The sequence below is a fragment of the Stenotrophomonas sp. YJH_SMC_101-4 genome (assembly GCF_059370395.1).
This window is the reverse complement of the sequence record NZ_JCAFTP010000005.1, coordinates 224,232-281,902: the sequence shown is the minus strand read 5'-3', so window position 1 is coordinate 281,902 and position 57,671 is coordinate 224,232. Positions and strand designations below refer to the sequence as shown.

At 67.7% G+C, this 57,671-nt stretch carries 44 protein-coding genes (2 of these 44 cut by a window edge); 15 read left to right on the top strand and 29 right to left on the bottom strand.

Going from position 1 to position 57,671, the window contains the following annotated elements; translation table 11 throughout:
* The 3 genes from AC5P8D_RS17780 to AC5P8D_RS17770 form a co-directional block, all read right to left on the bottom strand.
* Window positions 1–383, bottom strand: partial view of a fimbria/pilus outer membrane usher protein gene (locus tag AC5P8D_RS17780; protein WP_049453383.1) — the 5' portion only. 2,182 nt of this gene lie to the left of the window's left edge; the window shows 383 of its 2,565 coding nt (coding positions 1–383); its start codon is at window positions 381–383; its stop codon lies beyond the left edge, outside the window.
* Between the two features lie 92 nt (window positions 384–475).
* Complete coding sequence (locus AC5P8D_RS17775; protein ID WP_049411192.1) at window positions 476–1,204, bottom strand: fimbrial biogenesis chaperone; 729 nt, start codon at window positions 1,202–1,204, stop codon at window positions 476–478.
* An 85-nt stretch (window positions 1,205–1,289) separates the two neighbouring features.
* Complete coding sequence (locus AC5P8D_RS17770) at window positions 1,290–1,829, bottom strand: fimbrial protein (RefSeq protein WP_010482005.1); 540 nt, start codon at window positions 1,827–1,829, stop codon at window positions 1,290–1,292.
* Between the two features lie 459 nt (window positions 1,830–2,288).
* Here AC5P8D_RS17770 and AC5P8D_RS17765 point away from each other — a divergent pair, with 459 nt between their 5' ends.
* Window positions 2,289–2,654, top strand: a complete 366-nt coding sequence (locus tag AC5P8D_RS17765) for a hypothetical protein (RefSeq protein ID WP_010482007.1) — start codon at window positions 2,289–2,291, stop codon at window positions 2,652–2,654.
* A 25-nt stretch (window positions 2,655–2,679) separates the two neighbouring features.
* On the opposite strand, the gene pncB is transcribed toward AC5P8D_RS17765, so the two are convergent.
* The 17 genes from pncB to purL all read right to left on the bottom strand — a co-directional run bounded on the left by pncB (window position 2,680) and on the right by purL (window position 30,602).
* On the bottom strand, window positions 2,680–3,858 hold the full coding sequence (gene pncB / locus AC5P8D_RS17760; RefSeq protein WP_043397848.1) for a nicotinate phosphoribosyltransferase: 1,179 nt from the start codon (window positions 3,856–3,858) through the stop codon (window positions 2,680–2,682).
* 107 nt (window positions 3,859–3,965) lie between these two features.
* Entirely contained in the window at window positions 3,966–4,805 is an 840-nt protein-coding gene (locus AC5P8D_RS17755; protein ID WP_010482011.1) for a glycosyltransferase family 2 protein, read from the bottom strand.
* The gene (locus AC5P8D_RS17750; protein WP_197578233.1) at window positions 4,802–5,656 is read right to left on the bottom strand and encodes a glycosyltransferase family 2 protein; all 855 of its coding nucleotides are present in this window, start codon (window positions 5,654–5,656) and stop codon (window positions 4,802–4,804) included. Before AC5P8D_RS17750 ends, AC5P8D_RS17755 begins: the two co-directional genes overlap by 4 nt.
* A gap of 600 nt (window positions 5,657–6,256) precedes the next feature.
* The gene (gene gspD, locus AC5P8D_RS17745; protein ID WP_159359784.1) at window positions 6,257–8,458 is read right to left on the bottom strand and encodes a type II secretion system secretin GspD; all 2,202 of its coding nucleotides are present in this window, start codon (window positions 8,456–8,458) and stop codon (window positions 6,257–6,259) included.
* Between the two features lie 9 nt (window positions 8,459–8,467).
* Window positions 8,468–9,262, bottom strand: coding sequence for a type II secretion system protein, XpsN-like (locus AC5P8D_RS17740; RefSeq protein WP_010482014.1), 795 nt, complete (start codon window positions 9,260–9,262; stop codon window positions 8,468–8,470).
* Window positions 9,252–9,965 carry a type II secretion system protein GspM gene (gene gspM, locus AC5P8D_RS17735; protein WP_010482015.1) on the bottom strand — a complete coding sequence of 238 codons (714 nt, stop codon included), beginning with the start codon at window positions 9,963–9,965 and terminating at the stop codon, window positions 9,252–9,254. The genes AC5P8D_RS17740 and gspM overlap by 11 nt, the downstream gene beginning before the upstream one ends.
* Window positions 9,940–11,085, bottom strand: a complete 1,146-nt coding sequence (locus AC5P8D_RS17730) for a PilN domain-containing protein (RefSeq protein WP_495203541.1) — start codon at window positions 11,083–11,085, stop codon at window positions 9,940–9,942. Before AC5P8D_RS17730 ends, gspM begins: the two co-directional genes overlap by 26 nt.
* Window positions 11,082–11,945: a type II secretion system minor pseudopilin gene (locus tag AC5P8D_RS17725; protein WP_010482023.1), complete on the bottom strand. Its 864-nt coding sequence runs from the start codon at window positions 11,943–11,945 to the stop codon at window positions 11,082–11,084. Before AC5P8D_RS17725 ends, AC5P8D_RS17730 begins: the two co-directional genes overlap by 4 nt.
* Window positions 11,942–12,574: a type II secretion system protein J gene (locus AC5P8D_RS17720; RefSeq protein ID WP_099560094.1), complete on the bottom strand. Its 633-nt coding sequence runs from the start codon at window positions 12,572–12,574 to the stop codon at window positions 11,942–11,944. Before AC5P8D_RS17720 ends, AC5P8D_RS17725 begins: the two co-directional genes overlap by 4 nt.
* Window positions 12,571–12,990, bottom strand: coding sequence for a type II secretion system protein XpsI (gene xpsI, locus AC5P8D_RS17715; RefSeq protein WP_010482027.1), 420 nt, complete (start codon window positions 12,988–12,990; stop codon window positions 12,571–12,573). The genes AC5P8D_RS17720 and xpsI overlap by 4 nt, the downstream gene beginning before the upstream one ends.
* Window positions 12,987–13,481 (bottom strand): type II secretion system protein XpsH, encoded by a 495-nt coding sequence (gene xpsH / locus AC5P8D_RS17710; RefSeq protein WP_010482028.1) that lies wholly within the window; start codon window positions 13,479–13,481, stop codon window positions 12,987–12,989. The genes xpsI and xpsH overlap by 4 nt, the downstream gene beginning before the upstream one ends.
* A gap of 6 nt (window positions 13,482–13,487) precedes the next feature.
* Window positions 13,488–13,931: a type II secretion system major pseudopilin GspG gene (gspG, locus tag AC5P8D_RS17705; RefSeq protein ID WP_010482031.1), complete on the bottom strand. Its 444-nt coding sequence runs from the start codon at window positions 13,929–13,931 to the stop codon at window positions 13,488–13,490.
* 49 nt (window positions 13,932–13,980) lie between these two features.
* On the bottom strand, window positions 13,981–15,201 hold the full coding sequence (xpsF, locus tag AC5P8D_RS17700; protein ID WP_057504182.1) for a type II secretion system protein XpsF: 1,221 nt from the start codon (window positions 15,199–15,201) through the stop codon (window positions 13,981–13,983).
* A 24-nt stretch (window positions 15,202–15,225) separates the two neighbouring features.
* Window positions 15,226–16,950 (bottom strand): type II secretion system ATPase GspE, encoded by a 1,725-nt coding sequence (gene gspE, locus AC5P8D_RS17695; protein ID WP_043402652.1) that lies wholly within the window; start codon window positions 16,948–16,950, stop codon window positions 15,226–15,228.
* Between the two features lie 136 nt (window positions 16,951–17,086).
* Window positions 17,087–18,940 (bottom strand): S8 family peptidase, encoded by a 1,854-nt coding sequence (locus AC5P8D_RS17690; protein ID WP_495203540.1) that lies wholly within the window; start codon window positions 18,938–18,940, stop codon window positions 17,087–17,089.
* A gap of 157 nt (window positions 18,941–19,097) precedes the next feature.
* Window positions 19,098–26,279: an ESPR-type extended signal peptide-containing protein gene (locus tag AC5P8D_RS17685; RefSeq protein WP_495203539.1), complete on the bottom strand. Its 7,182-nt coding sequence runs from the start codon at window positions 26,277–26,279 to the stop codon at window positions 19,098–19,100.
* Between the two features lie 438 nt (window positions 26,280–26,717).
* The gene (purL, locus tag AC5P8D_RS17680) at window positions 26,718–30,602 is read right to left on the bottom strand and encodes a phosphoribosylformylglycinamidine synthase (RefSeq protein ID WP_100447640.1); all 3,885 of its coding nucleotides are present in this window, start codon (window positions 30,600–30,602) and stop codon (window positions 26,718–26,720) included.
* An 842-nt stretch (window positions 30,603–31,444) separates the two neighbouring features.
* Between purL and AC5P8D_RS17675 the strand changes: the two genes are divergently transcribed.
* Window positions 31,445–33,544 carry a glycosyl hydrolase family 18 protein gene (locus AC5P8D_RS17675; RefSeq protein ID WP_099560165.1) on the top strand — a complete coding sequence of 700 codons (2,100 nt, stop codon included), beginning with the start codon at window positions 31,445–31,447 and terminating at the stop codon, window positions 33,542–33,544.
* 120 nt (window positions 33,545–33,664) lie between these two features.
* On the opposite strand, the gene AC5P8D_RS17670 is transcribed toward AC5P8D_RS17675, so the two are convergent.
* Complete coding sequence (locus tag AC5P8D_RS17670; RefSeq protein ID WP_054170982.1) at window positions 33,665–34,450, bottom strand: DsbC family protein; 786 nt, start codon at window positions 34,448–34,450, stop codon at window positions 33,665–33,667.
* A gap of 100 nt (window positions 34,451–34,550) precedes the next feature.
* Window positions 34,551–35,528 carry a site-specific tyrosine recombinase XerD gene (gene xerD, locus AC5P8D_RS17665; RefSeq protein WP_049434094.1) on the bottom strand — a complete coding sequence of 326 codons (978 nt, stop codon included), beginning with the start codon at window positions 35,526–35,528 and terminating at the stop codon, window positions 34,551–34,553.
* Window positions 35,529–35,584: 56 nt separating this feature from the next.
* Between xerD and AC5P8D_RS17660 the strand changes: the two genes are divergently transcribed.
* Window positions 35,585–36,076: an RDD family protein gene (locus AC5P8D_RS17660; protein ID WP_010480723.1), complete on the top strand. Its 492-nt coding sequence runs from the start codon at window positions 35,585–35,587 to the stop codon at window positions 36,074–36,076.
* 90 nt (window positions 36,077–36,166) lie between these two features.
* Here AC5P8D_RS17660 and lptG read toward each other — a convergent pair whose 3' ends face one another.
* Together lptG and lptF are read right to left on the bottom strand one after the other, a co-directional pair.
* On the bottom strand, window positions 36,167–37,273 hold the full coding sequence (gene lptG, locus AC5P8D_RS17655; RefSeq protein WP_010480722.1) for an LPS export ABC transporter permease LptG: 1,107 nt from the start codon (window positions 37,271–37,273) through the stop codon (window positions 36,167–36,169).
* Window positions 37,270–38,352 (bottom strand): LPS export ABC transporter permease LptF, encoded by a 1,083-nt coding sequence (lptF, locus tag AC5P8D_RS17650; protein ID WP_099560167.1) that lies wholly within the window; start codon window positions 38,350–38,352, stop codon window positions 37,270–37,272. The genes lptG and lptF overlap by 4 nt, the downstream gene beginning before the upstream one ends.
* A gap of 104 nt (window positions 38,353–38,456) precedes the next feature.
* Between lptF and AC5P8D_RS17645 the strand changes: the two genes are divergently transcribed.
* From AC5P8D_RS17645 to AC5P8D_RS17630, 4 genes are all read left to right on the top strand, one after another.
* Entirely contained in the window at window positions 38,457–39,935 is a 1,479-nt protein-coding gene (locus tag AC5P8D_RS17645; RefSeq protein ID WP_010480720.1) for a leucyl aminopeptidase, read from the top strand.
* 82 nt (window positions 39,936–40,017) lie between these two features.
* Entirely contained in the window at window positions 40,018–40,443 is a 426-nt protein-coding gene (locus tag AC5P8D_RS17640) for a DNA polymerase III subunit chi (RefSeq protein ID WP_010480719.1), read from the top strand.
* Between the two features lie 72 nt (window positions 40,444–40,515).
* Window positions 40,516–43,344 carry a valine--tRNA ligase gene (locus tag AC5P8D_RS17635; protein ID WP_495203538.1) on the top strand — a complete coding sequence of 943 codons (2,829 nt, stop codon included), beginning with the start codon at window positions 40,516–40,518 and terminating at the stop codon, window positions 43,342–43,344.
* Window positions 43,345–43,478: 134 nt separating this feature from the next.
* Window positions 43,479–44,300: an EamA family transporter gene (locus AC5P8D_RS17630; protein ID WP_049434103.1), complete on the top strand. Its 822-nt coding sequence runs from the start codon at window positions 43,479–43,481 to the stop codon at window positions 44,298–44,300.
* Window positions 44,301–44,404: 104 nt separating this feature from the next.
* Here AC5P8D_RS17630 and rimI read toward each other — a convergent pair whose 3' ends face one another.
* From rimI to pssA, 3 genes are read right to left on the bottom strand one after another with little or no spacing between them, the layout of a single operon-like run.
* Entirely contained in the window at window positions 44,405–44,902 is a 498-nt protein-coding gene (gene rimI, locus AC5P8D_RS17625; protein ID WP_043452154.1) for a ribosomal protein S18-alanine N-acetyltransferase, read from the bottom strand.
* Window positions 44,899–45,408 carry a hypothetical protein gene (locus AC5P8D_RS17620; protein WP_049410558.1) on the bottom strand — a complete coding sequence of 170 codons (510 nt, stop codon included), beginning with the start codon at window positions 45,406–45,408 and terminating at the stop codon, window positions 44,899–44,901. Before AC5P8D_RS17620 ends, rimI begins: the two co-directional genes overlap by 4 nt.
* Window positions 45,405–46,181 carry a CDP-diacylglycerol--serine O-phosphatidyltransferase gene (pssA, locus tag AC5P8D_RS17615; RefSeq protein ID WP_005408007.1) on the bottom strand — a complete coding sequence of 259 codons (777 nt, stop codon included), beginning with the start codon at window positions 46,179–46,181 and terminating at the stop codon, window positions 45,405–45,407. The genes AC5P8D_RS17620 and pssA overlap by 4 nt, the downstream gene beginning before the upstream one ends.
* 80 nt (window positions 46,182–46,261) lie before the next feature.
* Here pssA and AC5P8D_RS17610 point away from each other — a divergent pair, with 80 nt between their 5' ends.
* The 3 genes from AC5P8D_RS17610 to AC5P8D_RS17600 all read left to right on the top strand — a co-directional run bounded on the left by AC5P8D_RS17610 (window position 46,262) and on the right by AC5P8D_RS17600 (window position 49,533).
* Entirely contained in the window at window positions 46,262–46,636 is a 375-nt protein-coding gene (locus tag AC5P8D_RS17610) for a DUF4124 domain-containing protein (RefSeq protein WP_029379706.1), read from the top strand.
* A 587-nt stretch (window positions 46,637–47,223) separates the two neighbouring features.
* Window positions 47,224–48,927 (top strand): proline--tRNA ligase, encoded by a 1,704-nt coding sequence (locus AC5P8D_RS17605; protein WP_171953819.1) that lies wholly within the window; start codon window positions 47,224–47,226, stop codon window positions 48,925–48,927.
* 222 nt (window positions 48,928–49,149) lie between these two features.
* Window positions 49,150–49,533 carry an H-NS histone family protein gene (locus AC5P8D_RS17600; protein ID WP_049398421.1) on the top strand — a complete coding sequence of 128 codons (384 nt, stop codon included), beginning with the start codon at window positions 49,150–49,152 and terminating at the stop codon, window positions 49,531–49,533.
* A gap of 135 nt (window positions 49,534–49,668) precedes the next feature.
* On the opposite strand, the gene AC5P8D_RS17595 is transcribed toward AC5P8D_RS17600, so the two are convergent.
* Complete coding sequence (locus tag AC5P8D_RS17595; protein ID WP_010480697.1) at window positions 49,669–50,928, bottom strand: threonine/serine exporter family protein; 1,260 nt, start codon at window positions 50,926–50,928, stop codon at window positions 49,669–49,671.
* 92 nt (window positions 50,929–51,020) lie between these two features.
* Between AC5P8D_RS17595 and AC5P8D_RS17590 the strand changes: the two genes are divergently transcribed.
* From AC5P8D_RS17590 to AC5P8D_RS17575, 4 genes are read left to right on the top strand one after another with little or no spacing between them, the layout of a single operon-like run.
* Window positions 51,021–52,142, top strand: a complete 1,122-nt coding sequence (locus AC5P8D_RS17590) for an ABC transporter permease (protein ID WP_010480695.1) — start codon at window positions 51,021–51,023, stop codon at window positions 52,140–52,142.
* Window position 52,143: 1 nt separating this feature from the next.
* Window positions 52,144–52,971, top strand: coding sequence for an ABC transporter ATP-binding protein (locus AC5P8D_RS17585; protein WP_010480693.1), 828 nt, complete (start codon window positions 52,144–52,146; stop codon window positions 52,969–52,971).
* A gap of 3 nt (window positions 52,972–52,974) precedes the next feature.
* Window positions 52,975–53,901 carry an MlaD family protein gene (locus tag AC5P8D_RS17580; protein ID WP_010480691.1) on the top strand — a complete coding sequence of 309 codons (927 nt, stop codon included), beginning with the start codon at window positions 52,975–52,977 and terminating at the stop codon, window positions 53,899–53,901.
* The gene (locus tag AC5P8D_RS17575; protein ID WP_414614758.1) at window positions 53,898–54,539 is read left to right on the top strand and encodes an ABC-type transport auxiliary lipoprotein family protein; all 642 of its coding nucleotides are present in this window, start codon (window positions 53,898–53,900) and stop codon (window positions 54,537–54,539) included. The genes AC5P8D_RS17580 and AC5P8D_RS17575 overlap by 4 nt, the downstream gene beginning before the upstream one ends.
* A 4-nt stretch (window positions 54,540–54,543) precedes the next feature.
* Here AC5P8D_RS17575 and AC5P8D_RS17570 read toward each other — a convergent pair whose 3' ends face one another.
* Window positions 54,544–55,131 (bottom strand): alpha-ketoglutarate-dependent dioxygenase AlkB family protein, encoded by a 588-nt coding sequence (locus AC5P8D_RS17570; RefSeq protein ID WP_159359776.1) that lies wholly within the window; start codon window positions 55,129–55,131, stop codon window positions 54,544–54,546.
* Window positions 55,132–55,291: 160 nt separating this feature from the next.
* Between AC5P8D_RS17570 and AC5P8D_RS17565 the strand changes: the two genes are divergently transcribed.
* Window positions 55,292–57,671 carry the 5' portion of a rhamnan synthesis F family protein gene (locus AC5P8D_RS17565; RefSeq protein WP_159359775.1) on the top strand. It continues 440 nt past the right edge of the window, so only the first 2,380 of its 2,820 coding nucleotides appear in the window; its start codon is at window positions 55,292–55,294; its stop codon lies beyond the right edge, outside the window.

The window sequence follows — 57,671 nt, the reverse complement described above, 5'->3', positions numbered from 1 at the left end:
GGATCCTGCTGCAGCAGCACGGCTTCGCTGTCCACGCCCATTTCTTCCAGCATCGGCAGCGGCAGGCAGGCGTCGACACGGCCCTGCGCATCGGCCTTGAACTGCAGATCGCGACGGCCCTGCCAGGCACCGTTGACGTAGACGTCGACACGATAGTTGCCGGCCACCATCGGGTTGCCGTTGCTGAAGGCCGCCAGGTCGACCTGCTTGGCCTGGCCAGACAGGAAGCTGGAATTGAACTGGGCCGACTCCGGTGCGCGCGCATTGGCCGCACCACTCTGCGCCATCAGCGCCTGTTCGCCGAGATTGGCCGGGGCAGCCAGCGCCCATCCTGGGCAGGCCACGCCAGCAACCAGCAGGCAAAGCGCCTGATGGATCGACAATGTCAATCTGTTTCCGATCACACTGACATTCCTTCAATTCGCCGCACAGCGGCGGTGGCGGGATGCGCAGGCCAGGGGCCAGCGCGGCGCGTTCAGCCCCCGGTGCTGCCGAGGCGGATGGTGTGTTCCACCCGGCCGCCGTAGTCGTTGATGGTGATGAAGCGGACCTGGTCGGTGCCCGCCGGTGCGGCGAACTCCAGGCTCTGCTTCGGCGCGACCATCGCGCCCTTGTCCTCGACGGCCTTTTCACTGCTGCCGGTCACGGCATGTACTTCGGCCAGAGTGACGTGGAAGGGGCTCGGGTTTTCCACCCGCAGGCGGTCGCCGGTGCGGGTCCAGCGCAGCGCTGCCGGCGCGTCGTTGGCGACGCCCTTCAGGCCCTGCGGCCGGTAGAAAAGCTTCAGGCGCGAACGGAACGCGACCTGCAGGTAATTCTGTTCGCCGCTGTCGGCGTTGTCCGGGGACGGCGGAACATCCAGCACGTTGAGCCAGAACACCGACTCACGGTCGGTCGGCAGCTGCGCGCCGGAGAAGATCAGGCGAAGCGCCTGGCTGCGGCCGGGTTCGACGCGCGCGATCGGCGGCGTCAGCACGAACGGGGCATCGCTGGTATCGGCGGTCTGGTTGGCGTCGCCGCTGTCGATCCAGGCCTGCACCAGCGCCGGCGAATCGCCCACGTTGTCGACCTGCACGGTGACTTCGCGCGCCTGCGCCGGATAGATCACTCGCGTGCCATTGACCACCACGCCGGCCAGAGCGTTCTGGCAGAAGGGCAGCGTGAACGCTGCCAGCAGCAGCGCCCGGGGAAAGATTGCTTTCATCGGAAGTACTACGCTCGAGGTATGTGGCCTGGGGCCGCGATGCACTGGCCGGCGCGTACGCCGGCCAGTGCGGGTACGACTACGATCAGTTGTAGATGATCGTGTACTTGACGCTGCTGGTGACGTCGCCCGGGGTGGCGGCGGCAGTGGCGTAGTACTCAGCGTAGTAATTCAGGTTGGCGGTGCCGTCGCCGGCCACGGTCACCCACTGCGAGTTGTCCTGGGCCAGGCCGGTGCCAGCCGCCTTGATCGGCAGGAACGTGTTGTTCGAGCCCAGCAGCTGCAGCTGCACGTTGGTGGCAGCGTTGGCCGAAGCCTGGTTGACCAGGCGGCCGCTGTTGAAGTCAACGGTGGAACCCGGCTCGAAGTAGGTGGCGACGTTGCCGGCGCTGCACTTGCTCAGGTTGATGGCGAACGGGGTACGGCCCGCAACGGCACCGGCGGTGGCCAGGGTGTTCTTGGACACGGTCGGCAGGTTGACGGCGAAGTCCTTGCCGCCCGGGGTCGAGATGGTGCAGGTCTTGTCGGTCACCTTGCCGTTGAAGGTGATGGTGCCGTCGGCGGCGTTGGCGGCCAGCGGAGCGGCGGCCAGCATCAGAGCGGCGATGATATTGATCTTGTGCATTCGCTTTTACCTAACCCTACTGAAGAGATGAGAAGTAGAGGAGGAAGCAAGGAGCACTGCCGGGCTATCAAGACCCATCCTTGCGTCTCACCTGTGGCCGGACTCGGACATACCTTCCCCTGAATCCGTGACGCAAGTATAGGCACAACTGTGATGAAAGTCTCATTATTTTTCTGAACGCCAATTCATTGACGCTTTAAATGTGACGTGATAGGCGAAATTGAGATTCAGGGAGCGCGGGGAAGGTGACGGTGGCCGGATCAGGTCACAAACGACCCTGCATGACGCTCCTGGTAACGCGTTCGGCATGCGCGGAAACAGGCTTTTTTCAAGTGGAAATCGCCTTATTTGATGCGCATCACTCTTTCTTGGTGATGGCCCTAGCAGATTCGGATTTGTCCTATTAAAGACGGATCGAACCTGTCGCTAACTAGGACACACCGAACCAGAGAACGTGTCATGAGGAACTCCATTCTGCTGTGCGTGGCCCTGATGTCCGTCAGCGCACTGGCCCAGGCCAGCAGCGGCAGCATCCGTTTCAGCGGCCGCATCGCCGAGCCGGGCTGCACGACGGCCCTGTCCCAGGGTGAGCTGAGCCTGGCCGCCTGCCCGCCGTCGGCCAAGGGCTCGACGGTTGCCGTGACGGCCCTTGCCGATGGCCAGGCCGCCACGCTGCGCGACGGCAAGCGCCAGGGCCAGAAGCTGTCGGTGTCGGCCAGCGCGATGCGCGCCGGCGATATCGCCTTCTCCGAGCGTTACAGCGTGCAGGCTTCGAAGCAGCAGCCGCTGCAGGGCGCCTACCTGGTGGTGGTCGACTACCTGTAAGCCGGCGTGCTGCAAGCCGACGCGTTTACGCCGGCGGCAGCTCGAAGACCTGGCGCAGATAGGCCAGGTAGCCCGGGTCGTCGCACATGCTCTTGCCCGGCGAATCGCTGAGCTTGGCCACCGGCTGGCCGTTGCAGCGGACCATCTTGATGACGATGTTGAGCGGCGTTGGCCCCAGATCATTGGTCAGGTGGGTGCCGACGCCGAAGGCGACCTGGCAGCGACCACGGAAGTAGTCGTACAGGCGCATCACCTTGGCGATGTCGAGCCCATCGCTGAACACCAGCACCTTGCTGCGTGCATCCACCCGGCGCTGCTGGAAGTGCGCCAGCATGCGGTCGCCCCAGTCGAACGGATCGCCCGAATCGTGGCGGACACCGTCGAACAGCTTGCAGAAGTACATATCGAAGTCGCGCAGGAACGCATCCAGGCCGACCACGTCGGACAGCGCGATGCCCAGATCGCCGCGATACTCGCGTGCCCACGATTCCAGTGCCGCCACCTGCGAATCGCGCAGGCGCGGGCCCAGCGCCTGGAAGGCCTGCAGATACTCATGGGCCATGGTGCCGTGCGGGGTCATGCCGTACAGGCGGGCGAAGTGCACGTTGCTGGTGCCGACCAGCTGCGGGCCGAGCGCGTCGCGCAGCAGCGGCAGCAGACGGGCGTGCCAGTCACGCGAGTAGCGGCGGCGGCTGCCGTAGTCGGCAATGCGGCACTGCTCGAAACCAGGGGTATCGCGCAGCAGCGCGGCCTTGGCCTGCAGGCGGCGCTCACCCTCGGCGAAGTCGGCGGTGGTGGTGTTGCGGAACCAGACTTCGTTGATGATCGCCAGCAGCGGCACTTCGAACAGGATGGTGTGCAGCCACGGGCCGGTGATGTCCAGTTCGATCTCACCGGGCACGGTCTTCGACGCGCGTAGCTGGATGTACTTGCGGTCGAGGTGGAACAGGCCGAGGAAATCGGCGAAATCCGGCTTCACGAAGCGCAGGCCACGCATGTAGTCCAGCTCCGCGTCGCTGAAGCGCAGGCTGCACAGGTGGTCGATCTCTTCGTCGATCTGGTCGATGTAGTGGGCCAGGTCGACGCCGGGCGTGCGGCACTTGAACCGGTACTGCACCTGGGCACCGGGGTGCTGGTGGAGCACCGCCTGCATCATGGTGAACTTGTACAGATCGGTGTCGAGCAGGGACTGGATGATAGGCATGGGGTGGATTATGCGCCCGGCGGAGTGAACCGTGGGCGCGCCCGCCTTCCGTAGAGCCGGGCCCACGCCCGGCCGGATTGTTGCCTGAGCCGAGCGTGGGCTCGGCTCTACAAAGACCTGCGCAGCAGGCGCGGCACCAGCATCAGGGCGTGCGCCCAGATCGCGCCCCACACCGCCACCCGTACCGGCAGCGAACGCTGCCTGGCCTCGAACTTCTGGAAATAGCGCCACAGGCCCTTGTGCTTGTGCCATTCAACGAAGAACGGCCGCGAGCGGCTGGAGACGCCACGAACGTGGGTGACCTGCAGGTCATTGGCGATCGCCACCACCGCCCCGGCTTCGCGCGCGCGCCGGCACAGGTCCAGGTCTTCGGCGTGCAGACGATAGCCCGCGTCCCAGCCTCCGATGCAGTCGAACAATGCACGCGGCATCATCAGCAGCGCGCCAGACAACGCCGGCACCCGCTGCAGCACCTGCTGCGGGTCACGCGGCACCGCCAGCTTCGAGCCCTTGCCTGGCGAGCGCAGCATCATCAGGAAGTCCGGATCGCGGCGGCGCACGGCCTCGTCGGCATGGCCCTGCTCGTCGACCTGTTCGACGCCGAGCAGGCAGTCGCCCAGCGCTTCGGCACGGGCGCGCAGTGCGGCCAGTGTTTCCGGTTCAACCATCAGGTCCGGGTTGATGAAGGCCAGCCATGGGCTGTGCGAATCGGCCACGCCCTGGTTGTTGGCGGCGGCAAAGCCGGGATTGTCCGGATTGCCGACGAAACGCACGCGCGGGTCGTGGCTGGCATGGCGCTGCACGATATCCAGCGTGCCATCCATCGAGCCATTGTCGATCACCCGGATCTCGGCCACGTCCTGCGCCTGGCGCAGGCGCGAGAGGCAGGCATCGATGGTGCTGCCGCTCTGGTAGGTGACGACGATGGCGGCAATGGCAACATTCAAGCAGGAGGCTCCGGCGCGGAAGACGGGACGAACAGGTCCCCCTGTTCCTTCGGCATTATCGCCTGCCGCATGCGCTGCTGCAGATCGGCGCGCAGCCCGTGCAGTGGATCGTGCATCAGGAAGTCAGCCAGCCGAGGCACCCAGCCCGGCCAGCGCGCGGCCAGGGCCTCGAGATCGCCATCGCGGCTGACCGCCTCCCCTGCCCGGCTGATGAAGGCGGTCTCGCACAACACGTTGCGCCATCCCAGGCCGGCCATGCGCAGGCTCAGGTCCACCAGCGCCGCGTTCCAGCCGGCATAGCTGTCCACGTCCAGGCCCCCGGCACGCCGACGCGCGTTGCCCCGCACCAGCACCGCGTGGGTGACCGCCGACGGCAGCTCCGGGTGCAGCGCTGGCAGGCCGGCACAGGTCTGCGCCAGCAGCGCGGCATCGTCGGGTTCCGGATTGATCTCGCCCAGCCGGGGCCACGCAGCGGTTTCGCCGGCATTGCACCATGGGGTTGCGGTCGCGATGGCGGCATCGCGGGCGAAGGCGTCCTGCAGCTGCTGCAGCCAGCCCGGTGCGGGCACGCTGTCCGGTGCCAGCACCGCCACGTCCATGCCATCGCAGGCGCGCAGCATCTCGTCCAGGTGGGCGACTTCACCCAGTGGCCGTGCACGCCGGGTGTACTCGGCCTGCAGTGGCGTGTGCGCCAACCAGTGTTCCACCACCGCCTGCGCACGCGGCCCGGTCTGCGCGTCGTCGGCCAGCCAGACCGCGGTCCCCGGCGCGGTGCCCGCATCCAGTGCGGCCAGGCAGCGGTCGAGCGCGGCATCGTCCACGCACAGCGGCAACAACACGATCGCCCCCATCCCGCCTCCGTGGTTGTCGGTAGCCACAGACTAGCACTGGGAGGGTATCGGCCGGGTTGCACCCGGCACCCGCCTCAGGCCAGGGCAACAGCAACAGCCGAAGCAAAAGCTGGGTTCCTGGGGGTTGGCGGGGTGGGTCCGGTTGCGGGGGACGCTGCAAGTACGTCCATGTAAGCTCGGTCGCCGCATCCATGCGGCTCACGCCCCCGCAACCGGACCCACCCCGCCTTCGACAGATTTCCGCGACCTGCCTGCTCTTCTGTAGAGCCGAGCCATGCTCGGCTCAGATCTCACAGATATCGAAATATTCGATTTCGATGGAGAGTCATCCACGCATGGCGTGGATCGTGTCGACCAAGGTCGACACCTACCAACAGCAGCAGGAAACTGTCGAAGGCGGGGCACTGTGGGTTTGCGGGGTGTGAGCCGCATGGATGCGGCGACCAAGCCCCCATGGACGGGTTTACGGCGTCCCCGCAAACCCACAGTGCCCCGCCATCCCTCAGTAAACCCGCTGTTGCTGTTGCTGTTGCTGTTGCTGTTGCCGTTGCTCCAGCTTCAGCCTCTGCGGGTGCAGGGCGCAGCCCTGCCGCAACCCCCTTACTTCTTTGCGCGCGGCTGGTTCAGCGGTTCCATCGCGCGGAAGCGCTGGCTGTACTCGTCGGTCAGATTGCGTGCTTCCTGGCTGTTGCGCACGATGCTCGGGGTCAGCAGCACGATCACCTCCGAACGACGGCTGGTGCGGCTCTTCTGCCCGAACAGCGCGCCCACCACCGGAATCCGGCTCAGGCCGGGAATGCCGCTGCTGCCATCAGTGGCCGAATCGGTGATCAGGCCGGCCAGCATGATGGTGTCGCCGCTCTGCACCGCTGCTTCGGTCGAGAGCTTCTTGGTGGAAATTCTCGGGTTGCAGTTACGCTCGGTCGGATTGCAGTTGTCAGGCACGTTCGAGGCGCTGCTCACTTCCTGCACGATGTCGAGAAACACCGTGCCGTCGCGGGTCACGCGCGGGCGCACCTTCAGGATCACGCCGGTGTCGATGTACTGCACCGAGCTGTAGCTGCTGGTGCCGATGCCGGTGTTCACCGTAGTCGTGTTGATCGGCACCTTGTCGCCCACGTTGAGCGTGGCCTCGGCGTTGTTGCGCACGAACACCGAGGGGGTCTGCAGCAGGCGTACATCGGTGACCTTGTCCAGCGCGCTCACCACCGCCGCACCATTGTGACCGGTGAACGCCCAGCCCAGGCCTTCGCCACCGGTCGCGGCACCGGCGAAGCTGCTCCAGGAGCCACCCGCTGCTGCCGGCAGGGTCACGCCGCCCAGGGCTCCCGTCAGTGCGCGCCCGGCCACGGCGTTGTCGAAGAACCAGTTCACGCCGTACTTCAGGTCACCGTCCAGCGAGACTTCGGCCACCTGCGCTTCGATGTGCACCTGCAGCGGCATCACGTCCAGCTTCTCGATCACCTCGCGGATCGAGCGCCAGGCCTGCGGGGTCGAGCGCACTAGCAGGGTATTGGTTTCCTCCACCGCCGACACGCCCACGCGATCGCCCTCCACTTCCAGGCTGACGCTGACGTTGCCGGACTGGCGCTGCGGCAGGTTCATGCTGCCGTTGCCGGCACCACTGGAACCGCTGCCCGGGGTCGAGCCGAAACTGCTGTTGTTGTTGCTGTCCATGCCACGGTCGCCGTCGCTGCCCAGCTGCGACGGCATCGCACCCGGGGCCAGCGAGGCCGGGCTGGAACCGCCACGGTTGCCGCTGCTGGCGAAGGCTTCACTGAGCCGTTCGGCCAGGTCACGCGCCTTGATGTAGCGCAGCTCGTAGGAGAACAGGCGGGCACTGCCACCGGCCGTATCAATGCGGTCCAGCCACTGCTGGATCTGGTCCAGGTAGCGCACCTGCGGGGTGATCACCAGCACCGCGTTGGCGTTTTCCAGGGGCAGGAAGCGGAACATGCCGGCGCTGGGCGTCTTGCTCTCCTCGCCGAACACTTTCTCCAGGTCGGCAGCCACCTGTTCGGCCTTGCCCGACTGGATCGGGAACACGCCCACCGACATGCCCGACAGCCAGTCGACGTCGAAGATCTCGACGGTGCGCATGTAGTTTTCCAGCTCGGCGCGGGTACCACCCAGGGTGATCACGTTGCGGCCGCTGTCGACGTTGACGATGGCATTGGGCCGCGCATATGGCTCCAGTACCTTCTTCATTTCGGTGGCGGAGATGAACTGCAGCGGGATGACCCGTACCTCGAAGCCTCGCGCACTGGCAGCGGGCGCCGTGCTCGGCGCGACCGTACCGGCCAGCGCCTGGTCCGCGGCGACGATGTTGTAGCGGCCACCGCTGTAGACCATGCGTGCGTTGTTCCAGCCCAGCACCATCTCCAGCAGGTTCAACGCCTGCGCCGGCGACACCGGCTTGGGCGTGGCCAGGGTGACCGTGCCCTGCACCCCCGGTGCGATCACGTAGTTCTGGCCCAGCATGTCACCGAGGATGGCCTTGACCACCGCATGCACCGATTCGCCTTCGAAATTGAAGGTTGCTTCACCGGTGCTGGCGCCATGCAGTGCCGGTGCCGGTGCGCGTGCTGCTTCGCGGTTGATCATGGTGCCGGTGCCACGGCGGATCACTGCCTGCGGAGCGCCCTGGGCGTCACGGGCAGCATCCGCGGCGACATTGGCCGCCTGGCCGGCCTCGGCAGTGGGCGACAGATTGCCCTTGCGCTGCACGTGCGGCGCGGACACGGTGCTGCAGCCGACCAGCAGCGCGAGGGCAAAGGACCAGGGAAGGAAACGCAGGCTCATGCATTCACTCTATCGGTTGGTGCCATCGCCCGGGGGCGGCGACGGTTGTTGCTGCTGTTGTTGTTGCTGCAGCTGGCGGCGACGGGCCTGGATGCGTTCGCGGATGGCCTGCATCTGCGCTTCGCTGGGGCCGTTGTTGGTGGCAGGCGGTGTGGCGGCCGCCGCAGCCGAGGGCGCGGGCGTACTGGCAGCAGGCGACGGCGATGGGGTTGCCGCAGCCGGCGGCGGTGTCGGCGGAGCACCTGCCGGGGGCGGCACAACGATCGCACCTGCCGGCGGCGCACCGTTGGCGCCGCGCAGCACGGTCGGCGGCTCACCGCCCTGGCCGTTGAAGACCGCCAGTTCCAGCACCTGGTTGCCACCGGGGCCGATCACGGTGGCCTGGCGCGGCTGCAGTGCCACCAGCTGCCAGCCGTCGACGGCTTCACCGTTGAGGCGCAGGCGCAACGAACGGTTCTGTTCGGTGGTGAAGGTGGCCATGCCGAAGTCGCCGGTCAGCAGCACGCCGGTCAGGCGCAGCGCGGCGCTGGCGGCAGGCTCGCTGCCACCGAGCAGGTAGGGCTTCGGCCTGCGGTCCTCGGCGAACAGCGGTCGCTCGCCGATGGCACTGTAGCTGTCGGCGCTGGCCATGCGTTCTGCGGCCAACGGCGGCAGCACCGGCAACGAAGGCACTGCATCGGCATCGCCATCGGCACCTGGCAGCTGGCTGCCCAGGCCGAAGCCGGTGGCCAGCCAGACCGCTGCCGCCCAGCCGGCCAGTGCCAGAAGGAAACCGGTGCGCAGGCTGATCTGCTCAAGCTTCATCGGCCACCTCCTGCCCCTCTTCCGGCACAGCCGGTGAGGGTGCCGGTGCAGCCGAAGGCGGTTGCGGCGCCGCGCCCGGCTCGGCTGCAGGTGCCGGCGCAGCGCCATCGGCAGCGGCACCGGGCAGCAGGTAGCCGGCCAGTTCGAACGACACGTCCAGGCCCAGCCCGGATTCATTCGGCGACTGCTGGAAGCGCTGCGCGATCAGGTTGAGGTTGTCGACGAACAGGCGAGGGCTGCCGGTTTCCAGGCTGTGCAGCACCGTGGCCAGTTCGGCCACACCGCAACGCAGGCGCACCTGCATGGCAACGCGCACGAACTCGGCGTCACGACGGTTGTCGGTCAGTGGCGTGCGGTTGCTGATGGTGCAGCTGCGGTTGCCCGGGCTGGCCATCGCCACCGCATCCTGCAGCTTCGCGCCGAGCGCAGCGGCTGCAGCTTCGGCGGTGGCTTCACGCAGGAAGCCCGGCCGCTGCTGCAGTGCCTCGCGGGTGGCGCGCAGGCGTTGTTCGATCTGCGGCTGCTGCTGCAGCTGCGCCTGCACGCGCTGTTCGCGCTCGCGCAGGGCGGCCACGTCGGCATCGATTTCGCGCAGCGGCTGGGTGAACCAAGGGTGCACCAGCAGCAGGTAGGCCAGGCCCAGCACTGCCAGCAGCAGCGCCAGTGCCAGCCAGCGGTCACGGCGTGCGCTTGGCATCGGCATCGGCCGCCTCCCGGGTCGGGGCCGCAGCCGGCAACGGCTGCAGTTCGGCGGTCATGGTGAAGCGGTCACGGCCACTGGCGGCGCCATCGGCCTGCAGTACGCCGGTCAGATTGACCTTGCGCCACTGCGGCGCATCCTGCAGCAGCTGCACCAGCTGCGAGGCCTCGCGGCTCAGGCCGATCAGCTGCAGGTTGTTGTTCTCGATGGCCAGCTTTTCCAGGTAGGTGCCCTCCGGCAGGCGCCGGGTCAGTTCATTCCAGATTTCCACCGTTCCGGCGCGCTGGCTGCGCTGCTTTTCCAGGAATGCGGCACCATCGATCAGTGCCTGCAGCTGCGCGCGTTCGCTGGCGACACCACGCGCACTGCGCGCACTGCGTTCAACCTGCGCACGCAGCTCATCGGCGGCGGCACGGCGGTTGTCGAGCAGCTGCAGGGCCGCCAGCACCAGCATCACCAGCGCGGCCACGGCCAGCAGCACATTCCAGCGCCGCGTCGGATCCACCCGCAGCTGGCGCTGCCCCGGCGGCAACAGATTCACCTGCAGCGGGTCACCGTGGGCGTCGATGGCATCGACACCGGCCAGTTCATCGGCCCACTCGCCCACGCTGGCGCTCCACGCTTCAAGCTGGCGCAATGGCCAGGCAACCAGTTCGACCTGCAGCTGGCCTTCGGCCGCGCTCCCGAGTTCACGCACGTCATAGCTGACCTGGCTGGATTCGAACGGCGTCTGGCGGTCGATCTCGAAACCGACCACGGCGCGCAGGCGGTCGGCTGCAGCCGCAGGCAGGCGCAGATGACGACGCAGTACTTCGCTGGCCGGCAGCAGCCACGCCCTCGGCAGGCTGCGCAGTCGCGGTTCCAGCACGCGGTCCAGTTCGGCCGGCGACAGCGGCCACGGCACGCTGGCCACCGCTTCGCGGCGCTCACCGGCCTCTCGCCAGACATGCAGCTGGTCACCCTGGCGCTGCAGCAGCAGGCGCGCCTGTGCCCAGCCCAGTGCCCACTGCCAACGCGCCGGCACCCAGGCCAGCAGCGATTGCCGCCACCAGCGCAGGAAACGGCCGGCGCCAGGGCCGATCCGGCCCTGCACCTGCCGCACACTGTCCTGCCATGCCGTCATCTTGCTGTCATTCCCTGCTCCCAGCGAAGCACTGTGTAGGACCGCCCGGGAACCCCGCCCGAGCCATTGCGTACCACTGCCTGCAACACCGACCGGCGTCCACTGCCATCGGTTGCACGAGACTCGATACTATAGGTGCCGCTGCTGCTGGCAAGCGTTGTCGCACCGCCAGCGGTATCTGCGTCACGCTCCTGCTGCGCGCGCTGCGCCAGCACGGTATCCGCATCCAGGCCCAGTGCGGTCAGCACCGGCGCGCTGGCGAACTGGGGATCCGGGCGCGCCTGGCGGCTGTACAGGGTCAGGTGCGGCAGCATGGCCTTGTACAGCGGACCGCGCATCCCCAGTACCCGCTGCAGTTCGCCGAGCGTCTCGAAACGCTTGTTGCGCGGGCCATACGGCAACCCGGCCGCCGCATAGTCCGGCGCTTCGGCGCCACCACCCGGCTGCAGCAGGCTGTCTTCATCACGCCAGTCGACAATGGCGCCGGCCATCTGCCGGGCCGCCCCTTCGTCTTCGCCGAGCGCCTTGAGGAACGCGGTCAGCAGGGTCACGTCGGCCAGGTTCAGGTTGATTTTGCCGTTCTCGTCCAGCACCTTGATCTCGATGCTGGCGTCATCGAACTGCCAGCGGTAGGTGCGGCCATCGGCACGCCAGGGCGCCCGCAGCGGATCGGCGGACAGCCGCAGCAGCGCGTACTCCAGGCCGGCGCGCGCCCGTTCCTGGCCGCGTGCGTCGTCATCCAGCACCCGCTGCTGCAGATGCTCGACCCGTGCGCTCAGCGCGAACGCACCGACCAGCGCGGTCATCAATGCGATCAACCACAGCACCAGGACCAGTGCCGCACCGTGTTGCCGGTTCATCGCGCGCCTCCGCTGCCGCCAGCGCGCGGTGCCACCACCAGCGTGGGCCAGGGCGCCCCCTTGGCGGGCACGATCTGGATCTCCACCAGCATCGGCAGGCGACGGGTATCGTCCCAGCGCGGCATCCAGTCGCTCATCTGGCCGGTACTGGCATCGATGCCGCGATAGCGCAGCTGCACCGACTTCAGGTTCTCCACCAGCACTTCCGGTGGGCGCGGCGGATTTTCGGCGATGCGCTCGCCTTCCTGCAGCAGCACCAGGTCCAGCAGCAGGCGCTGCTGGCCATCGCGGCCGTCCACCTGCAGCGCGTGCAGGTAGGCTCCGCCACGGCCGAGGTAACCCGGGAGATCAGCGGCGAACATCATGCGCTGTTCTTCGCCCTGGAAGAAGATCGGTTCGCGGGTGGGATCGGGGACTTCCAGCGGCGTGCGCAGCGCACCGGCCAGCTGCCGCCGCAACAGGGCCTGCACCGCGCGCATGCGCTCACTCTCGACCGCAATCTGCTCGCCACGCTGGCTGACCGCCATCGCCGAGCGCACGCTGGCGAACGCCAGCGCCAGGCCACCGGCCAACAGCACCGTGGCCAGCATCACTTCAACCAGCGTGAAACCTGCAGCACGGCGCGTCATCGCGCACGCTCCAGGTCCGGCGGCAGCAGGCGCAGGCTGCGCCAGCGCAGCTGCTCGCGTTCGCTGTCACCCCAACGCACCTGCAGCTGCAGTTCGGCCAGCCAGGGGGCACCGGCTGACTGTGTCTGCACGACGCTGCCTGCACGTGGCTCCACCCACGGCTGCACCTGCAGTTCCCAGTGGTAGCGTCCCTGCTCCCAGTCGCCCTGCTGGCTGCCCACCTGCAGCGGCGTGGCGACGCCGGTTTCGGCCAGCAACGACTGCGCATGCAGTATTGCGCGCGTGCGCAGTTCGGCCTCACGCACCTGCCTGGCGCCGCCTGACAGGCTGCCCAGCAGCAGGGTCAGCGCCAGCCCGAGCAGGGCAAAGGCGATGATCACTTCCAGCAGGGTGAAGCCGCGGGCGCGCCGCTTCATTGCGCCCGCCAGGGGCCGGAGCGGACCTCACCGGTCAGCCAGCCCACGTCGATGCGCCATTCGGCATCATCACGCTGCAGCCGGATGCGACCGCCGCTGGAGCCGCCGTCGGGATGGAACTCGATCACGCCCTGCCCTGGCGCGGTGGCCAGCTGCGCGGCGCCTTCGAACTGCACCTGCAGCTGTGCCGGCACGTCGCCGTGGCGCTGGTTGGCGCCTTCCCAGCGCCGCTTGGCCGGCTCGATGACAAAGCGCTGCGGTTCGCCCCGGGCGATCGCCTGCGCGCGCACCACGCGCAGCTGGTTGGCGATGTCCTTGCCGGCGCTGCGCAGCTGCATGCCGGCGAAACCGCGCGACAGGCCGGCAGCGGTGATCAGGCCGATCGCGGCGATCAGCGCGATCACCAGCAGCATTTCCAGCAGCGACAGGCCCGCTGCGCGCCTGCCGGGCAGGCGCGGGCGTGGCAACCGGCGCGGCAGGAAATGCGACATGCCCGGTTACGGCTGGTAGCGGATGTCAGCGTCGACGCTGCTGCCGCCGGCCTTGCCGTCCTTGCCCAGGCTGATCAGCTCATACGGCTGGCCTTCGCCCGGCGTGCGGTATTCCAGCGCATGGCCCCACGGATCGTTCAGATCGGCCGGCTTGGCATACGGGCCCAACCAGCCACCGACGCCAGCCGGTGCAGTCACCAGATCATTGAGCGAGCCGGGCAGCTTGCCGGTATCGATCTGGTAGTTGTCGACCTTGGATGCGACGGTCTGCACCTGTGCCTTGGCGATGTTGGCCTTGCCGCGGTCGGCGCCACCCAGCACGCGGCTGGCGACCAGGGTCAGCACTGCGCCGATCAGCACGATGACGATGATGATCTCCAGCAGGCTCATGCCCGACTGGTTGCGCGCGGCGGTGAAGGAAAGGCGGATCGGTCGACGGGAAGCAATCATGGTCGGTCCTTTCAGTTGCGGAGTGTCGGGGTTGCGTAGGGATCCATCGTCAACCGATGGCATTGGTCAGGTCGTACAGCGGCACCAGCACGGCGACGATCACCGCGCCGACCACCGAGGCCAGTACGAGGGTGATCGCCGGCACCATCGCCGCCAGCAGGCGGTCGATGCGCCGGGCGCTGTCCTGTTCGAAAGTATCGGCCGCTTTCAGCAGCATGGTATCGAGTGCACCGGATTCCTCACCGACCTGGATCATCTGCAGCGCCAGGCGCGGGAAACGCTTGCCGCGCGACAGCGCCAGCGACAGGCCGGTACCGTTCTTCACTTCATCCGCGGCGGCTTCCACATCGGCGGCCAGCGCGCGGTTGCCCAGTACGTTGCGGGCGATGCCCAGGGCACCCAGCAGCGGCACCCCATTGCGCAGCAGGGTGCCCAGCGTGCGGGCCAGCCGCGCGGTTTCCAGTTCACCCAGCAGGCGGCCGATGCTGCGACGCTGCAGCAGCCAGCCATCCAGCGCCAGCCGGAAGGCCGGTTGCCGTGCCTTGCGTTCGAAGAACAGCGCAAGTACTGCCGGCACCACCAGCAGCAACACCCACCAGTCACGCACGAACAGGCCCAGCTGCAATACCGCGTTGGTGAACCACGGCAGCGCCACATCCAGGCTCTCGTACATCTGCGCGAACTGCGGCACCACGTAGCCGAGCAGGAACAGCAGCGCACCGCCCACCACCACCAGCAGGATGGCCGGGTACACCAGCGCGTTGATCACCTTGCCCTGCAGGGCCCGGCTGCGTTCGAGGTAGTCGGCCAGGCGCTGCAGGGTTTCGTGCAGGCTGCCGCCGGCCTCACCGGCACGCACCATGTTCACGTACAGGCGCGAGAACAACCCATGCTGGCGCTCCAGTGCGGTCGACAGCGGCGCACCACCGCGCACCACATCGCGGATGTCGGTGATCGCACGGCGCGAGCGTTCGTCTTCCGGCAGGCCGAGCAGGATTGACAGCGCGCGATCCAGCGGCTGGCCTGCACCAAGCAGTGTCGCCAGCTGCTGGGTGAACTGCAGCAATGCCGCGCCCTGCAGCGGCCGTTGGCGGAACAGGTTGCGCCAGGTACTGCCGCCGATCGCACCGCCATCGGCCAGCTGCGTTTCCATCGGCAGATGACCCTGGTCCTGCAGGCGCGCGACCAGTTCGGCCTCGCTGGCCGCTTCCATCTGCCCGTCGAAGATCTCGCCGTGCGGATTCAGTGCCTTGTAACGGTAGGTCGGCATGTCAGCCCCGGCGTCCTGCGCGCATCAGCTTTCCTCGGTGACACGCAGGACTTCCTCGATGGTCGTCTGGCCACTGAGGGCCTTGGACAGGCCATCTTCGTACATCGTGCGCATGCCCGCTTCGCGGGCGATGCGTTCGATCTCGCCCATGCCATCGCGGCGCATCACCGCGCGCCGCAGCGCATCGTTCATCACCAGGAATTCCATGATGGTGGTGCGGCCGAGATAACCGGTCGGCGCCAGCGCGGAGGGCTTCGGGCGATACAGGTGGATCGGCCCTTCCGGCTGCAGGCGGCGCAGCTCGAAGCGTTCGATTTCCTCCGGCGAGGCCTCATAGCGCTCGGCGTGGGTCGGTTCCAGCCGGCGCACCAGGCGCTGGGCGAGGATGCCGTTGATGGTGGACGTGAGCAGGTAGTCTTCCACGCCCATGTCGAGCAGGCGGGTGATGCCACCCGCTGCGTTGTTGGTATGCAGGGTGGACAGCACCAGGTGGCCGGTCAACGCCGACTGGATCGCAATGCGCGCGGTTTCCAGGTCGCGCATTTCGCCGATCATGATGATGTCCGGATCCTGGCGCACGATGCTGCGCAGGGCGTTGGCGAAGTCCAGGCCGATCTGCGGCTTGGCCTGGATCTGGTTGATGCCCTCGATCTGGTATTCGACCGGGTCTTCAACGGTGATGATCTTGACGTCGGCGGTATTGAGCTGGCTCAGCGCGGTGTACAGCGTGGTGGTCTTGCCCGAGCCGGTGGGACCGGTCACCAGCAGGATGCCGTGCGGCTGCTCCAGCACCTTGCGGAACTGCGGCAGGAACGCATCGGTGAAGCCGAGGCGGTGGAAATCGAACACCACCGTTTCGCGGTCCAGCAATCGCATCACCACGCTTTCGCCGTGCGCGGTCGGTACCGTGCTCACGCGCAGGTCCAGCTCCTTGCCCTGCACGCGCAGCATGATGCGACCGTCCTGCGGCAGGCGGCGCTCGGCGATGTTGAGCCGGGCCATGATCTTGATGCGGCTGATCACCGCCGCGGTGAGGTTGGCCGGCGGGCTTTCGCCCTCCACCAGTACACCGTCGACGCGGTAGCGCACCTTCAGCCGGCTCTCGAACGGTTCGACATGGATGTCCGAAGCGCGCAGCTCCACCGCACGCTGGATCACCAGGTTGACCAGGCGGATCACCGGCGCTTCCGAGGCGAGGTCGCGCAGGTGCTCGATGTCATCGACCGCACCGCCCTCGCCATCGGCGGTTTCGACGATCGCGCCCATCGCGCTGCGGCCCTGGCCGAACCAGCGCTCGACCAGGTCATCGATCTCCGCACGCATGCCCAGCACCGGCGTCACCGGCACGCCCAGTGCCAGCTGCACCGCCTGCTGCGGGTAGGGATCGTGGGCGTCGGCCAGCCACAGCCGTACGCCCTGTTCATCCAGGGCCAGCGGGCAGACGTGGAACTGCTTGAGGAAGCGCAGTGACAACGGCAGGCCTTCCGCCAGCCCTTGTGGCGGTGCTTCCGGCAGCTGCTTGCCTTCCAGCAGCGGCAGGCCCAGCACTTCGGCGCTGGCCTGTGCCTGGTCACGCTCGGACACCAGCCCCAGCCGCACCAGCAGGCCCAGCAGGCTGCCGCCGGCCTCTGCGTGCAGCGGCCGCGCACGTGCCAGATCGCCTTCCTTCAGCCGGCCGCGCGCCAGCAGCGCATCCAAGATGCGGCCTTCAGCGTTGTCGGCAGCGGCGGTAGCAGCAAGCGCGTTCACATGACTCTCCTGTCAATCGGCTCGACTTTAACAGTTAAGCCATGATTTCCGCCGCCCCTCCACCACCTTTCGTAAAAAGACGAAGCCCGTCACACGGGATGACGGGCTTCGGCCATTCAATTACGACAGTTCCAGCTTACTGCGTGGCAAGGATGCTCACGCCGTTGTAGGCTGCTTCGCCGACTACCTTGATGTAGTAGGTACCGGCCACCGGCTTGTTCACCCGCACCGTCTCGGACGTGCCCGGACGGGTCGACTTGGCGTCGTTGTCGCTGGCGCTCGGTTCACGCCCCTGCGCGATGTAGACCGAGACATTGCCGGTGCCACCGTAGGTGATCACGCTGAGCTGCTTGCCGGCGACGGCTTCGAAGCTGTACAGGCGGCTGCTGGCGGCGGCACCGTTCAGGCCACCCACGGCGGCCTTGTTGGTCAGCGGCGTGGCCACCGGCCCGCAGTTCTCGGTGCACGGTTCTTCCAGTGCCTTGGCCAGCGCGGCCTTGGCATCGAGAATACCGGTACCGATCGGGGTCGCCGCCGGAATGGTGACCGGGAACGGACGTGCGGTTTCCTTCAACAGGGTACGCATCGCGGCCGGGGTCAACGGATCCTTGCCCTTGGCGATCAGCGCGCTCTGCACCAGTGCGGCAACGGCGGCCACATGCGGCGAGGCCATCGAGGTACCGCCCATGCCCATGTAGCCCGGCGTGCCCGATTCCGGCGTGGTGGCCGCATTGGAGCCGGTCTGCCAGATGTAGCCGCCCGGGTTGCCGTCCACACTGCCACCACCACCCGGACCGGACAGGTCCACGCGGGTGCCGTAGTTGGAGTAGTAGGTGATGCCACCGGTGATGCGGGTGGCACCCACGGTCACCACGCCTTCGCAGCTGGCCGGCTGGTACTTGGACGCGTTGTCGGCTTCATTGCCGGCCGCCACCACCACGGTGGTACCGCGCGAGATCGCGCCGTTGATCGCGTCCTGGTAGGTGCTGGCGCAGGCGCCACCGCCGCCCAGGCTCATGTTGATGATCTCGGCCGGATTGGTGTTGGCCGGAATGCCGGCCACCGAGCCACCCGATGCCCAGACCACCGCATCGGCGATGTCGGACAGGTAGCCACCGCACTTACCGAGCACGCGCACCGGCAGTACCTTGGCCTTGTAGGCGACACCGGCCATGCCGACGCCGTTGTTGGTCTGCTCGGCCACGGTGCCGGCGACGTGGGTGCCGTGCCAGGAACTGTCCTCGGCCAGTGAGCCGTCATAGCACTCGTTGTCGTTCTCGACCCAATCACCGTAGTCCTGCGCACCCGGCACGCGATCGTTGGTCGGGCGCCGCGAGGTCTCCGCGTCGCTGATGAAGTCATAACCCTCCAGCAGGTTGCCGACCAGGTCCGGATGCTGCGGCAGGATGCCGGTATCGATCACCGCCACCACGATGCCCTCACCCTGCGAGACATCCCATGCCGCCGGTGCGTTGATGCCGCCGACCGCATTGTGCAGATGCCACTGGTTCTGCTGGTAGAAGGGATCGTTCGGCACCAGCGCCGGCTGTACGTTGCCGGCACGCAGTTCGGTGCGGCGCAGCTTCACGTCGGCTTCGGCGTACTGCACCGACGGGTCGGCCTTCAGCTCTTTCAGTACGCGCTGCAGTTCGGCCGGGGCCAGGCGGCCCTGCACACGGATGAGGTCCGCCCCGGTAGACAGCTTGCGGACCACCTGCGGGCCGAGCGTGCTGGCGCGGGATGTGCCGCCGGAGAGGCTGGCACGGGTCAGTGCGGACTGCACGGTGGACAGCTTCGCCGAGCGGTCAGTGGCGGCAGCAGCACCGGCCCGGTACTTGACGATGATGCGCTCGGTTCCCGGCTGGGCGGTGCTGGCCTGGCGCACCGGTTCACGGGTCGGCAGTCCAGCGGCGTGGACGGCACCGACAGCCGTCATCGACAGCACGGCGGCGGCAAGCACATTGATGCGAAGGTTCTGCTTCTTGATCACGTCGAATTCCTCTTCTGGGTCATGGATCGAACCAACACTGCGGCCATCATTCCTTGACGACTCCCGGCCGGCCCAGCCGGGATTGCCGTGACCTCCCCCCAGGCCCTCACTGCAGGTGCTGCGCCGGCGTGGGTGGCCGCCGGCGCGATGGAGTGGCTTACCAGCCGAAGCCGGCACCGACGCCAACGGAGCTGTCGTCACTGCTGAAGGCACCACCGAAGGTCACCGTGGCGCGATCGCTGATCGCACGCTGGTAGCCCAGCGACAACGCCGACTCGCCGCCCTGGAAGCCAATGCCGACGCCGACCCGGTTCTGGGTGCGGATACCGGCGGCACTGGTGGCCATGTTGAGCATCGCCGCGCTCATCGCCCCCTGGCGGTCGATGCGACGATCCATGTGGCGCAGGCGTCCGTCGATTTCGCCCTTGAACACATCGAAGCTGTCGGCGACGGCCTGGACGCGGCTGTCGGTGTAGCTGTTGGCCGTGGCCATGCCACGGTCGAGCTGGCCCTTGTTGACCGCATCGGTGGCCGTGGTACCGGCCGCCACGTTGGTGACCTGGCGCTCGTTGCCTTCGCTGCCCACCGAGACCGTGTTGGCACGATCGGCAACCGAGCCCTGCCCCAGTGCCACCGCGTTCGCCGCGGTGGCATTGGCGCCCTGGCCGATGGCGGTGGACGAAGCGCCACTGGCGACCGCGCCGTCGCCCATGGCGACGGCATTGAAGCCCGTCGCCGGGGTGCCGACCGGAATCCCGGCACCGGCGGCGGCAGCGGTCGGCGTGCCCTGCACGCGCGCGGTGCCGGCCGGTGCCGCGTCGGCCGTTGCAGGTGCATCAGCGGCGCTGGCCAGCGGGCTGTCATCCAGCGGGGTACTCATTGCGCGCAGGCTGGCAGTCCCGGCACGCGTGCCACCGGCGGTGCGGCGGTCGATCTCGCTGACCTTGCGGTCCAGCGCGCCGAGCGCATCGCCGACGTTGCTGTAGGTGGCGCCCTGGATCACATAGTTCGGCGCCACGAACACACCCTGCATGCCAACGCTGGCACCACCGCCGAGGAAGCTGGCGGCATCACTGAGCGACTGGAACAGCTGGCCGCCGTTGATCGCCTGGCGACTGCCCGCAGCGATGCTGCCGGCACCGACGTTGTCGATGGTGGTGCCCTGGAAGCCGGACAGGGTCAGGCGGTCACGGCCGGCGTCGTCATAGCTGACTGCGCTGGCCGCCGTGGTTTCCACAGTGGCGATGCGCGAATCGAAATCACCGACGCGGGTTTCCACCGCGCCCACCCGCTGGTTGGTGACGTTGAGCTGCGAACCGGTGATGGCATCGCTGCTGCCGGCGGCGATGCGGCCATCGGCCACATTGACGATGCGGCGCGTGGCCGGACCATCGGTGCCATTGCCACCGCCGACCGACACCACGTTGGCATCGAGTGCACGCGAACCGGCACCCAGCGCCACCGAGTTCGCGCCCGATGCACCGGCGCTGGTGCCCAGTGCAAGGGCACCGTTGCCGATGGCCATCGCATTGGCACCCAGGGCATTGCTGCGTGCGCCGCTGGCAGTGGCTGCCGAACCGATCGCGGCGGCATCGCTGCCGTTGGCACTGGCGGTACCTGCGCCGGTGGCCTTGACGTAGCGGGCCGTGCCATCGGCGGTCGCCGCGACCGCATCGAGCTGGCCACGATTGACCGCGTCGGTGCGCTCGGTGCCGGCAGCGACACGGGTGATCTGACGATCACTGCTCGCGCTGCCGACCGACACAGTGTTGGCACGGTCGGCGACCGAGCCCGCGCCCAGCGCAACGCTGCCTGCGGCACTGGCGGTGGCACTCACACCTACCGCCGTGGCATTGGCGCCGGTTGCCTTGCTGCCGTAGCCGGCCGCGGTACCCAGGCGACCGCTGGCCTCGGCATAGCTGCCCAGCGCAGACGCACCATCGGCCGAGGCATTGGCGCGGAAACCACTGGCCTGCGACTGGGTGCCGCTGGCCGTGGCCTGCGCACCGCTGGCGGTACTGTAGGCGCCCTTGGCCTGTGCGCCGGCACCGGTGGCACTGGAACCGAGTTCGCTGGCGCTGGCGCCACTGCCCACGGCTACGCTGTCGACACCTCCGGCCTGCGCCGCGTTGCCGAGCGCCGCCGCATTGTTGCCGGTGGCCAAGGCATCGAAGCCCACGGCAGTGGCATTGGCGGCCATGGCATTGGCGCCGCTGCCCAGCGCGGTGGCGCCGTTGCCGATGGCATTGGCCGCATTGCCGGCAGCCAGTGCGTTGTCGCCGTCCACCAGTGCACCGGCTTCGCCATCGGCATTGCCGCTGGCCTGGAACTGCAGGCTGGTCTTGTCGGCGACGCTGGCGACCGCATCCAGCTGGCCCTTGTTCACCGCATCGGTGGCTTCGGTGCCCGCCGCGACGTGGGTCACCTGGCGCTCACCGCCGGCCTTGCCGACGGCTACGGTGTTGTCACGATCAGCCTTGGAGCCAGCACCGAGCGCGACGCTGTTGCTGCCATTGGCGGTGGCGTTGGCCCCCAGCGCGGTGGCGCTGCTGCCTGCCGCCCACGAGTTCCAGCCAATCGCGGTCGCGTAGTCCTCGGTGGCCCATGCACCGGCGCCGAACGCCGCCGCACCGGTCCCACTGGCACGCGACGGGATCAGGCCGAAGAAGGTGCTGCCGCCGATGGCCACGCTCTCCTCGCCACTGGCTTCGCTGGACTGACCCACGGCAACGGCACCGGTACCGGCCGCCGCGGCACCGAAGCCGACTGCAGTGGTGTTGGCAGCGCTGGCCGCCGAGCCATAGCCCAGAGCGGTGCCGAGGCGACCGCTGGCTTCGGCGTAGCCACCCACCGCGGTGGTGCCATCAGCCGATGCCGCGCTGCGGAAACCGCTGGCGAGCGCCTGCCCGCCGCTGGCATTGGCTTCTGTACCTGTGGCTGTGCTGTAGGCGCCGCTGGCCTGTGCACGCGCACCCACCGCGCTTGCACCAACCTCGCTGGCGCCGGCACCGCTGCCCAGGGCCAGGCTGTCCTCGCCGGTGGCCTGTGCCGTGCTGCCCAGGGCAGCCGCGTTGCTGCCGGTGGCCAGCGCATCGATGCCCACCGCGGTGGCGTTGGCGGCCAGCGCATTGGCACCGCTGCCGAGCGCGGTGGCACCGTTGCCGATCGCGTTGGCCGCATCACCGGCCGCCAGCGCGTTATCGCCCTCCACAAGCGCGCCGGTTTCACCGTCGGCGTTGCCACTGGCCTGGAACTGCCGGCGGGTCTTTTCCGCTGCCGCGGCGACGGCGTCGAGCTGGTTCTTGTTGACCGCATCATTGCCCTGCGTGCCATCGGCCACATTGGTGATCTGGCGGGTGTTGCCACCGCCGCCCACCGACACGGTGTTGTCGCGATCGGCGATCGAATCGGCACCCAGCGCCACGCTGTTGGCGCCGCGCGATTCGGCGGCATTGCCCAGCGCGGTGCTGTTGATGCCGCCCGACCAGGCACCACCACCCACCGCGGTGGAGTAGTTGCCCGAGGCCTCGGTGGCCAGCACGCCGAACAACGAACCACCGACGGCGACGCTGTTGGTGCCGGTCGCCAGGCTGCCCTGGCCGGTGGCGGTGCTGTAGGCGCCGGAGGCTTCCGAATCGCCACCCACCGCCACACTGTTGGAACCAGAGGCATTGGCGAAGTTGCCGAACGCGGTGGCATTGAAGGCCGAGGCCTGTGCATAGCCACCGATGGCAGTGCTGTAACCGCCGCTGGCTTCGGCACCGATACCGAAGGCCGCCGACGCCGTACCACTGGCCACGCTCTCGCTGCCGACAGCGGTGGCCGCGTCGCCGCTGGCATTGCTGAAGTAGCCCACGGCCACGGCTTCTTCGCCGGACGCTTCGGACAGCACGCCATTGGCAGTGCTACCGGCGCCGCTGGCGATGCTGGCCGCACCGAATGCCGCGCTTTGTTCGCCGCTGGCTTCGCTTTCCGCACCGTGCGCGGTGGCGTACTCGCCCGTGGCCTGTGCGTTGGCACCGACAGCGCTGGCGTTGGCTGCGGTCGCCAATGCATTGAAGCCCAGCGCCTGTGCGTTGCTGGCCAGCGCGTTGGCGCCGCTGCCCAGTGCGGTGGCGCCATTGCCGATGGCGTTGGCGGCATCACCGGCTGCCAGTGCGTTGTCACCCTCCACCAGTGCGCCGGCTACGTCGTCGCCGTTGCCGCTGGCCTGGAAGAAGCGGCTGGTGGTGGTGGCGGTGGTCGCAACCGCATCCAGCTGTGCCTTGTTCACTGCGTCGGTGGCCTGGGTGCCCGCGGCGACGTTGGTGACCTGGCGTTCGTTGCCGCTGCTACCCACCGATACCGTACGTGCACGGCTGGCAACCGAACCGGCACCGAGCGCGACAGCGTTGCTGGCACTGGCATTGCTGCCCGCACCCAGCGCGATCGCACTTTCGCCACCGGCCACTGTATTGGTGCCGATGGCGATGCTGTTGATGCTGTTGCCCAGCGCCTGGAAGCCCAGTGCCACGCTGTTGTCGCCATAGCCGAAGGCACCGCGGCCGACCGCCGTGGAACTGGCGCCGTTGGCCCAGCTGTTGTAACCGATGGACGTGGCGCCGCTGCCACTGGCCCACGCCGCGTTACCGAACGCCGAGGCATTGGTGGCGGTGGCCCACGCACCCGAACCGAATGCTGCTGCGCCACTGGCAGTCGCCCAGCTGTACCCGCCTACTGCGGTGCTGTCATCGCTGCTGGCGAACGCGCTGTCGCCGACCGCGACCGCATAGCTGCCGGTGGCGCGCGACTTGCCGCCTGCGGCGAAGCTGTTGTCACCACTGGCGTTGGCCGCATTACCGAAGGCGCTGCTGGCGGCCCCGGTGGCCTGCGCGCCACTGCCCACTGCCGTGGCATCGGCAACAGCGGTGGTGCCCACCTGCTGCGCCGTGCCGTCGGCACCGATGATCGGCTGGTTGAACTCGTCGTAGGCCTGGCCGAGGCCACCAATGGCGACACCGCCATTGCCGATGGCTGCGCTGTTGCGGCCCACGGCCACGCTGTCATCGCCGATGGCCGACGCAGCCGCGCCATGGGCTACTGCGCCGGCGCCGATCGCATTGCTCGACGAACCGGCGGCGACGGCGCCCTCGCCCTCGGCCAGCGCGCCGGCATCGCTGTCGGCTTCCGGCTGTGCCTGGAAGAAGCGCGCGGTGCTGTCGGCGGTGCTGGCCACGGCATCGAGCTGCGCCTTGTTCACTGCATCGGTGGCTTCGCTGCCCGCAGCAACGCTGGTGATCTGCCGCTCGTTGCCTGCACTGCCAACGGCCACACTGTTGGCACGCACCGCTTCGGAGTTCGCGCCAAGCGCGACGCTGTTGGCGCCGCGTGCGGTGGCGTAGTAACCCACGGCCGTGCTTTGCGCACCGCTGGCCCAGGTCTGCGCACCCAGCGCGCTGGCGTTCTCACCCGGTGCATAGGCGAAGTAGCCAACAGCGGAGGCTTCAGCACCGGAGGCTTCGCTCAGGCTGCCGTTGGCCACCGCACGATCGCCACTGGCGATGGCGCCGGCACCGACGGCGGTCGCGGCTTCGCCGCTGGCCTGGGTCTGCACGAAGAAGCCCAGGCCGGGAATCAGGTCGGCCGGGCCACCGATGGCGACGCTGCTGGTGCCGGTCGCATTGCTCTGGGTACCCAGTGCGGTGGAATAGTCGCCGATGGCATTGGCCACCGCACCGAACGCGGATGCCTGCGCGCCGGCCGCATATGCACCCACACCGTAGGACGACGCCGCAAATCCGCTGGCTTCGGCACTGGCGCCCACCGCGGTGCCACCGACGCCTGCGCTGGTCGCGCCGGTTTCCACCGGTACGCCGCCACTGGTGATCAGCGGGTTGCCGTCGGCATCCACCGCAGCACCACCCACGGCAACGCTGCCTGGACCGTTGGCCTGCGCGTTGTTGCCGAACGCGGCACTGTTCTGGCCCGAGGCCAGTGCGTTGTTGCCCACGGCGGTCGCGTTCTGCGCGACCGCCGTTGCCCCGGCACCGACGGCCGTGGTGCCGTTGCCGAGGGCATTGGCGGCCTCGCCGGCCGCCAGTGCATCGTCACCTTCGGCCAGTGCACCGGCATCGCTGTTGCTGCTGCCGGTGGCCTGGAAGCGCTTGGCGGTGGCATCGGCCACGGCGGCCACGTCCTTCAACTGGCCGACATTGACCGCATCGTTGTCTTCGGTGCCTGCGGCAACGCTGGTGATCTGCCGGGTCAGGCCGTATTCGGCGGCACCGACTGACACGGTATCGACGCGGTCGGCCAGCGAACCCGCGCCCAGCGCCACGCTGCCGGTGGCAACCGCAGCGGAATTCGAACCCAGCGCGGTGCTGTATTCACCGACAGCAGTGCTGAACGCACCGACTGCGATCGACGCTTCGTTGGCGGCGGTGGCGCCGCGGCCCAATGCGGTGCTGCCCGGGCCCATCGCCACGGCACCGCCGCCGACAGCGGTCGCGCCATCGGCGGTGGCTTCGGACAAGGCACCCAGTGCGGTGGCAGCGCCGTTTTCGCTTGCGGCATAGGCACTGGCGCCGACGGCGGTGTCACCAAGACCGAACGCGGCAGCACTCTGCCCGACCACCACGCTGGCGTCACCGATCGCCAATGCGCCCTGGCCGAACGCGCTTGCGCCCAGGCCCGCGGCAATGGCCTGGGTACCGATGGCGGTGGTGGCGTTGGCCAGCGACTGTGCACCCGCACCCGCCGCAACCGCGCCCTGGCCGTCGATCTTCGCCGCGTCGCTGTCATCACCTGCGCCGTCGGCCTTGAAATAGCGGTTTCCATCTGCGGCGACATCGGCCAGCGCGGCCTGCGTGGCGCGCGCCTGCGCATCCAGCTGTGACTTGTTTACCGCATCGGTGGCCTGGGTGCCTGCGGCAACATGGGTGATCTGGCGTTCCTTGCCGGTATCACCCACGGACACCGTGTTGGCCCGCGTGGCCTTGGAGCCGGCGCCCAGCGCTACGCTGTTGGCGGCAGTGGCGCTGCTGTTGCTGCCGATCGCCACCGCGTTGCTGCCCTTGGCGCTGGCCGAGCCTTCGATCAGGCACTTTTCGAGCAGCTTGCCGCTGAATGCCACGCAGGTGGCGCTGCCGCCGATCTGCACCGACTGTGCTGCGGCGGTGCCGCTCATGCCCAACCCCAATACCAGGCCCAGTGCCACCGCCAGCAGTGCGGGCGTGGCCTGCGTCGCATCGCGGCGCTGGTCGACGACCCCACCACTGCTGCTGTCGGAGGAAGCCAGTTCCGAGGCCACCACCAACTGACCCAATGCTTTGTTCCAGACCTTGCGATAAATCCGATTCATCGGTACGGCTCCTGATTGGACTGGTTTTGGGCAAAGCAACGCCACCGCTGGGCTTTCCGGCCCAACGTCCCCTGGGGGCGTTTATTCGCGTGATTTACTGCGGGGTATTGCCGAACGGCGCGCAGCGACAGAAAACCGAGCGCGTGCGCCAACCGGTTACTGCGAAATGAATGCTTCTGAAACGGGGTTCAAGTGTTAACGGCAACTTTCCAAATCGTCAAGACTTTGACACGACAAATCCTATTGCCGTGAAGCAGTTCACCCTTTCACCTGTTTATGAAAGTGTTTTGTTAGGCAAGCGTGACGAAGTTCCGCCGCATGAAAATCGATGTAACTAGCGGTCGGGACAGGAGTTTCACGCGCGCATAGAAAAACCCGCCGATCAACGGCGGGTTTTTCCGTACGCAGCGGCATTGCGGCCTGCGCAGAACGATGCGATCAGCCGCACCATACCCGCGCGTTGCGGAACATGCGCATCCACGGCGAGTCACCCTGCCACTCGGCCGGCGCCCAGCTCATGTTGAGCGCGCGCGGCGTGCGTTCCGGGTGCGGCATCATGATGGTGACGCGGCCGTCGCTGCTGGTCAGGCCGGTGATGCCGTCCGGCGAACCGTTCGGGTTCAGCGGGTACTGGCTGGCCACGTTGCCGTTGCCATCGATGTAGCGCAGCGAAACGCGAGCGGCTGCCTGGTCGACGGCATTGTCGAACACGGCCTGGCCTTCACCATGCGCCACCGCCACCTGCAGGCGCGAACCAGCCATGCCACGCAGCAGGATCGACGGCGACTCCACCACTTCCAGCAGCGCGGTACGGGCTTCGAACTGCTCACTGGCGTTGCGGCGGAACTGCGGCCAGTGCTCGGCCCCCGGAATGATGCCCTTGAGCTGGCTCATCATCTGGCAACCGTTGCACACGCCCAGCGCGAAGCTGTCCTCGCGCGCGAAGAACGCGGCAAAGGCATCACGCAGCGCACTGCGCTCCAGGATCGAGGTGGCCCAGCCGCGGCCGGCACCCAGCACGTCGCCGTAGCTGAAGCCACCGCAGGCGACCAGGCCGGTGAAGTCCTGCAATGCCACGCGGCCTTCGATCAGGTCGCTCATATGCACGTCGAAGGCGCGGAAGCCGGCACGTTCGAAGGCGTTGGCCATTTCGATCTGGCCGTTGACGCCCTGCTCGCGCAGTACCGCCACGCGCGGACGCGCGCCGGTGCTGATGAACGGGGCGGCCACATCTTCATTGAGGTCGAAGCTGAGCTTGGGCTTCAGGCCCGGCGCAGTGAAGGCACGGGCGATCTCGCGCTCGGCATCGGCATTGGCCGGGTTGTCGCGGCGCTTCTGCATCGCGTGGGTGACCGACCACCAGGCGTCGAACAGCGCTTCCCAGCGCCATTCGGCCAGGTTCTCGCCGGCCAGCGACACGCGCACCACCGGTGCGGTGGTCGGCTTGGCGATGCGCTGTGCACACTCGATCAGTGCATGGCGCTCGACCAGGTCGGCAAAGGCGGCGCGGTCTTCGCGGGCGATCTGCACCACCGCGCCCAGCTCTTCATTGAACAGGCTGCGGAACGGATCGTCGCCCCAGGCATCGAGGGTGATGTCCAGGCCCAGCCGCGAGGTGAAGGCCATTTCGCACAGCGCGGCGAAGGCGCCGCCGTCGCTGCGGTCGTGGTAAGCCAGCAGCAGGCCGGCCTGGCGCGCATCGCGGATCAGCTCGAAGAAGCCACGCAGGCGCTGCGGGTCATCCAGGTCCGGTGCGGCTCCGGCGAAGGCCGGCAGGTCGCCGTGGTCGGCATGCACCTGCGCCAGGATCGAACCGCCCAGGCGCTGCTTGCCGGCGCCGAGGCCGATCAACCACAGCTCGCTGTCCACATCACGATCGAGCAGCGGGGTCAGCTGCTGGCGCACGTCGGCCACCGGCGCGAACGCCGAGATCACCAGCGACACCGGCGACACGCTCTTGTGCGCTTCGCCCTGGTCGTGCCACTGCGCCTGCATCGACAGCGAGTCCTTGCCGACCGGGATGCTGATGTCCAGCTGCGGGCACAGTTCCATGCCCACCGCCTTCACCGCGTCGTACAGCAGCGCGTCTTCGCCGGGGTGGCCGGCCGCGGCCATCCAGTTCGCCGACAGCTTGATCTCATCCAGCGCATCGACCGGGGCCGCGCACAGGTTGGTCAGCGCTTCGCCCACCGCCATGCGTGCCGAAGCAGCCGCATCAAGCAGGGCCAGCGGGGTGCGCTCGCCGATCGACATCGCTTCGCCGGCCACGCCGTCGAAGTCGGCCAGGGTGATCGCCACGTCGGCCACCGGCAGCTGCCACGGGCCGACCATCTGTTCGCGCGCGGTCAGGCCACCGACGCTGCGGTCACCGATGGTGACCAGGAAGTTCTTCGAAGCGACCGTCGGGTGCGCGAGCACGCGCAGGCCGGCTTCCTGCAGGTCCAGGCCGCCGGTCTTCAGCGCCGGCCAGCGCGGTGCCGGCGGGTGCGCGGTGTCGCGGTGCATCTTCGGCGGCTTGCCGAACAGCACGTCCATCGGCAGGTCGATCGGCGCATCGGCCGGGGTGTGGCCCGGCACGGCGCCGTAGGCGACCACCAGGTGCTCTTCAGCGGTGGCCACGCCAACGGCAGCGAACGGGCAGCGCTCGCGCGCGCACAGCGCGGCGAACTCGGCCAGGCGCTCCTGGGCCACGCCGAGCACGTAGCGTTCCTGCGATTCGTTGCACCACAGCTGCATCGGCGACAGCGACGGGTCATCGGTGGGCACCTTGCCCAGGTCGATGACACCACCGACGTTCGAGTCGTGCAGCAGTTCGGGGATGGCATTGGACAGGCCACCTGCACCGACGTCATGGAAGAACTTGATCGGGTTGTTGGCACCCATTGCCACGCAGCGGTCGATGACCTCCTGGCAGCGACGCTCCATTTCCGGGTTGTCGCGCTGCACGCTGGCGAAGTCCAGGTCCTCGGCGCTTTCACCGGAGGCCACCGAACTGGCGGCGCCGCCGCCCAGGCCGATCAGCATCGCCGGGCCACCGAGCACGATGACCGCATCACCGGCCTGCAGCGGGATCTTGTCAACCTGTACGCGATCGATCGCGCCGAGGCCACCGGCCAGCATGATCGGCTTGTCGTAGGCGCGGACCAGATCGGCGCCTTCCGGCAGCTCGAAGCTGCGGAAGTAGCCGAGCAGGTTCGGGCGGCCGAATTCGTTGTTGAACGCAGCGCCGCCCAGCGGGCCGTCGGTCATGATTTCCAGTGCCGGTGCCATCCGCGGGTTCAGCGCGCGCGGCGCTTCCCACGGCTGCGGCAGTTCCGGAATGCGCAGGTGCGAGACCGAGAAACCGGACAGGCCCGCCTTCGGCTTGCCACCACGGCCGGTCGCGCCTTCGTCGCGGATCTCGCCACCGTTGCCGGTCGATGCGCCCGGGAACGGCGCGATCGCGGTCGGGTGGTTGTGCGTTTCCACCTTGATCTGGAACGCGCTGGGCACCTGTGCTTCGCGGCGGTATTCGCCACTGGCCGGGTCCGGGCGGTAACGCGAGGCCGGATGGCCTTCAATCACCGCCGCATTGTCGCTGTACGCGCTGAGCGTGTGCTGCGGGGTCTGCTGGTGGGTGTTCTTGATCATCCGGAACAGCGAGCGGTCCTGCTCCTGACCGTCGATGGTCCAGCTGGCGTTGAAGATCTTGTGCCGGCAGTGCTCGGAATTGGCCTGCGCGAACATCATCAGTTCGACGTCGGACGGCGCGCGGCCCAGCGCGGTGAAGCGTTCGCGCAGGTAGTCGATCTCGTCCTGGGCCATGGCCAGGCCGAGGCGCTGGTTGGCGGCCTCCAGCTGGTCCACCGGCACGCGTTCCAGTTCGCCACGGGCCGGCGCCGAGAACAGCGCCTGGCCCTGCTCCACGGTCTCCAGCACCGACTGCGTCATCGGGTCGTGCAGCGCCTTGACCAGCGCCTGCTGGGCGGCGGCATCGGCCGGCCAGCCCTGCACGTCGATGCGCAGGCCGCGCTCGACCCGGCTCACCGGCTGCCCGGCACCACGGACCAGCTCGGTGGCCTTGCTCGACCACGGCGACAGCGTGCCCAGGCGCGGCACCACGATGCGGCTGACCGCGCCTTCGGCCAGGGCCTCGGCCTGCGGCGCAGCTTCGAGGATGCGGCACAGCGTGGTCAGGTCGGGGGCGGCGCTGCCTTCGGGCTGCACGAAGTAGACGTGCCAGGCACCGCTGATGCGCAGGGAGGGAGCGATGGACTGCAGGCGGGATTCAAGACGTTCGCGGCGGAACGGCGACAGGGCGGGCGCGCCCTCGAGGACCATCATGTCCGGGGAACCGTAGTTGGGAAACGGGCCCGACATTGTACCGGAAGCGGGGGAAGGGCTTTGGCCGGGCGGCGCCCGGCACCCGCCGAAGCTGGGGCAACGGCAACGGCCCAAGCAACAGCCAAAGCAAAGGCGGACATTTCGTGGGCTGGCGGGGCGGTGGGGGCCAGCAGGACACGCCGTAAACCCATCCATGGGGGCTCGATGGCGCCATCCATGGCGCCAACGGTCCTGCTGGCCCCCACCGCCCCGCCTCCGACAGATTTCCGCGATCTGCGGGAACGGCACGGGGTCGGATCCCGTTGCTTCGCAACGGGCTCTGACCCTGGATTTGTCGCGATATCTGATAGATCCATCCACGCATGGCGTGGATGGGAGCGAAGCGACCGGCTTTTGCTTTTGCTTTTGCTTTTGATTTTTTGTTCTGTCTTCCGTGGCTGGCCGCGCAGGAACCTGTCAGGGGTCGGGCGGGTGGGCATCGCGGGGGTGTCCGCGGCATGGATGCCGCGGCCAAGCCCCCATGGACGGGTTTACGGCGTCCCCCGCGATGCCCACCCGCCCGGCCAAACCCATGAAATCGCAGTGCGACCCGCCACGAGGGGCTCCGCCGATGGCCGCCGGCCGCGCGCAGCGCCGCTCTCCGCCCGATTCCCGGAACCATGCGCTTGCTCACGGATTGACCACACGATTGATGACAACGTTGTCCCTACCTGGCGCCGGACTCTCCCCGGCCTCCCAGGTACCTCCGTCCGGCCCCTCCGTCGCCTTCCCGGGCGATGCCCGGACCTGCGTCACGCGCGGCGCCATCGGGGCCCGCGCGCCCTTTGATCGGAGACTTACCCATGTACGACCCGATTGTGCGCAGTGCCGAACGTGCGACCCGAAGCTGTCGTCCCCACCGCCTGGCCTGGCTGCTTGCCCTGGCCGCCGGTGCCGCCGCCCTGCCCGGCCTGGCGCAGGCCGCCAGTTGTGCCGGGGTGGCCCAATGGGACCAGGCCAAGATCTACCGGGCCGGCGATACCCTGCAGAAAGGAGGCGTCCTCTATCGGGCGAACCAGGACATCTGGAACGCGCCGCCGGACCATCCGGCCGGTGCGCCCTACTACACCAACCTCGGCGCCTGCGATGGCAGCGGCGCCAACCAGCCGCCGGTGGTCAGCCTGACCTCGCCGGCCAACGGCGCCACCTTCAGTGCCGGCAGCACGGTCAACGTGACTGCCACCGCCAGTGATCCGGACGGCAGTGTCGCCAAGGTCGAGTTCTTCCGCGATGGCAGCACGCTCGGCGTGGCCACCAGTGCGCCGTATGCGGCCAGCTGGGCCAATGCCAGCGCCGGCAGCCACACCCTGCGCGCGGTGGCCACCGACAACAACAACGCCACCAGCAGCACCGCGACCATCACCATCACCGTCAACGCCGCCGGTGGCGATACCACCGCGCCCAGCGTGCCGGGCGGGCTGGCGGTCGGTACGCGCACCGCCAACAGCATCGCACTCAGCTGGAACCCGGCCACCGACAACACCGGTGGCAGCGGCGTGGCCGGCTACGACGTGTACCGCAACGGCAGCCTGGTCGGTTCACCGTCCAGTGCCAGCTATGTCGACGGCGGGCTGACTGCCTCCACCACCTACCGCTACCGCGTGCGCGCCCGCGACAACGCCGGCAACGCGTCGGCACAGGGCACCGAGATCAGCGCCACCACGCTGGCCGGTGACGGTGGCACCACCGGCAAGCGGGTCATCGGCTACTTCACCCAGTGGGGCATCTACGGCCGCAACTACCGGGTCAAGAACATCGACAGCAGCGGCTCGGCCGCACGCCTGACCCACATCAACTACGCGTTCGGCAACGTGCGCAACAACCGCTGCGAAGTGGGCATCACCCAGCCGTCGGATCCGAACAGCGGTGCCGGTGGCGACGCCTTCGCCGACTACACCAAGGCCTTCAGTGCCGCCGAGAGTGTCAGCGGCAGCGCCGATACCTGGGACCAGCCGCTGCGCGGCAACTGGAACCAGCTCAAGCAGCTCAAGGCCAAGTACCCGGGCATGAAGGTGCTGATCTCGCTGGGTGGCTGGACCTGGTCGCGCGGCTTCTCCAGCGCGGCGCGCCCGGAAAACCGCCAGGCCTTTGTCGCCTCGTGCATCGACGCCTACATCAAGGGCAACCTGCCGGTGACCGACGGTGCCGGTGGCGCCGGTGCCGCGCTGGGCGTGTTCGACGGCATCGACATCGACTGGGAATACCCGGTGGCCTGCGGCATCGAATGCGGCAAGCCGGAAGACAACGCCAACTTCACCGCACTGATGGCCGAGTTCCGCCGCCAGCTCGATGCGGTGCGTCCGGGCCTGTTGCTGACGGTGGCGGTGGGCGCCGGCATCGACAAGATCCGCGTCACCGATCCGGCCGCGTACCACCCGTACCTGGACTACATCAACGTGATGACCTACGACTTCCACGGTGCGTGGGATGCGAAGACCAATCACCAGTCGGCGCTGTTCGATTCGCCGAATGATCCGTCCACCGGCGACCAGAAGCTGTACAACAGCAACGACGCCATCGAGGCCTTCATCAGCCGAGGCGTGCCCGCCGCCAAGCTCAACCTGGGCATCGGCTACTACGGGCGCGGCTGGACCGGTGTGGCCAACGCCAACAACGGCCTGTACCAGACCGCCACCGGCGCCGCGCCGGGTACCTACGAGGCCGGCATCGAAGACTGGAAGGTGCTGAAGAACCTGGCGTGGCCGGGCTACACCGACAACACCGCCGGTGCCACCTGGATCTACAACGGCAGCACGCTGTGGAGCTTCGATACCCCGGCCAACATCACCCGCAAGATGGGCTACGTGAAGACCCAGGGCCTGGGCGGCGCGTTCGTCTGGGAGTTCAGTGGTGACGATGCACAGGGCACGCTGACCAAGGCGGTCAGTGATGGCCTGAAATAAGAAAAAAGCCGGGGGCGCTGCGCGCCCCCGGCTTCCTACCTGTAGAGCCGAGCCCATGCTCGGCTGCGGAAACATCAGCCGAGCATGGGCTCGGCTCTACAGAAACAAGGTCGGCGGCGATCAGCGCTTGGCCGACAGCTTTTCCAGCGCCGCGCGCAGCTGCGCCGGCGGCAGGTAACCGCCCAGCTGGGTACCGTCCGGCGCGAAGATCGCCGGCGTCCCGTTCACGCCCAGCTGCTGGCCCAGTGCGTACTGCATCGCCACCGGGTTGGTGCAGTTCTTGGCCGGCACATTGCCACCGCGCTTGGCATTGGTCAGCGCCTGGCGGCGATCCGCTGCACACCAGACCGAGATCATGTCGGTGTAGTCCTTGCTGCCCAGCCCCATGCGCGGGAACGCCAGGTACTCGACGCTGATGCCGTTGCGGTTGAGCTCGGCGATGTCCTGGTGCAGCTTGCGGCAGTAGCCGCATTCGATGTCGGTGAACACGCTGATGGTGTACTTGGCGTTCGGTGCCGCGAACACGATGCGGTCGCCATGGTTGGCCTTGGCCAGCAGATCGCGGCGGTAGCCGAGCAGGCCTTCGCTGTTGGCCGGGCCCTTGGCGCGGGTGTCGTACGGCTGCGACTGGAACAGGTAGCGGCCGTCATCGGACACGTACAGCAACTGGCCGGACACGACGACCTCGCGGAAGCCGGGGAACGGCGCAGCGCCGATGTAATCCACCTGGAAACCGGGATTGAGCGCGGTCAGCGCGGCACGCACGGCCTGATCGGCCGACGCGTTGGCGGCCGGGCTGGCCTTGGCCGCAGCGGTGGCAGGGGCCTTGGCGGCCGGCGGCGCGGGCTGGGCACAGGCCGTCAGGCTGAGCGCGCCGAACACGGCGGCGATGGCAAATCGGAGCATGGAACGGTCCGCGGCAGAAGAAGACCCCGGATTCTGACACAGCCACCGGTATCGGGCCGCGACGCCACGCCCGACCCGGAGCCGGGGTTCAGGCCCTGGCTCAGCCGCGCGGATGATGGCGGGCGTGCAGCTTCTGCAGATGCTCGCGCGCCACCAGGGTGTAGATCTGGGTAGTGGACAGCGAGCTGTGGCCGAGCAGCATCTGCAGCGCGCGCAGGTCGGCCCCGCGGTTGAGCAGATGGGTGGCGAAGCTGTGACGCAGGCCGTGCGGGCTGATCCGCGCCGGGTCGATGCCGGCCACCTGGGCGTGGCGCTTGACCAGATGCCAGAACGCCTGGCGGGTCAGCGCATGCAGCGTGGGCTCGACGAACAGTGGCGTCTGCCCATCCGCCAATGCCTGCACCTTGCCCTTGCCGACCAGCTGCGGCCGCGACTGCTGCAGGTAGCGCTCCAGCCAGTGCTGGGATTCCTCGCCCAGCGGCACCAGCCGTTCCTTGCTGCCCTTGCCGGTGACCCGCAGCACACCCTGGCGCAGGTTGACCGCAGTCGCCGGCAGCAGCACCAGTTCGCTCACGCGCAGGCCGGCGGCATACATCAGCTCCAGCATGGCCCGATCGCGCAGGCCCAGCGGGCTGTCGACATCCGGTGCTGCCAACAGCGCGTCGATCTGGCTCTCGGCCAGCGCCTTGGGCAACAAACGTGGCAGCTTCGGCGGATCGAGCAGCGCGCTGGGGTCTTCGCTGCGCTCACCACGACGCACGCCGTCGGCGAAGAACGCGCGCAGTGCCGACAGCAGGCGCGCGTTGCTGCGCGGCGACCAGCCATGACGGGTACGCCAGGCCAGGTAGTCGAACAGGCCGGGGCGCTCGATGCCGGCCAGCCCGCCCTCGCGTCCATCCATCCACCGCGCCAGACCTTCCAGGTCGCGCCGGTAGCTGTCGAGCGTAGCGCGCGCGAGGCCGTTCTCGGCCCAGATCGCGTCGAGGAAACGCTGGATGCGCACGCTGTCATCGGCGCGCAGTTCCGGCAGTTGCTGCACCAGCTGGCGGCGTTCGGCGGGGGTGGAAACAGAGGCCATGCGTAGAGGATACGAGGGCCACTGCGGATGCGGCCAGCATTGCGTATGCTCGGCGCATGTCCCGCCCTGCCATTGATACGGCCCCTGCGGCCGCTACAGAGCTGCCCCGCCCGCGCGCATTGCTGCTGTGGCGCGCGCTGGCGATGGTCTACGACGCACTGCCGGTGCTGGCGCTGTGGATGCTGGCCGGCACCCTGTTCACCCTTGCCTACACCTTCAGCGGCCATGCCCAGCGCGAGAACATCGCGCCGTTCAGTGCCTGGCAGTGGCTGCTGTGGGCGGTGTGCTGGGCGATCACGGGGTGGTACGCGACGGCAAGCTGGCGCCGCGGCGGGCAGACGCTGGGCATGCGGCCGTGGCGGCTGAAACTGCACGCCAGCGATGGCGCGCCGCTGCGGCGCAGCCAGCTGTGGCTGCGTTTCGCCGTGGGCACGCTATCCCTGCTGCTGGGTGGACTGGGCTTCTGGTGGGCGTGGGTCGATCGCGAACGCCTGACCTGGCATGACCGCGCCAGCGGCACCCGCCTGGTGCGGATGCCGAAACGGTAAGGCGCTGTCTGTAGAGCCGAGCCCGTGCTCGGCTGCTTTCCGCACTGTACGCGACAGCCGAGCACAGGCTCGGCTCTACAACAATCAGAATCAGCCCGACTTGCGCCGGAACAGCAGTCCGGACACCGCCAGCATCACGATCGGTGGCAGCGCATAGGCAATGCGGTAATCGAACTTCAACGCGCCGGCCATGCGACCGAAGAACAGCTGCAGCAGCCAGAAGCCCAGCGCGAACAGGATGCCCAGGAACAGGCGCTTGCCCATGCCGCCGCTGCGCAGCGAACCGAACGCGAACGGCACCGCCGCCAGGCACAGCGCCAGCACGTTCACCGGGTAGAACCAGCGGCTCCAGTACACATCCTCGAAGTCGCGCGCATCCAGCCCGTTGCGCTGGCGATAGGCGATGCTGGTGCTCAGTTCGGCCACGCTGAGGTTGCGCGGCTTGGCGATGCCGGTGGCCAGCGCCGCCGGATCCAGCGAAGAATTCCACGCTTCGCGCGCCACTTCCTCACGCGTGGCCGAGCGTTCACCAAAGGTGTCCCGGCGCACGCCCGTCAATACCCAGCCATCCTTGTCATGCTCGACGGTGGCAGCATGGGTCAGCGAGGCGATCCGGCCGTCTTCAGCGATGCGATACAGGCGCACGTCGCGCAGGATCAGGCGCGTGCCCTTGTCGCCAACCAGCTGCTCCTCGCCACTCTGCGCATTGAGGAAGGTATCGCCCTCGCGTGCCCACAGGCCCGAATAACGGCTGGTGGCGATATCTCGCCCCCACTTGGCACTGGACTTCAACGCATCGGCACGATCCTGGCCCCAGGGACCCAGCGTCTCGGCGCTGAGCACCATCACCGCGGTCAGCAGCGACAGCGCGATCGCCACCGACACGCTCAGCCGCTTGCGCGACAGGCCCAGCGCGCGCAGTGCGGTCAGCTCGGAGGTGGCAGCCAGCTGGCCCAGGCCCATCAGCGCACCGATCACCGCGGCGGTGGGGAACATGGTGTAGGCGCGGCGCGGCACCGTGTACAGCACCCAGGCGGCGGCATGGCCCAGGGTGTAACCGTTCTTGCCGATGTCCTTGAACTCGCCGGAGAACGCCATCACCACGTCCAGGCCGACCAGTACGGCCCAGGTCAGCAACACGGTGGTGAACACCGACCGGCCCAGGTACAGGTCGAAACGCATCGGGCGCAGCCTCATGCGCGGGCTCCCTTCGGGCGGCCTAGGCGGCCATCACGTGCATACATCCAGATGGCCAGCGCCAGCAGCGGCAGGGTCAACCACCACAGGCCGAGCGCAGCGGGGATCTTGCCGTTGGCGATCCAGCCGCTGCCGATGAACATCAGGTTGGTGCCGACCATGTAGGCCATCAGCGCCAGCATCATGCGGCCGTAGCGCTGCTGGCGCGGCGAGCTGCGGCCCAGCGGCACGGTCAGCAGGGCGAACGCCAGCGCGATCAGCGGCGGGGCCAGGCGGCGGTGCAGCTGCGCCTGCGCCTGCGGACGCTCATCGCCGATCAGCTGCAGGGTCGGCATCAGTTCCGGGTCATCCTCGGTGCGGGTCTGCGCGCCATCGGGCAGGGCCACGTCATTGCGGGCGAAGGTCGCCAGGCGGTAGTCCAGCGCACCGGCCACCGGCCCTTCCACCTGGTGGCCGTCATCCAGCTCCAGGAAGCGCTGGCGGGTACCCTCGAAGAACATGCGACCGCCATTGGCCGACACCACCTCCAGGCGGTCATCCTTCTGGCGCTGCAGAAACACGTTGCCCAGCTGGGTGCCATCGGGCGAGATCGAGGACAGGTAGACCACGCCGCCATTGGGCAGCGGGGTGAAGCGGCCCGGCTCCAGGCCGGCCATCAGCACGCTGCGGTTGGCCTCGATGATCATCTGCTCGGCCACCCGGCCGGCCCAGGGGCCCAGCCACAGCGAGCAGGTGCCGACCAGCACCACCACCGGCACCACCAGCATCAACAGCGGCCGCAGCAGGCGCTTGGGGCCCACGCCAATGGCGGTGATGACCGCCATTTCCGAATCGCGGTACAGGCGGGCGATGGCCAGCAGCAGGCCCAGCATCAGTGCCAGCGGCAGGATCAGCGGCAGGTAGGCGATGAACTGCAGGCCCAGCTGCGAGAACAGCAGCTTGGCCGGCAGCCGCCCGTCGGCGATGTTGCCGAGGATGTCCACCAGCACGCCGCCCACGCTGACCACCAGCAGGACGATCAGGGTAGCCAGGAAACTCTGGACGAAATCGCCCAGCAGGTATCGGTCGAGCTTCAGCATGGGGCGGTGGTTTAAACTCTGGGGTTCGTTCGCGGTGCCGCCCAGTCTACTGTCTGGGCGTAAACGGCCTGCGATTGTACGGACTCGCCAATGGAATCTGCTCAATGGCCCTCGAATTCACCCTGAACCACGTTGCTCCGGCCGCCGCCGCCGTTGATTGCCTGGTGGTCGGCGCCTATGCCGACCATACCCTGACCCCGGCCGCACAGGCCCTGGACGCCGCCAGCGGTGGCCGCCTGGCCGCCCTGGCCCAGCGCGGCGACCTGTCCGGCAAGACCGGCGCCACCACCCTGCTGCATGACCTGCCGGGCGTGACCGCCCCGCGCGTGCTGGTGGTCGGCCTGGGCGAAGTCGCCCGTTTCGGCGTGCCGCAGTACCTGAAGGCCGTCGGCGACGCCGTGCGCGCGCTGAAGGCCGGTGCTGCCCGCAGCGCACTGTTCACCCTGTCCGAAGTGGCCATCAAGGACCGCGACGCGGCCTGGGCGATCCGCCAGGCGGTGATCGCCGCCGATCACGCCGCCTACCGCTACACCGCCACCCTGGGCAAGAAGAAGGCCGACGACGCCGGCCTGGCCCAGCTGGCCATCGCCGGTGACGACGCGCAGGCCCTGGCCCAGGGCCAGGCCATCGCCGCCGGTGTCGAGTTCGCCCGCGAGCTGGGCAACCTGCCGCCGAACTACTGCACCCCGGCCTACCTGGCCGAGGTGGGCGTGAAGTTCGCCGGCGAGCATGACGGTGCCGAAGCCGAGATCCTCGACGAGCACCAGATGGAAGCGCTGGGCATGGGTTCGCTGCTGGCCGTGGCCCGTGGTTCGGCCAACCGCCCGCGCCTGGTGGTGCTGAAGTGGACCGGTGCTGGCGACGCCAAGCCCTATGTACTGGTCGGCAAGGGCATCACCTTCGATACCGGTGGCGTCAACCTGAAGACCCAGGGCGGCATCGAAGAAATGAAGTACGACATGTGCGGTGGCGCCAACGTCATCGGCACCTTCGTCGCTGCGGTCAAGGCCAAGCTGCCGCTGAACCTGGTGGTGGTGGTGCCGGCCGTTGAAAACGCCATCGACGGCAACGCCTACCGTCCGTCCGACGTGATCACCTCGATGTCGGGCAAGACCATCGAAGTGGGCAACACCGACGCCGAAGGCCGCCTGATCCTGTGCGACGCGCTGACTTACGCGCAGCGCTTCGAGCCGGCCGCGCTGGTCGACGTGGCCACCCTGACCGGTGCCTGCATGGTCGCCCTGGGCCACCAGACCGCCGGCCTGATGAGCAAGCACGACGACCTGGCCAACGAGCTGCTGGCCGCCGGCGAGCACGTGTTCGACCGCGCCTGGCGCCTGCCGCTGTGGGACGAGTACCAGCCGATGCTGGATTCGACCTTCGCCGACGTCTACAACATCGGCGGCCGCTGGGCCGGCGCGATCACCGCTGGCTGCTTCCTGTCGCGCTTCACCGAAGGCCAGCGCTGGGCCCACCTGGACATCGCCGGCGTGGCCAGCGATGAAGGCAAGCGTGGCATGGCCACCGGCCGCCCGGTCGGCCTGCTGAGCCAGTGGCTGCTGGACCAGGCCGCCCGCGCCTGATGCCGTACCCGACCCTGGCTGGCGCCCGCCGGCCGGGGCCTCGCCCGGCACCGCCGGAACCCTGCCTGACCCGGACCCTGCCATGCCCCGCGCCGACTTCTACCTGATCGCCAAGCCCCGTTTCCTGACCGAGCCGTTGCGCCTGGTCTGCGAACTGGCGCGCAAGGCCAACGACGCCGGGTTGTTCACCCTGGTACTGGCCCGCGACCAGGCCCAGGCCGAGGAGCTGGACGAGCTGCTGTGGGCGTTCGACAACGATGCCTACATCCCGCACCAGATCGCCGGCGAGGACATGGACGAGGAAGAGGCGCTGGTGCTGATCGCCGTACCCGGCACCGGGGCACCGGCGCGTCCGCTGGTGATCAACCTGCGTGATGAGCCCTGGCTGGGCGAGTGCGAGCGCGTGCTGGAAGTGGTTCCGGCCGACCCGGAAGCGCGCGAACCGCTGCGCGAACGCTGGCGCCAGTACAAGGCCGCCGGTTACGACCTGAACAAGCACGACATGTAAGCGCGCCCCGGCCCCCTTGATGGGCCGCCGCCGCGCCCTGATCCTTCAACGATTACCTCCTGGTTCCCCCGCATGACCCAACTCGCCTCCAGCTACGACCCGAAGTCCTTCGAGACCGACCTCTACGAGGCCTGGGAGAAGGCCGGCCACTTCAAGCCGTCCGGCACGGGCGAGCCGTACACCATCCTGCTGCCGCCGCCGAACGTAACCGGCACCCTGCACATGGGCCACGCGTTCCAGCAGACCCTGATGGATGCGCTGGTGCGCTACCACCGCATGCGTGGCTACGACACGCTGTGGCAGGTCGGTACCGACCATGCCGGCATTGCCACCGAAATGGTGGTCAGCCGCAACCTGGCGCTGGAAGGCAAGGGCGAGACCCGCGATTCGCTGGGCCGCGAGGGCTTCATCGGCAAGGTCTGGGAGTGGAAGCAGCAGTCCGGCGACACCATCGAGCGCCAGATGCGCCGCCTCGGCACCTCCGCCGACTGGTCGCGCAGCACCTTCACCATGGACCCGCAGCCGTCGGCCGCCGTCAACGAAGCCTTCGTGCGCTGGTACGAGCAGGGCCTGATCTACCGTGGCCAGCGCCTGGTCAACTGGGACCCGGTGCTGAAGACCGCCATTTCCGACCTGGAAGTGGAGAGCGCCGAGGAAGACGGCTTCCTGTGGTCGATCGCCTACACGCTCGATGACGGCCTGAGCTACGAGCACGTCGAGCGCGATGCCGACGGCGTGGAAACCCTGCGCGAAACCCGCGATTACCTGGTCGTCGCCACCACCCGCCCGGAAACCCTGCTGGGCGATACCGCGGTGATGGTGCACCCGGAAGATGAGCGCTATGCGCACCTGATCGGCAAGAACGTGGTGCTGCCGCTGACCGGCCGCCGCGTGCCGGTGATCGCCGACGACTACGTGGACCGTGCGTTCGGCACCGGCGTGGTCAAGGTCACCCCGGCGCATGACTTCAACGACTATGAAGTGGGCGTGCGCCACAGCCTGCCAATGATCAACCTGTTCACCCCGGTGGCAGCGCTGAATGAAAATGCGCCGGAACGCTTCCAGGGCCTGGACCGTTACGCCGCGCGCAAGGCCGTGCTGGCCGAGCTGGAAGACCTGGGCATCCTGGTCGAGACCAAGGCGCACAAGCTGCAGGTGCCGCGCGGCGACCGTACCGGCCAGGTGATCGAGCCGTACCTGACCGACCAGTGGTTCGTGAAGATGGACGACCTGGCCAAGCGCGGCCTGGAACTGGTCGAAGACGGAACCATCGCCTTCGTGCCACCGAACTGGATCAACACCTACCGCCACTGGATGAACAACATCCAGGACTGGTGCATCAGCCGCCAGCTGTGGTGGGGCCACCGCATTCCGGCGTGGTTCGACGCCGCCACCGGCAACTGCTACGTCGGTCGCAGCGAAGACGAAGTGCGCGCGAAGAACAACCTCGGCAGCGATGTGGTGCTGAACCAGGAAAGCGACGTGCTGGAGACCTGGTTCTCCTCGCAGCTGTGGCCCTTCTCCACCCTGGGCTGGCCGAACGAGCAGGCGATGGCCGAGCGCGGCTTCGACCGCTACCTGCCGTCGTCGGTGCTGATCACCGGCTTCGACATCATCTTCTTCTGGGTGGCGCGCATGATCATGGCCACCGACAACCTGGTCGGGAAGATCCCGTTCAAGGACGTCTACTTCACCGGCCTGATCCGCGACGGCCAGGGCCAGAAGATGTCCAAGAGCAAGGGCAACGTGCTCGACCCGCTGGACATCATCGACGGCATCACCATCGACGACCTGGTCGCCAAGCGCACCGGCGGACTGATGCAGCCGAAGATGGTGGAGAAGATCGAGAAGGCCACCCGCAAGGAATTCCCGGACGGCATTGCTGCCCATGGTGCCGATGCGCTGCGTTTCACCATCGCCGCGCTGGCCACCCACGGCCGCGACATCAAGTTCGACATGAACCGCGCCGAGGGCTACAAGAACTTCTGCAACAAGCTGTGGAACGCCAGCCGCTTCGCGCTGATGAACACTGAAGGCGCGGCGTTCACCGGCGTGCCCAAGCCGCGTACCGATGCCGAGCGCTGGATCCTGGCGCGCCTGGCCGCAGTGTCCACCGAGGCGCAGGGCCACTACGCCAACTACCGCTTCGACCTGCTGGCGCAGTGCCTGTACGAGTTCGCCTGGAATGAGTTCTGCGACTGGTTCCTGGAACTGAGCAAGCCGGCCCTGAACGGTGCCGACGCGGCTGATGCCGAAAGCACCCGCCACACCCTGCTGTACGTGCTGGAAGCGCTGCTGCGCCTGCTGCACCCGCTCACCCCGTTCATCACCGAACAGCTGTGGCAGCAGCTGGCCCCGCGCCTGGGCCTGGCCGAAACCACGCTGTCGCTGCGCCCGTACCCGACCGCCGCCGAATTCGCCGGTGATTTCGCCCAGGCCGAGGCCGACGTGGAATGGCTGAAGGCCGTGATCAGTGCGGTGCGTCGCGTGCGCAGCGAACTGAACGTCGCCCCGTCCAAGCAGGTGCCGCTGCGCCTGCAGGCCGGCCTGGAGCAGGACCGCGTGCGCATCGAACGCTTCAGCGCATCACTGTCGTTCCTGCTCAAGCTGGACAGCATCCAGTGGCTGGCCGAAGGCGAAAGCGCACCGCCGGCTGCCGCTGCGATCGTGGGCGAGCTGAAGCTGCTGGTGCCGCTGGAAGGCCTGGTCGATCTCGATGCCGAGCGCGTGCGCCTGGACAAGGAAATCGCCCGCGTCGAAGCCGAAAAGGAAAAGAGCGAGACCAAGCTGGCCAGGTTCACCGACAAGGTGCCACCGGCGGTGGTGGAGCAGGAACGCGTGCGACTGGCCGACTGGAATACCCAACTGGCCGGCCTGCGCGAGCAGCGCGCGAAGCTGTAAGCGCCGCGCTCTGGTGCGTGCCAGCCAAGGTTGACACCTACCACGGCGGGAGAGGTTGGCATCTACCGATGCGGAATCGGAAACGCCGGGCAATGCCCGGCGTTTCCATTTTCCCGACATGGCATCATCGCCCGATGCCTCCTTCCATTTTCCTGCTGGTCCTCGCGGCTGCGGCCCTGCACGCCAGCTGGAATGCGATCGTCAAGCGCGGACCAGACAAATTCCTCGGTACCGTGCTGGTCACCGGCAGCGCCGCGCTGCTGTCCGCCGCCGCCCTGCCCTTCCTGCCATTCCCCGCCGCGCACAGCTGGCCGTGGCTGGCTGCTTCGGTGCTGCTGCAGGTGACCTATTACGGGCTGGTCGCACGCTGTTACCAGCAGGTCGACATGAGCCTGGCCTATCCGCTGATGCGTGGCAGCGCGCCGATCCTGGTTGCGCTGGTCGGCACCCTGCTGGGCGAACCATTGCCAGCTGCCGCGTGGCTGGGCGTGGTGCTGGTGAGCACCGGCATCCTGTGCATGGCACTGGGTGCGCGTGGCGGCCAACTGCGCTTGCCACTGCTGACCGCGGCGATGATCGCCACCTACACCCTGGTCGATGCGCAGGGTGCGCGCCAGTCCGGCAGTGCGCTCAGCTACACGCTGTGGCTGTTCCTGCTGTCGGGCATTCCCCTGCCATTGTGGACGCTGTACACCCGGCGCGGCGCGGTGCTGGACTATGCGCGGCAGCATTGGCCTCTCGGTCTGGCCGGCGGCGTCGGCACCACGGCGTCCTATGCGATGGCGTTGTGGGCGATGACCCAAGCGCCGGTGGCGATGGTCTCGGCGCTGCGTGAGTCTTCGATCCTGTTCGCGCTGCTGATCTCGGTGTTCCTGCTGCGCGAGCGCATTCCGCGTGCGCGCTGGCTGGCGGCGGCGCTCATCGTAGGCGGTGTATTGGCACTGCGGTTGGCGTGAGCAATGCGTGCCAACCAAGGTTGGCACCTACCACGGCAGGTGATGTGTCGATGACAGCGGAGATCCATCGGTAGTGCCGGCCGCTGGCCGGCAACCCTTCCCGGTTACAGCGGCGGCATCGCCTGCAGGTCGCCGTCGACCAGTTCGATCGCCATCACCACCGCGTCCTCGCGGCCCTGTGCGGCCGGGTAGTAACGCGGGCGGCGGCCGATCTCGTTGAAGCCTTCGCTGTGGTACAGCGCCAGCGCCGGCGTGTTGGACGGACGCACTTCCAGGAACACCCGCTGCGCGCCACGGTCGCCGGCCAGCTGCACCAGCGCCCGCAGCAGTTGCCGCCCGAGGCCACGCGACTGCGTGAACGGGTCGATGCAGATGTTCAGCACATGGGCCTCGTCGGCGGCGATGCTGAGCACGCCGTAGCCGATCAGCTGGCCATCGCGCTCCATCGCCAGGCCGGGATAACCCGCACGCAGGCAGTCAACGAAGATGCCGCGGGTCCAGGGAAACGGATAGCCGCGCACTTCAATCGCCATCACCGCGTTGAGGTCGCTCTCGCGCAGCGCGCGCAGGCTGACCAGGCCGGGCTGGCTGACCGCACTCATGGCGTGCCCCGCTTGCGCAGGGCGCGCAGCTGCGGCCACAGCGCGCGCTTGGCGGCCGGGTCCTGGCGCAGCTGGTCCAGCGGCCAGCTGTCCATCAGCGCCTGCGTGGCCGGATCGTTGGGGTTGCAGCCGGACGCGCGCAGCAAGGCGATCTGCAGGCGATCCGGCAGCCGCACCACCGGCTGCCGGGCATTGCCGCCGGGCAGCGGGCGGGCAGCGGCGGGCGCGGTGTCCGGTGCGCTGACCGGGGTCTCGCGACGCGGCGGTGCCGGACGCTCCTGGCGGGAAACCGGTGTGGCCGCAGCCAGAGGCTCGCGCGCGGGTGCGGTGGATGCCCGCGCCTGCTCCGCCGCTGGCGCGGCAGCCGTCTCGGCTTCGGCCACGCTCAGCTGCAGCGCGGCATCCAGCTCGGCGGCCAGCTGGCCGTCGTGATAGACGGTGTAGCCCATGGCCTGCAGCCAGGCCTGCTGGGCCGGTGACCACAGCACGGGCAGGTCCTGGCTCACGCGGCCTCGGGCTTCTTGCGCAGGCGCTGCACGGCCCACATCACCGGGCCGGACAAGGCGTACAGGATGCCCACCGCGAACAGCACGCGCGGCAGATCGATGACCGCGATGGCGATGGCCACCGGTACCAGCGCCAGCACCAGGAACGGCACGCGGTCGGAACGGGTACCCTTGGCGCCGCCGCCCTTGAAGCTCCAGAAGCGGATGCGGCTGACCATCAGCAGCGCCGCAACGATCGTCACCGCCAGCGCCACGTAGCGCAGCTGGTTGCCGTCCCAGCCCAGGTTGCCATCGGCAAAGGCCCAGACGAAGGACATCATCAAGCCAGCCGCGGCCGGGCTGGCCAGGCCGACGAACCAGCGCTTGTCGACCACTGCCACCTGGGTGTTGAAGCGGGCCAGGCGCAGCGCCGCGCAGGCGGCATACAGGAAGGCCACGGCCCAGCCGACGCGGCCGAGCAGCGGGTCATCGAACTTCAGCCACGACAGCGACCAGTGGTACATCACCAGTGCCGGGGCCATGCCGAAGCTGACCAGATCGGCCAGCGAGTCGTACTGCACGCCGAATTCGCTGCTGGTACCGGTCAGGCGCGCCACGCGCCCATCCAGGCCATCCATCACCGCTGCCACGAACACGGCGATGCTGGCGTTGACGAAGTCCCCGTTGGCCGCGGCGATGATCGCGTAGAAGCCGGCAAACAGGCCGGCGGTGGTGAACAGGTTGGGCAGCAGGTAAATCGTGCGCGAACGCGGCGGCGGTGTGATCGGGTCCATGGAATCCAGTTTAATCGACTTGCCAGTGCTCGGCGCCAATGCTGCAATCGGCGTTCTACGCCCATTCCGTGGAGTTTGCCATGCGTGCCCTGTCCTGCCTTGGATGCCTGCTGCTGTTGGCCAGTGCCAACGTCGTGGCCGGCCCGGTCTATAAATGGAAGGACGCCAATGGCGTGACCCAGTATTCGGAGACCCCTCCGGCGGGCAGGAAATTCGAGACCCGTGCGCAGGCGCGCAGCCCACAGGCTGCGGCCAGCGCCGAGACCCCCGCCGCACCGGTGCCTGAGCAGTGCAGCACGGCCCGGGCCAACCTGGCCCTGCTGGACGGTGGCGGCCAGGTGATGCAGGACACCGATGGCGATGGCAAGGCCGATACCCCGTTGGCTCCGGAGCAGCGCAGTGCGCAGAAGGGATTGGCTGAAGCCGCCATCAAGGCTTACTGCCCGGCGGAGTGAGGGTATCGGCAGGGCTTGCAGCCCTGCACCTGCTTCAAGCAACGGCAACGTCAAACGCCAAAGCGGCTTCCTGAGGGATGGCGGGGCACTGTGGGTTTGCGGGGACGCCGTAAACCCATCCATGGGGGCTTGGTCGCCGCATCCATGCGGCTCACACCCCGCAAACCCACAGTGCCCCGCCTTCGACAGTTGGCCGGTGGCCGGTGGCCGGTGGGCAGTTGATCCACGCCATATGTGGATCAATCTCCATGGAAATCGAATATTTCGGGAATTGATCGAACAGCAGCCGAGCAAGGCTCGACTCTACAGAAATGCAGGCAGGTCGCAGGAATCTGTCGAAGGCGGGGTGGGTCCGGTGGCAGGGGTGTGAGCGGCATGGATGCCGCGACCAAGCCCCCATGGATGGGTTTACGGCGTCCCCTGCCACCGGGCCCACCCCGCCATCCCCCAGTAAACTCGCCTTTGCCGTCGCTTCGGAAGTTGCAGTTGACGTTGCTTGAGGCGGGTGCAGGGCGCAGCCCTGCCGATACCCCTCCCCCCGGCCGGGCTGGCAGAATAGGCGTCTCTGCCGTTATCCGAAGCCGACGATGCGCCTCTCCCAGTTCCACCTGCACACCACCAAGGAAACCCCCAGCGACGCCGAGCTCACCAGCCACCGGCTGATGCTGCGCGCGGGCATGATCCGCAAGCTGGCATCGGGCCTGTACACCTGGTCGCCGCTGGGCCTGCGCGTGCTGCGCAAGGTCGAGCGCATCGTGCGCGAGGAAATGGACCGCGCCGGTGCCGTGGAATTCCAGATCCCGACCATCCAGCCGAAGGAACTGTGGGAGCAGACCGGCCGCTGGCAGAAGTTCGGCCCGCAGCTGCTGAAGATCAAGGACCGCAAGGACCAGGTGTTCTGCTACAGCCCGACCGCCGAAGAAGCCGCCTGCGACTTCGCGCGCAGCGAGCTGTCCAGCTACAAGCAGCTGCCGGTCAATTTCTACCAGGTGCAGACCAAGTTCCGCGACGAGATCCGTCCGCGCTTCGGCGTGATGCGTTCGCGCGAGTTTCTGATGAAGGACGCCTATTCGTTCCACCTGCACGATGAGTGCCTGGTGCGCGAATACGAGAACATGAAGTCGGCCTATAGCCGCATCTTCACCCGCCTCGGCCTGGACTTCCGCATGGTGCAGGCCGACTCCGGTGCGATCGGCGGCGATGCGTCGCAGGAATTCCACGTGATCGCCGATTCCGGCGAGGACGCGCTGGTGTTCTCCACCGGTTCGGACTACGCGGCCAACATGGAAGCGGCGATTGCCGCCGATCCGGCACCGCGTGCCGCCGCCAGCGAAGCCATGCGCAAGGTCGACACCCCCACCCAGAAGACCTGCGAGGACGTCGCGGCCCTGCTCGGCATCGCCCTGCAGCGCACGGTGAAGTCGGTGGCGCTGATCGCTGGCGAAGGCAAGGCACAGCAGTTCGTGCTGGTACTGGTGCGCGGTGACCATGAAGTCAACGAGATCAAGCTGGCCAAGGTTGCCGGCCTGGACGAGCAGCGCTTCGCCAGCGAGGCGGAGATCGCCGAGCACCTGGGCAGCGTGCCGGGCTTCCTTGGCCCGGTCGCCCCGGCCAAGCCCATCCGCGTGGTCGCCGATCGCGAAGTGGCGGCGATGTCGGACTTCGTCGTCGGCGCCAACGAAACCGGCTTCCACCTGGCCGGCGTCAACTGGGGCCGCGACCTGCCGGAACCGGAAGTGGCGGACATCCGCAACGTGCGTGCCGGTGACCGCGCACTGGACGGTGGCGAACTGAAGATCGCCCGTGGCATCGAAGTCGGCCACGTGTTCCAGCTCGGTCGCAAGTACGCCGAAGCGCTGGATGCCACCGTGCTGGATGAAAACGGCAAGGCGGCGGTGATGGCGATGGGCTGCTATGGCATCGGTATCTCGCGCGTGGTAGCTGCCGCGATCGAACAGAACCATGACGATGCCGGCATCATCTGGCCGGACGCGATGGCGCCGTGGCAGGTGGTGGTGTGCGTGATCAACCCGAAGGGCGATGCTGCCGTCGCCGACGCTGCGGCCAACCTGTTGCAGGAACTGCGCGATGCCGGCCTGGATGCGGCGCTTGACGATCGCGGCCTGCGCCCGGGCGCGATGTTCGCCGACATGGAACTGATCGGCATCCCGCACCGCGTGGTGGTCAGCGAACGTGGCCTGGCCGCCGGTACCTACGAGTACCGCTCGCGCCGCGCCAGCGAAGCCGAGAACCTGGACAAGGCCACCCTGCTGCAGCGTCTGCAGGACTGATCAGGAAAAGACCGGGGCATGCCCCGGTCTTTTTCTAGCTGACGCCCATTTGAGCAATATTGCAGCGGACATAATCCGGTCAAAATAGACGCAATGCAGCCGGGATGCTGCCAGGCCATGACCCGCCTGCATTTGTGCTGGGATTAATTCATCTTTATTCTGTCCCGCGACGCCATGGACTGGCTCGTCCCGTCCACTTATTAGTTTCCGGAGTAACCGTAAATGAGCATTGACCTGACCGGCCTGTCGGCACGCGAGCTGGGCGCCCTGATCCGTACCGCCAAGAAACAGCAGACCATCGTCGCCAAGCGCCGGCCGATCACCAAGGTCCGGGCACAGCTGACCAAGCTGGCCAAGACCGAGGGTTACACCATCGAGGAACTGTTCGGCGACGCCCCGGCCCCGCGCGCGCGCAAGGTGGCCAAGGCCGCCAAGGCACCGTCGAAGACCGCTGGCCGCAAGCTGGGCAAGGTTGCTCCGAAGTACCGCAACCCGGCCAACCCCAAGGAAACCTGGACCGGTCGTGGCAAGCAGCCGCGCTGGATGGCCGAGCTGACCGCCAAGGGCAACAAGAAGCCGGAAGATTTCCTGATCAAGAAGGCCTGAGGCCGGATTGGGATGCAATGAAAAACGCCGGCGAAAGCCGGCGTTTTTCATTCTTCGGTGTGTGGACCGAGGTCCACACCCACAGCAAGCAGCCCTCCCGGCGTGTGGACCAACGGTCCACACCCACCGACATCATTACAGGGTTTTGCGAGCGGGCATCAGCAGGTTGCCGAACAGCAGGCCGGCGACCAGGGCCATCACCACGTTGAGCACGGTGAGGAACACGCTCTGGCCGGCACCCACGTCCTGCTGCTGGACCAGGGTCAGCACGCCGCGCAGGCTGGTGCTGCCTGGCACCATCATGATGATGCCAGGCAGGCGGATGATCGCACCCGGGCGGCCAACGAGACGGCCGAACAGATTGCCACCGGCGGTCAGCAGCATCGCCGACAGGAAGATGCCGGCCGGCGCGCCCCAGGCGTGGCCACCGAACTTGGAGATCGCATAGCCGGCCACCGAGGCGGCGATCACCCACGGGTAATCGCGGCGGTTGGCCTTGAACAGCATCGCGAAGGCGAACGCCGCGGTCAGCAGCGAGCCCCACTCCACCCAGGGCCCCTGCGGCCGCGCCGCGCGGATCACCGGGTCGAGGCCGAGCACGTCGGCCAAGGTCACCGCGATCATCGCGCCCACACTGAGTTTCATGATGGTGGTCAGCGCACCGGCGAAGCGCGCGGTCCCCGACACCCAGTGCTGGCTGGCCAGTTCATTGACCGCATTGGTCAGCGACATGCCCGGCAGCAGCACCACCAGCGAGGCGATGATCACTGTGTTGAGGTTGAGCGCGCCGATGAAGGACGCGACCAGCGTGGCGACCAGGCCGGCCAGCAGCGCGGCCAGTGCCTCGGCTGCTTCGCGGGTGGCCGGGCGACGGTCGGTGACCATGCCGAGCAGGCCGATCATCAGGCCGATGACACCGGCGGTGGCGATGTCCAGCCACGGCAGCTTCCACATGCCGGCCACGCCGGCCGCGCCGAGGGTGAACGAAAGGATGGTGCGCAGCTTGCCGCGCCGGCCCGGATCCTTGTCCAGCTGGCGCAATGCGGTGTGGCCCTGGGCGATGCTCATCCGCCCATTGGCCACTTCCTCGGCGATATGGTCGGCGACGCTGAGCTTGTGCAGGTCGTTCTCGCCGGGCGCCAAGCGGATCACGCGGGTGATGTCACTGGAGCCGATCGCCTGCGCCGGGTCGCTGAAGCTGAGGATGATACCGGTGGGATTCGACCACGGTTCACAATCCAGATCGAGCTGGCGGGCCAGTGCCACCACCGCTGTTTCCAGGCGCTGGGCCGTTGTGCCATAGCTGTGCAGGCGTCCGGCGATCTCGGAAACGAAGGCCACGCGCTGTGCGTAGCTGGCCTGGGGCGTGGGGATCGTGTGAGCGTCTGCGGACATGCGCCGTAGTATTACCTAGGCTGGGCCTTACCGGAGAAATTCATCCGAGTTCGACGCGAAGCCCAATACAGAACGGTTATGCTGCGACCCGAATGGCCCAAGTGACCCCGAACCACGCCCCCCAGCTCGAACAGGATGCCCATGACCCGGGCGTGATCCGCCTGTCCGGCACCTGGACCTTGAAGACCGCGCTGGCCGCGGCCGAAGTCCTGCGCGGCGTTCCCGACACGCTGACCGGCATCGATGCCACCGCCATCGAGAAAATGGATTCGGCCGGCGTGCTGCAGGTGCTGCGCGTAGCCCATCGCGCCGACCTCGGCGAGGACGCACTGAAGTTCCGCCCGGATCACCAGGCACTGGTGTGCACCATCGAGGAAGTGGCCGACGACCGGCCCAAGCCCAAGCGCGACTTCGGCGTGCTGGCGGCGCTGGAACGGCTGGGTGTCAGCGTCCATGCCACCGGCCACAACATCAAGGCGCTGTGCAGTTTCCTCGGCGAGAACCTGGTCAAGGGAGCTCGCCTGGTCAAGGAACCCCGTCGCTTCCGCCTGACCGCCACCGTGCACCAGATGGAGCAGGTCGGGCTGGACGCGGTACCGCTGGTGGCGCTGCTGTCCTACCTGGTGGGCGCGGTGATCGCCTTCCTCGGCTCGACCATCCTTCGCGACTTCGGCGCCGAGATCTACGTGGTCGAGTTGGTCAACATCGCCTTCCTGCGCGAGTTCGCGGTGCTGCTGACCGCCATCGTGCTGGCCGGCCGCACCGCCAGCGCCTTCACCGCACAGATCGGTGCGATGAAAGCGCGCGAGGAAATCGATGCGATGCGCACCCTGGGCCTGGATCCGATCGACCTGCTGGTGCTGCCACGGCTGCTAGCGCTGCTGGTGACCCTGCCGCTGCTGACCTTCATTGCGATGGTCGCCGGCCTGGCCGGCGGCATCACCGTCGGTGCGTTCGACCTCGACATCCCGCCCCAGATGTACATCGCGCGCATGCACGAGACGATGGAAGTGCGGCACATGCTGGTCGGCCTGTCGAAGGCGCCGGTGTTCGCGCTGGTGATCGGCCTGATCGGCTGCCTGGAAGGCCTGAAGGTGGAAGGCACGGCGCAGTCGGTGGGCGAACGCACCACCTCCAGCGTGGTCCAGACCATCTCGCTGGTGATCATCATCGACGCCTTCGCGGCGTTGTGGTTCATGCACATGGACTGGTGACATGAGCACGCATCCGACGCCCGACGACATACCCATGCAGGACGACGATGGCCACGACCTGGCCATCCGCGTGCGCGGGCTGGTCAACCGCTTCGGCAGCCAGACCGTGCACGAGGACCTGGACCTGGACGTGCGCCGCGGCGAAATTCTCGGCGTGGTGGGTGGTTCGGGTACCGGCAAGTCGGTGCTGATGCGCTCCATCCTCGGCCTGCGCACACCCGACGAAGGCCGGATCGAGGTGCTGGGCCGCGACGCGCGTGCCGACGATGCCGAGAGCCGCCTGCACATCGAGCGCAACACCGGCGTGCTGTTCCAGGACGGTGCGTTGTTCTCGTCGCTGACCGTAGGCGAGAACGTGCAGGTACCGTTGAAGGAGCACCACCGCGAACTGCCCGAGCGCTGGCATTACGAACTGGCGCTGCTGAAGGTGAAGCTGGCCGGCCTGCCCGCCGATGCGATCAACAAACTGCCCTCGCAGCTGTCCGGCGGCATGCGCAAGCGCGCCGGCCTGGCCCGCGCGTTGGCACTGGACCCGCCGCTGCTGTTCCTGGATGAACCGACCGCCGGACTCGACCCGATCGGCGCGGCCGCCTTCGACCGACTGATCAAGACCCTGCAGGAAGCACTGGGGTTGACCGTGTTCCTGATCACCCACGACCTGGACACGCTGTATGCGATCTGCGACCGGGTGGCGGTGATCGCCGACCGCAAAGTGGTGGCCAACGCGCCACTGCCGGACATCGAGAAACTGGATCATCCGTGGATCCAGGAATACTTCCACGGACCGCGTGCGCGTGCCGCGCGCGGCGAACAGATCGAGAGTGCCTGAGCCATGGAAACCAAAGCCAACTACGTGCTGATCGGCGCGTTCACCCTGATCACCGGCCTGGCCCTGCTGGCCTTCGGCCTGTGGGCGGCCAAGTACTCCTCCGACCGTACCTGGCAGGAATACCGCGTGGTGTTCCGCGAGGCAGTAACCGGCCTGTCGGTGGGCAGCCCGGTGCAGTACAACGGCATCGCGGTGGGTTCGATCATCGAACTGAACCTGGTTCCGGACGACCCGCGCCAGGTGGTCGCACGCATCCGCCTGAACTCGACCACCCCGGTCAAGACCGATACCCGTGCAAAGCTGGCGATCACCAGCCTGACCGGCCCGTCGATCATCCAGCTCAGCGGTGGTACGCCGCAGTCGCCGGCACTGACCACGGTCAACAAGGATCCGGCGCCGATCATTCCAACCACGCCGTCGGCGCTGCAGAACATCACTGACGTTGCCAACCGCATCGTCGAGCGCATGGACCAGATCCTCAGCGACCGCAACGTGGCCTCGATCAACGCGACGCTGGCCAACCTGGAAACGATCAGCGGCGGCCTGGCCGACCGCGACCAGGGCACGCAGGCGCTGCTGCTCAGCGCGCGCGATGCCGCCCGCAGCCTGGACACCACGCTGAAGACCACCAATGGCACCATCGAGCGCCTGGACAAGAACCTGGTGCAGCAGCTGCCGGGCATCATCGACAAGCTCGACGCCACCCTGGCCAAGCTTGATTCGGCCGCTGGCAACGCCGACTCGATCCTTGGCGAGAACCGTGCCGCGATCAACAGCTTCGCCAACGATGGCCTCGGCCAGCTCGGCCCGACGCTGACCGAACTGCGCGGCCTGATCCGCGATCTGCGCCGGGTCAGCGACCGCCTCGAGAACAACCCCGCGCGCTACCTGCTGGGCCGCGACGCACCGAAGGAGTTCGAACCCAAATGAGCCCGACCGCCCTTCCGCGCCTGCTGCTGGCCGCTTCGATGGTCACCCTGCTGGGCGGCTGCTCCATCCTTGGCAGCAGCGAGAAAACCGCAGTGACGCTGTACTCGCCGTCCGTGCAGGTGAAGGCCGACCCGGCGTGGCCACAGGTGGGCTGGCAGCTGGTGCTGGCCAAGCCCAGCGCCGCGCGCATGGTCGACAGCCCGCGTATCAACGTGCGGCCGACGCCGTCGCAGATGGAGATCTACAAGGGGGCCAGCTGGGCACAGCCGGCCACCGACATGATCGAGGACACCCTGCTGCGCGGCTTCGAGGACTCCGGCCGCATCCGCGGCGTGGCCCGCAGCACCGCCGGCATCCGCGCCGACTACAAGCTGTCCACCGACGTGCGCCGCTTCGAATCGGATTACCAGGGACAGGCCACGCCGACCGTGGTGATCGAGGTCAACGCCAAGCTGATCCATGTGGCCGACCAGCGCGTGGTCGCCGACCGTACCTTCCGTCAGGCGCAGCCGGTCGGCAGTACCGACGTGCCGGCGGTGACCGCCGCCTTCGAACGTGGCCTGCAGCAGCTGGCACAGGAGATGGTGGGCTGGACGCTGACAAGCGGGCAGGCCGATCAGCCGACCGTCGCGCGCTGACCGATCAGCGTGGCGTAATCCAGCGGAACGTCAGGTTGATCCGTTCACCCTGCACCCGTGCCATCTTCGGCAGCGCGTGCTGGTAGAACCGCTGTGTCTGCCCCGCCATCACCAGCAGATCGCCATGGCCGAGCAGGTACTCGGCCTTCCGCGCCGGGTCATCGCGCCGGCGCAGCAGGAAGCGGCGCGCCGCGCCCAGGCTCAGCGACGCGATCACCGGGGCGGGTCCCAGCTCCGGCTCGTCATCGCTGTGCCATCCCATGTAGTCGCCGCCGCCGCGATAGCGGTTCAGCAGTACGCTGTTGAAGTGGCCGAAGCCTTCTGCCTGCAGGCGATCACGCATGGCCTGCAACGCGGGTGGCCAGGGGTGCGGCACGAATTCAGCCCCGGAATAGCGGTAGCGCGCCAGCGGATCGCCGATCCAGCAACTCAGCCGCGGCGAATCCACCCAGTTGCCGAACATGCGGATGCGATGGACTTCCCAGGGGACTTCCATCTGCAGGGCCAGCAGCAGCGCAGTGGCCGTGCCGGCGGGCAGCCAGCCGGATAGATGGCGGACGTCAGCGTCAGGCAGTTCAGGCGGGAACAGCATTGAACCGGGTACCGGACAGGAGCGACCACAAGCATGCCTGATTTGCCCGGTTCAAGCGCAAACGGGAGAATGACAGGAAACTTCAGCGCTACTGCCCAATGCACCTGATGCCGCGCCCCTCTCCCCTGACGCATCTCCCACGGCCCCGTAGAGGCCAGCCATGAGTTTCGGACGTTATCTCGCCACCGTGCGGCGGTCGGTACAGCGTCATGGTGGCGGTATCGCAGGCCTGGGGTCGGTGCTGCTACGCGCCTTGAAGGTGGTGCACGCCATGGGTGTACGCGGTTTCATTGCGCGCCTTCGCTCGGCCAGCGTCGTCCGCACCCGCGCCAGCGAACCCTTCGATGCGCCTGCGCTACCCGCACCGGTCCCGCTGGAACAGCTGCGTTTGAGCGTGGGTGTGATGGCGCACGTGTTCTATCCCGACCTGATCAACGAGTTTGCCACCACGCTCTCGCGCATGCCGCTGCGATTCACATTGCTGGTTTCGGTGATGGACACCGCTGCCGAGGCACAGGCACGTGAAGCGTTCGGACGCCTACCGAACGTTCAGACACTTGTTGTCCGCCAGGTCCAGAATCGTGGTCGCGATATTGCTCCTCTCCTGGTGACGTTCCGCGAAGAGATCAAGGCACTAGATCTGGTGTGCCATATCCACACCAAGAAATCGCTCTATACCGGTAGCGAACAGCAGATGTGGCGTCACTACCTGTTGGACAGCCTTCTGGGCTCGCGAGAACGCATCGCCTGGATCCTGGGCACCTTCCAGGCCGACCCGAAGCTGGGCCTGGTCTATCCTGAGAGCTACGTCGGTGTACCACTCTGGGCGCACACTTGGTTGAGCAATGGCCCCGCGTGCGACGCACTCGCGCAGAAACTTGGAATCGCTCTGGACGCGCAGCGTTACATCGACTTCCCGGCTGGCTCGATGTTCTGGGCGCGCGTCGATGCGCTTCGGCCGCTGTACGATCTGAACCTTCCACTGGATGCCTTTCCGGTGGAACAGGGCCAGGTGGATGGAACGCTGCAGCACGCCGTCGAGCGCCTGTTTGGTGTCATCACCCGCCACCAGGGTTTCCGCCTGGGCATACTGCCACCCGATGGTCGCCTGGCTCTTGCTGCCGAAGGTGAACGTAATGTCGGTGAGGCACTTCAAACCGGCATGTCTGACCGTTTGACGCTGGCCGCGCTGGACGCACGCATGGTCACGGTCGATATTTTCGATACGCTGGTCACCCGCGTGTTCCTGACTCCGACGGCGGCTCGTGAGCATCTCGCCTGGCGATTGGAGCGGCAGTGGGGCATAGGTGATTTCTCCCAGCATCGCGCCGACGCGGAAAGCTGCCTGCGCGAAACCTTGCAGCGGGACCCCACCCTCTCCGAGATCCACATCGAGCTTGCCGGGCGCCTCGCGTTGCCTGGCGTGAATGCGAACATGCTCGCCAATGCCGAGCGCATGCACGAGCGCGCGATACTGCGGCCGCGGCAGGGTCTGCTGGCAGCGCTTGCAGATGCGAAGCTGACTGCGCTGACGGCGTTCTCCGACATGTACCTGTCCAGCGAGGACATGCGGCAGGTGCTGCCCGATGGGGTGCAGCGGCTCATTTCACGGTGGTGGATTTCCTGCGAGACCGGCCTGCGCAAGGACTCTGCCGACAGTTGGAAGCAGCTGGCGCGTCAGGAAGGGCGCGAAGATGGCCGCTGGCTTCATGTGGGTGATAACGAACACGCCGACATCCAGATGCCGCAGCTGGGCAGCCTGCTTACGCCCGTGCACGTGCTGCGCCCGTCCGCCCTGCTGGACGTAGTACCGGGCCTTCGCCCGCTCCGCCATCCCCTGGGCACCCAGGCACCATGGTCTGAGCAGCTCTGGCGCGGTCTGCTGGCAAACAGCTTCGCTGCGATCGCCGACACCTCTCCGCAGCGGCTGCTCGGTCGTCCCCAGCTCGATGCACGTACGCTGGGCTATACGGTACTCGGCCCGTTGGTCCTGGACTTCCTGCTGCATGCCATCGACGTAGCTCGCCGCCACGGGGTGGACCACCTGCTGTTTCTGAGCCGCGAAGGCTATCTGCTGGAGCAGGCGTTCACACGGCTGCAGACCGCACACCCATTCGCCGCCACGATCAAGAGCAGCTACTTTCTGGCGTCGCGTCGGGCAACGCTGCTGCCCGCCCAGCTCGACGCCTCAGATCTTGCACTGCTCATGCAGGGCACCTTCAACGGGTCGCTGCGCGGCCTGCTGCAGGCACGGCTCGGCGAAGATGCCGTGGCACAGGTGGCCGCACTGCAGCCGGCGCTGATGGAGCGCGACGTCTTTCTGCCGGAAATGGCCGACGAAGTACAGCGCTGGCTGCAGCCGGTCGGGGATGCGCTTCTGTCGCTGGCAGCCCGCCATCGCAAGGCCTATCAGGCGTACTGGGCCCGCACCGTCGGCTCATCGACGCCGATGGTGATCGATGTGGGCTACGCCGGCAGCATCCAGCGCAACCTCGCTCGCCTGCTCGGCACATCACTGGGCGGCTGCTACATGGCCCTGC

Excerpts from the sequence above, each read along its gene's own strand:
- AC5P8D_RS17595 (WP_010480697.1), bottom strand. The coding sequence starts at position 50,928 with ATGTCCGCAGACGCTCACACGATCCCCACGCCCCAGGCCAGCTACGCA.
- AC5P8D_RS17675 (WP_099560165.1), top strand. The coding sequence starts at position 31,445 with ATGTACGACCCGATTGTGCGCAGTGCCGAACGTGCGACCCGAAGCTGT.
- AC5P8D_RS17740 (WP_010482014.1), bottom strand. The coding sequence starts at position 9,262 with ATGAAGCTTGAGCAGATCAGCCTGCGCACCGGTTTCCTTCTGGCACTG.
- AC5P8D_RS17580 (WP_010480691.1), top strand. The coding sequence starts at position 52,975 with ATGGAAACCAAAGCCAACTACGTGCTGATCGGCGCGTTCACCCTGATC.
- AC5P8D_RS17600 (WP_049398421.1), top strand. The coding sequence starts at position 49,150 with ATGAGCATTGACCTGACCGGCCTGTCGGCACGCGAGCTGGGCGCCCTG.
- pncB (WP_043397848.1), bottom strand. The coding sequence starts at position 3,858 with ATGCCTATCATCCAGTCCCTGCTCGACACCGATCTGTACAAGTTCACC.
- AC5P8D_RS17610 (WP_029379706.1), top strand. The coding sequence starts at position 46,262 with ATGCGTGCCCTGTCCTGCCTTGGATGCCTGCTGCTGTTGGCCAGTGCC.
- lptG (WP_010480722.1), bottom strand. The coding sequence starts at position 37,273 with ATGAGGCTGCGCCCGATGCGTTTCGACCTGTACCTGGGCCGGTCGGTG.
- AC5P8D_RS17585 (WP_010480693.1), top strand. The coding sequence starts at position 52,144 with ATGAGCACGCATCCGACGCCCGACGACATACCCATGCAGGACGACGAT.
- AC5P8D_RS17725 (WP_010482023.1), bottom strand. The coding sequence starts at position 11,945 with ATGAACCGGCAACACGGTGCGGCACTGGTCCTGGTGCTGTGGTTGATC.
- AC5P8D_RS17640 (WP_010480719.1), top strand. The coding sequence starts at position 40,018 with ATGCCCCGCGCCGACTTCTACCTGATCGCCAAGCCCCGTTTCCTGACC.
- lptF (WP_099560167.1), bottom strand. The coding sequence starts at position 38,352 with ATGCTGAAGCTCGACCGATACCTGCTGGGCGATTTCGTCCAGAGTTTC.
- AC5P8D_RS17775 (WP_049411192.1), bottom strand. The coding sequence starts at position 1,204 with ATGAAAGCAATCTTTCCCCGGGCGCTGCTGCTGGCAGCGTTCACGCTG.
- AC5P8D_RS17685 (WP_495203539.1), bottom strand. The coding sequence starts at position 26,279 with ATGAATCGGATTTATCGCAAGGTCTGGAACAAAGCATTGGGTCAGTTG.
- rimI (WP_043452154.1), bottom strand. The coding sequence starts at position 44,902 with ATGAGTGCGGTCAGCCAGCCCGGCCTGGTCAGCCTGCGCGCGCTGCGC.
- AC5P8D_RS17605 (WP_171953819.1), top strand. The coding sequence starts at position 47,224 with ATGCGCCTCTCCCAGTTCCACCTGCACACCACCAAGGAAACCCCCAGC.
- pssA (WP_005408007.1), bottom strand. The coding sequence starts at position 46,181 with ATGGACCCGATCACACCGCCGCCGCGTTCGCGCACGATTTACCTGCTG.
- AC5P8D_RS17590 (WP_010480695.1), top strand. The coding sequence starts at position 51,021 with ATGGCCCAAGTGACCCCGAACCACGCCCCCCAGCTCGAACAGGATGCC.
- AC5P8D_RS17765 (WP_010482007.1), top strand. The coding sequence starts at position 2,289 with ATGAGGAACTCCATTCTGCTGTGCGTGGCCCTGATGTCCGTCAGCGCA.
- xpsH (WP_010482028.1), bottom strand. The coding sequence starts at position 13,481 with ATGTCGCATTTCCTGCCGCGCCGGTTGCCACGCCCGCGCCTGCCCGGC.
- AC5P8D_RS17730 (WP_495203541.1), bottom strand. The coding sequence starts at position 11,085 with ATGACGGCATGGCAGGACAGTGTGCGGCAGGTGCAGGGCCGGATCGGC.
- AC5P8D_RS17750 (WP_197578233.1), bottom strand. The coding sequence starts at position 5,656 with ATGGGGGCGATCGTGTTGTTGCCGCTGTGCGTGGACGATGCCGCGCTC.
- gspM (WP_010482015.1), bottom strand. The coding sequence starts at position 9,965 with ATGCCGATGCCAAGCGCACGCCGTGACCGCTGGCTGGCACTGGCGCTG.
- gspG (WP_010482031.1), bottom strand. The coding sequence starts at position 13,931 with ATGATTGCTTCCCGTCGACCGATCCGCCTTTCCTTCACCGCCGCGCGC.
- xpsI (WP_010482027.1), bottom strand. The coding sequence starts at position 12,990 with ATGAAGCGGCGCGCCCGCGGCTTCACCCTGCTGGAAGTGATCATCGCC.
- xerD (WP_049434094.1), bottom strand. The coding sequence starts at position 35,528 with ATGGCCTCTGTTTCCACCCCCGCCGAACGCCGCCAGCTGGTGCAGCAA.
- AC5P8D_RS17770 (WP_010482005.1), bottom strand. The coding sequence starts at position 1,829 with ATGCACAAGATCAATATCATCGCCGCTCTGATGCTGGCCGCCGCTCCG.
- xpsF (WP_057504182.1), bottom strand. The coding sequence starts at position 15,201 with ATGCCGACCTACCGTTACAAGGCACTGAATCCGCACGGCGAGATCTTC.
- AC5P8D_RS17645 (WP_010480720.1), top strand. The coding sequence starts at position 38,457 with ATGGCCCTCGAATTCACCCTGAACCACGTTGCTCCGGCCGCCGCCGCC.
- AC5P8D_RS17575 (WP_414614758.1), top strand. The coding sequence starts at position 53,898 with ATGAGCCCGACCGCCCTTCCGCGCCTGCTGCTGGCCGCTTCGATGGTC.
- purL (WP_100447640.1), bottom strand. The coding sequence starts at position 30,602 with ATGATGGTCCTCGAGGGCGCGCCCGCCCTGTCGCCGTTCCGCCGCGAA.
- gspD (WP_159359784.1), bottom strand. The coding sequence starts at position 8,458 with ATGAGCCTGCGTTTCCTTCCCTGGTCCTTTGCCCTCGCGCTGCTGGTC.
- AC5P8D_RS17720 (WP_099560094.1), bottom strand. The coding sequence starts at position 12,574 with ATGACGCGCCGTGCTGCAGGTTTCACGCTGGTTGAAGTGATGCTGGCC.
- AC5P8D_RS17660 (WP_010480723.1), top strand. The coding sequence starts at position 35,585 with ATGTCCCGCCCTGCCATTGATACGGCCCCTGCGGCCGCTACAGAGCTG.
- AC5P8D_RS17570 (WP_159359776.1), bottom strand. The coding sequence starts at position 55,131 with ATGCTGTTCCCGCCTGAACTGCCTGACGCTGACGTCCGCCATCTATCC.
- AC5P8D_RS17630 (WP_049434103.1), top strand. The coding sequence starts at position 43,479 with ATGCCTCCTTCCATTTTCCTGCTGGTCCTCGCGGCTGCGGCCCTGCAC.
- AC5P8D_RS17670 (WP_054170982.1), bottom strand. The coding sequence starts at position 34,450 with ATGCTCCGATTTGCCATCGCCGCCGTGTTCGGCGCGCTCAGCCTGACG.
- AC5P8D_RS17635 (WP_495203538.1), top strand. The coding sequence starts at position 40,516 with ATGACCCAACTCGCCTCCAGCTACGACCCGAAGTCCTTCGAGACCGAC.